We start from the raw sequence: 57671 nt of genomic DNA, 5'->3' as shown, positions 1-57671 counted from the left end.
TCGCAGCACTTGGCGGTCTATTATACGGCGGACTGTATGCAGCATTAGTCATTACGGGAATGCACCATACGTTCCTCGCTGTGGATATTCAATTGATTAACTCAAAGCTGCACGGCACGTTCCTATGGCCAATGCTTGCCTTATCCAACATTGCACAAGGATCAGCTGCCCTTGCGATGATGTTTGTCTTAAAAGATGAAAAGCAAAAAGGACTTTCGCTGACATCAAGTATTTCTGCTTATTTAGGAATTACTGAACCGGCCATGTTTGGGGTCAACCTGCGTTATCGATTCCCATTTATTTTTGCTCTGATCAGCTCAGGATTAGCCGGTATGTTTATCGCCTCTCAAGGGGTGCTGGCAAGCTCAGTTGGTGTTGGCGGCATTCCAGGAATCTTCTCCATTATCCCGAAATATTGGGGTGCATTTGCAATCGGAATGGTGATTGTACTCATCGTCCCATTCATCGGCACTCTTTTATATGCAAAACTAAAAAAGAAGAAGGATTTTTCAGACGAACTTAACTAGTGGTGGTGAAGGAAATTGAATCAGCAAACAAATGAACCGTGGTGGAAAAAAGCGGTGGTCTATCAAATTTATCCGAAAAGCTTTTTAGATACAACCGGCTCTGGGACAGGTGATATCAATGGCGTGACGAAAAAGCTTGATTACATCAAAGAGCTTGGGGCGGATTGTATTTGGCTCACGCCAATGTATGAGTCCCCGCAGTATGACAACGGCTATGATATTAGTGATTATACAAAAATCCATGAGATGTACGGCACAATGACAGATTTTGAACGCATGCTGAAGGAAGCGCATGAGAGAGGAATACGAGTCATCATGGATCTAGCCGTTAACCATACATCCATTTTCCATGAGTGGTTTCAAGCCTCGCGTGAGTCAAAGGATAACCCTTATCGAGATTATTATATTTGGAAGGAGCCAAAAGCGGATGGATCTCCCCCGAATGATTGGCAGTCAAAATTTGGCGGTCCAGCCTGGGAACTGGACGAAGTAACAGGAGATTATTATCTTCATTTATATGATGTCACTCAGGCGGATCTCAATTGGGAGAAGGATGAGGTGCGCAGGAAAGTATATGACATCATGCACTTTTGGTTTGAAAAAGGAATTGATGGGTTCAGGCTGGATGTCATCAACAACATCTCAAAGGATCAGCGTTTCTTAGATGATGCCGGACAATCTGTGCAAGGCGACGGCCGTATGTACTATACCGATGGTCCGAGAATTCATGAATTTTTGCATGAAATGAACCAGGAGGTTTTTTCGAAATACGATAGCATGACAGTGGGAGAAATGTCTTCAACGAATATCGCAGACTGTATTCGGTATACAAGACCTGATCGGCAGGAGCTGGATATGACGTTTAACTTCCATCATTTAAAGGTGGATTATCCAAATGGTGAAAAGTGGGCGATCGCACCATTTGATTTTCAAGAATTGAAGTCGATTCTGTCTGAATGGCAAACGAAAATGCATGAGGGCGGCGGCTGGAATGCGCTGTTCTGGTGCAATCATGATCAGCCGCGTATCGTCTCAAGGTATGGTGATGATGACACGTATCATCAGCAATCAGCGAAGATGCTGGCGACCACGATTCATCTCATGCAGGGGACTCCTTATATTTATCAAGGTGAGGAAATAGGCATGAAGAATCCTCGCTTTGAGGACATTTCGTCTTATCGTGATATCGAATCACTCAATATGTACGAAGTCATGCTTGAAAAGGGGAAATCAAAGGAAGAAGCACTCGCCATTTTACAGGTCAAGTCAAGAGATAATGCGAGAACACCAATGCAGTGGAATTCAGAGAAGAATGCAGGTTTCTCAACAGGAACGCCTTGGATTGAGCCAGCCAATAACGACATTTCGGTCGAGGCTTCATTAAAAGATCAGACGTCCATTTTCTATCATTACCAAGCCCTTTGCAGACTGCGTAAAGAACTTGACGTGATCACATATGGCAGCTTCTCCTTACTCCTAGCAGAAGATCCAAAGATTTTTGCTTATGTTAGAGAAAGCAAGGATGAGAAGCTCCTCGTGATCAACCACTTTTATGCAGGTGAGGCGCACTTTACGCTTCCTGATGAGCTTGTGCAGGCTGCTGATGAGATGGAGTGTCAAGTGCTGTTATCCAATTATGAGGATGTGCCGGCACATATCAAGGGATTTACGTTGCGCCCATATGAGTCAATCGTTTATCATTTAACCAAACGCTAGAAAATGGGGCGGAGGGAAAATGAAAGAGAATAAGTTTCGAGTGATTTATGATCAGCTAGCAAGACGAATCGAACAAGGTGAATGGCAGGATAAAGGCATCCTCCCATCAGAGCATGAGCTTTCGATTATGTACGACACGTCCCGGGAGACGGTGAGAAAGGCATTAAATATTCTTGTGCAAAATGGCTATATCCAAAAAATCCGCGGGAAAGGCTCTGTATTGCTGAATCGGGAGAAAATGCAGTTCCCTGTATCAGGTCTTGTCAGCTTTAAAGAGCTTTCCAAAACGCTTGGCCGAAAGACAGTCACAACGGTTCATGAATTTGGTTTAATCAAACCGGATCAGTATATTCAGTCTCAGCTAAAAATTGACGAACAGACGGACGTCTGGAAAGTCATTCGCTCTCGCAATATTAGCGGGGAAGAAGTGATTTTAGACAAGGACTACTTTTTGCAAAAGCATGTTGAAGTATTGTCTAAAGACATATGCGAAGGATCAATCTACGAGTATATTGAAGGAGAACTCGGTGTATCAATCAGCTATGCTCAAAAGGAATTTGTGGTAGAGCCATGTACAGAAGAGGATGCGAAGTACCTTGATTTAAAGGGATTTGACCATGTCGTCGTGGTAAAGAATTATGTGTTCTTAGAGGATACGAGTCTATTTCAATACACAGAAAGCCGTCACAGGTTAGACCGCTTTAGATTCGTCGACTTTGCTAGAAGAGAAAAAATGGACAGAGCATAGGCTCTGTCCATTTCAGATTTTGGAGAAACGGGGATATACACAACGACAAAATTTTGATTTACAGGAGGAAAAATGATTAGACTGAATCGACCACTAAAATTACGGGATTTGGAAATTTTTAGCGTGATGAAAGATCATCGAATATTATGTTACGTCATCATTGAAGATACTCGAAAACCGTTTACTGAAGAAGATAGAAAACTAGATCCATTATGTTATATGGATGAAGAAGATATACAAGCGATTTTGAATGTGTTTCATATTTCAATTATTAATGATGAAAAGTTGAGTGAAGAGGATTTAACTCTTGTCCAATCGTATTTTGCTGATTTTGTAAATAATACGAACTTAACGAATTTTATTACGAGAGATTATGTTCAAGAGGATTTATATGCCATCGATGATGAAGATGACATCACGTTCTTCAATAGAATGCTGCGTCATATAGGATCAGATGATGTAAAACAATTTGATAAGCGCAATTGGATTTATTTATCCCAAGATTGAGATGAAAAAAGGACAGAGCATACGCTCTGTCCTTCAGCGTGTAGACAAACCCTCGCATTCGGTGTCAGGTCTGCGCTCCGGTGCTCACGAATGTCAAATTCGCTCCAGTGCTCGTCTTTCCTAGACTGCAAAGGTTTTCTATCACGCTGAAAAGAAGACAAAGGGCTAAAATCAAGAGCATTTTAGCCCTTTGTCAACAATATGAGGACAGAGCATACGCTCTGTCCTTTTCTTTTAAGATGATACATTTTTTCTTGTACGCTTACGCTGGTAGTAATAGAGGATACCGCCTGAGGCAAGCATGAGTACGCCAATCAATACAGCTGTATACATCATCGTTGCTGTATTCGGCAGTGTGCCACCTGGAAGTCCGGTTCCATCTTGGTTTGGATCTGTACCTGTACCTTCGCCTGGCTCTGAAGTTCCGCCATCTCCGCCAGTTTGATCTGGCGTTGTTCCAGCTGCCCCGCTTTGGTTGAGTACGGTGTATTCGCTGAAGTGCTCAGTTTGACCTGAAACGACCCCATTTTCGAATGATCCATTACTTGTTTTGGCATAACGATTTTTCTTGCGGTCTACATAATATACACCAGGTTTCTTTGCCTTTTGAGGCTCATCTAATGTAAAGGATAGTGTAACAGGATCTTTAAAGGTAGAAACCTTTTTCTGATCTTGTTTGATTTGGAAATCATACGTATTCGTTAATGCATTTTTCACTTTATTCGTCTTTTTCATCCATATATCTGCGGTTTTCTCGGACAAGTTAGAGAGCGGTAATGCGAGTCCCACTTTGTCATGATAGATAGTGACGTTCGGATCTTGCTCTCTTTTCTTCAGCTCGGCTACCTGTGCTTTTGATAGAGACAATTGAACGTTTTTCGCTTCGCTCGCTTTGTCTAAATAGAGCAATGCTTTGTTTGTATGTTGCACATACGTTTGGAATTTCTCATTATCTTGAATGTCATAGACGCCTTTTCCTTTCACACGTGGAAGGAACACTTCTTTCACTCGATGATCGATGACAGGAGAAATATGCCCGCCGTCTGCCTGTTCAATTTGCTCCTTGAAGATTTCATAGTCAACATAGCCTAAGTCTTCGCCGTGAGAGGCTTCTGTAAAGACGCTGTAGCCATCGCCGCCTGTCCCGACAAATGCGTTTGTTGCCACGCGGTATGTTTTCTTATCATCAATGTCTGTTAGTTTGCCGTTTTTGTCTTTCAGTTTGACATCAATGAGTCTGCTGCCAGCTGATTTACTCAGTGTAAACGTATATTCAATGCCGGCTACATGAGGGAATGCGCCGCCGCCTTCTTCAATGCCTGAAAGCCCTTGTTCGAGTGCTTTCTTAATTTGGCTGCCTTTTAAATCCGCGACATAGAGTGTGTTTCCGAATGGCATGACCGTTAAAATATCACCTAAAGTGATATCTCCTTTTTCAATGCTGCCTCGAATACCGCCGCCGTTTGTGATGGCAAGATCAGCACCAGCAGATTCTTGCGCTTTCTTCAGCATACCGTCAGCAATAAAGTTCCCAAGGTTCGTTTCTTTCGCCCGGACATGCTCTCGTTGTCCGTCTAAGAGGACATCAGTAGACCCGACTTTTTCCGTTTTTAAATCTTGAATATCTGCCTTGTACTGATCGAGGATCGCTTTTGCATCGGCATCTTCTTTGACAGAGTCATCGATGGTGATGAGGTCAAAAGAAGATTTCTTTGACTGTACGACTCCTTTTTGATTAAAGACCACGTCTACTTTCCCTAAGAATTGTCCGTAGTCTTTCACCTGCGCGACAATCGTTGGTTCTTTCTTATTGACGACCTTTAATTTTTCTACAAGGGTGTGCGTGTGACCGCCAATGATTAAATCAATACCGTCTACTTTTTGAGCCAGCTCAAGGTCTCGGTTATAGCCAATGTGTGTTAAAGCAATGATTTTGTTGATTTTTTCTTCTGTTTGAATGGTGTTGACTGTTTCTTTTGCTTTCTTATATGCATCCTTGAATTGAATGTTAGGACCGCTGCTGGATGTAATGGCCGTGTCTTCAGTGGTTAAGCCGAATACAGCCACCTTTTCACCGTTTACATCAAGCAGGATGTATGGGTAAATCCCAGCTTCTTTTTTCTCACCAGCTTTAAATGTGGCTGGTTTTTTCATTAAGCCGCTCAATTGTTTTTCCTTAGAGACATCAACGTTTGATGACACAATCGGGAATGCAGGCTTTTCAAATTGGTGACGGTTTTTCGCATCTACATCTGATGCATCACCTGTCAGGAATTGACGAAGAACAGAAGGACCTTTGTCAAATTCATGATTACCAAACGTCATGGCATCATATTTCATTAAGTTCATCAGTTTGAGGTCGGCAAGTCCTTGCCATTTTGTGAAATATAGGTCACCAGAGAAGACATCTCCAGCATCTAATAAAATGTTGTTTTTGCTTTCGGCTCGAACTTCTTTAATCTTTGTTGCACGTCTTGCCGCATCATCAAGGTGTGCGTGTGTATCGTTTGTATGCATCACTGTTAAGTTCCAGTTGTCTGATGCAGGCGGTTCTGTTGTGCCATCCCCTTTAAAGGCTAGCTTGTACACGCCAAGACCATCTGTGCTCGCATTACGAACAAAGTCTACGCTGCTTGATTTTTCAGCAAACGGCTTAGCCAAAAGAGAAGATTCGAATGTGACTGTTGCGCCCTTTACTGGTGCAATGGACCAGTTTTGATCCGCACTTGGGTTGATGGTTTTTTGTTCGATAATATAATCCATCAGCACTTGGCGGTTCTCATCAGCTGAGGCAAGCACCACTTTATCTTGCGTCAGATGCGGGAAGCCCCCGCCGCCAGAAGCACGATAGTTGTTCGTTACGACTAAAAATTCTTGATTGTCAGAGACTGGTTTCCCGTTGTAGGACAGGTTTTTGATGCGGTTTGCATTCGCATTAACAAGAGTACCTGTTGTGCTGTACTTAGCAGGCTGCGTCACATCGACTTGATAGGTGACACCATCGATCACATCAAAGTTATACGAGCGGTATTCTTCGTTTAAAATAGGCTGTTCATTTGAATCGTTTGGTTTGATCTGATTAAACTGTCCGGCAGACATCTCGAGCCAGTCTTTCACTTCACTGCCTTTCAGTTTGACAATCTGCACGGTGTTGTCGTAAAGGTAGAGATCGCCGATATTTTTAATCGCTAAATCTCCTTTTGCGATATTCGTATAATAATTCACACCGTTTCGGCCGCCGGCTTTAAACGGAGCGCCTGCAGATAAAATTGGTAAGTTTTTGTATGACGTATCCTTCATTTTTTCTTGTGCATACCATTTTTGTGCATCTGTCACAATTTGAATAGAAGGGTCATCCATCACTTGAGCAAAAAAGCTGTTAATGTCTGCTTCTGTTTTACCGACAGGTTTTCTCACATAATCAAGTGTGTTTTGATGCGTCGTTTGAATGGCATCTTTCACAGTGCTGTTTTGAGAGGTGACTCCTGCAACAGATTCAATTTTTCCTGTTCCGTCTGTGACCTTCCATTTGCTGCCGTCAGGCTCTAATGTTAAATCAATGACGCCGAGGTAGCTTCCCCAGTTTTTTGACATGACGACTGGAATGCCGTTGATCGTTCCTTTTGAGACATCGAATTTGTCGACCCCGCTATATTCTGCGCTTGGGAATGTGCCGTGCTGGTGACCGGACACGATCGCATCGATGCCTTTCGTTTTCGTGGCAAGGTCAAAGATCATATTTTCTGATCCTTTAGGCGAAGCGGTTTTTTCAATTCCTGTATGGGCAAGAGCGACGATGATATCTGCGCCTTTTTCCTTCATTTCAGGAATGGTTTCATTGGCAGATTCGACGATATCCTGCACTTGAACTTGTCCATCTAAATTCTTCTTATCCCACGTCATAATTTGCGGTGGAACGAATCCTATGTAACCGACTTTCACAGTTTGTGAAGCTCCGTTTGCATCTTTAAATGTTTTTTCTTGGATCACATAAGGGGTAAAACGGTGTTCTCCATTTAACTTTTTGACGTTCGCATTGACAATCGGGAAGTTAGCCCCGGCAATGGTACCGTCAAGAAATGATAATCCGTAGTTAAATTCATGATTGCCAAGTGTTCCTGCATCGTACTTTAGTTTGTTGAGTGTATGAATAATGGGGTGAACCTTTGTTTGATTGATGATGCGGTCTTTCTCATTTTTGTAAACGTATTCTCCAAGAGGGGTTCCTTGAATCAGGTCTCCGTTATCAACAAGGAGTGTATTTGGATTTTGTGAACGGTGCTTTTCAATCAGCTCGGCTGTTTTTGCCAAACCAAATTCATTTGTTTCCTTGTCGCTGTAATAATCGTAATTCATCATGTTCGCATGAACATCCGTTGTGGCTAAGATGCTTACTTTTACGGCATCGCCGTTTTCTATTGCTGCATGAGTAGGTACTGCTGGGAGAATGAGACTAATCATCATAATGGAAGTGAGCAGAATAGACAGGTTTTTCCTTCGTTTAGACCTATGTGCTTGCTTCTTCACCTGATCTCCGCCTTTCTAATTTTTTTGACCACAATACCTATTGTAGAAATGTTTCGTTAACTTTTGTAGTTATTTTTTGCAGATTATTGTAAAGATAACATAAATCATACGAATTACCTTGTTGAGGAAATATAAATAAGTCTAAATGCTTATTTTTATCATAAGGGGTTTTCTGATCGGGATAGGATGTTTGATTTCAATGTACCCGGGTATAGTGTGTAGTGTAAACGATAATCAAGCAGGAGGGTTTCTACATGGGTAAGAAAATTGCAGTTGTATTAACAGATTACTTTGAGGATGTTGAATTCACCGAGCCTGCAAAAGCCTTTAAAGATGCAGGCCATGAGATCACAGTCATTGAAAACGAAAAAGGAAAAACAGTGAAAGGGAAGCAAGGAGAAGCAGAAGTGAGAGTGGATGCGTCCATTGATAACGTGAAGCCTGAAGACTTCGATGCACTGCTGATTCCTGGCGGATTCTCACCAGACATTCTTCGTGCAGATGATCGCTATGTCCAATTCACAAGAGCATTTATGGACGAGAAAAAACCAGTATTTGCGATCTGTCACGGACCGCAATTGCTTATTACAGCGAAGACACTGGAAGGCAGAGGCGCGACTGGCTATACATCCATTCAAGTAGATATGGAAAACGCAGGCGCAAAATTCAAAGATGAAGAAGTAGTCGTTTGTCAGGATCAGCTTGTGACAAGCCGTACACCTGATGACATTCCAGCATTTAACCGTGAATCTTTAAAACTGCTCGCAAAATAAGCAGTTTTGACAGGATAAACAAAGCCAGCACCTTGCGGGGTGCTGGCTTTTTCTGTGCATGGATGTAAGAAAGCGGCGAAAACCGCAATCCAGATTCCTTTGCACGATTATTTTCTTAAGTTTTTTAGCTCGCTTGCGATGGCTTGCATTTCACTTGGGCTGAATGAAGATTTTTTCATCACCATTTGGTGTAGAAATTCAATATCTTCGTACTTGTCTGGACTGAAGTCCTCGGCTTTGATGACTCCAATGTTCAGCATATTTAACTTTTGCGAAATGTCTTCAATCAGCTGATTGACTTCAGCCGCTTTTTGCTCTGACAAGGGCGGCACGTCCTTTCCTGCATATGTGTTGAATAACATGTCTATTTTAACAGAAATGCAAAAGAATAAAAGGGCTATTAAGACGACACGGAGATGTTTTTCTCCTTTTTCTCCTGTTTGATCTTATCAATGATTCGTTTAGATTCAAACACGACAACTCCTGATAAACCGATGAGGCCGATTAAGTTCGGAACAGCCATCAGTCCGTTTAGCATATCCGCCACGCCCCAGACGAAATCATTCTTAAACACGGCACCGAAAAAGACAGCAATAACAAACACAACACGATAATACATCACATACGAATCTTTTGCCAAATATGTAAAGCATTTTTCACCATAATAGGACCAGCCAATAATGGTGGAATAAGCGAATAAAAGTAAGCCGATTGCAACAATGATTGAGCCGATTGGTCCAAGGAAATGAGCAAAGGATAACGAGGTGAGTGCATCACTTTTTTCTGTGACGTACATATCGGCCATGACAATTGTGATCCCTGTAATAGAACAAACAATCATCGTATCAATAAATACTTGCGTCATTGACACAAGCGCTTGACGAGCAGGCATATCTGTTTTGGCAGCAGCAGCAGCGATTGGTGCAGAACCAAGACCTGCTTCATTGGAAAATACCCCTCTCGCCACACCCCAGCGGATTACGGTACCGATCGCGCCGCCTGCAACGGCTTGACCTGTAAATGCATCCGTAAAAATGAGCCCGACTGCACTTGGGACAAGATCCGCATTCATGACAAGAATGATCAGCCCGCAAATGACGTAGAATAAAGCCATGACTGGTACAAAAATAGCCGTCACCCGGCCAATGCTTTTAATCCCGCCTAAAATCACGAGCGCAGTAAAGGCCGTAATAATAATGCCTGTGATCCATGTTGGAATCTGAAAGGTTGAATTCATGACACCAGAAATCGAATTTGACTGCACGAGATTCCCAATTCCAAAGGCAGCCGTAGCACCAAAAATAGCAAACAGCACCCCTAGCCATTTTTGCTTCAAGCCATGCTCCAAATAGTACATCGGCCCGCCGGACATTTCACCTTTTTCATTTTTGACACGGTATTTCACTGCGAGAACAGCTTCAGCATATTTTGTCGCCATTCCAAAGAACGCTGCAAACCACATCCAAAACACAGCGCCTGGTCCGCCGGCAATGACAGCAGAGGCGACCCCTACAATATTTCCCGTTCCAACCGTTGCAGCAAGAGCTGTCATTAATGCTTGGAAGTGAGAAATATCACCTTCTGATGTCTTGTCTTGCTTTGAAAATGCAAGCCTCAGCGAATAGGGGAGCAGCCTAATTTGAATGAAGAGTACGCGAAAGGTAAGGTAAATTCCAGTCCCCACGATCAAAAACAAAAGCGCCGGTCCCCATAATACATCATTGATATTGCTGACAATCTGTTCTACCCATCCCATATGTATCCCCCTTTATTTGTGCAATTCTCCTAAAGTGTCCCCTTTTTTTGTATAATGTGTCAATGCCGATGGGAGTTTTTCTTGCAAAGTTTTCAAAAGAAAAAGGGCTTGATATGATAGAGAAAAGGTTTTCGAAAGCAGCTCTTAGGGAAAAGATAGGAGGAGAATGAAGGATGATTCATGTATTATTCGTATGTCTTGGCAATATTTGCAGATCACCGATGGCGGAGGCCATGTTTAGAAAACGAGTAGAAGATGAGGGACTAAGCGAACACTTTGTCATTGATTCAGCAGGCATTGGCGGCTGGCATCAAGGAAGTCCTCCGCATGAAGGAACACGAAAACTGCTTGATGAAAAAGGGATCAGCTATGAAGGGATGTCCGCAAGACAAATCATAGATGAGGACATCACAGCATACGACTATATCATTGCGATGGATGCTGAAAATGTAGGGGCACTTCGCAGTATAGCCGGTTATGGGAAACATCACTTTATTGGCCGTCTTCTTGACTTTGTTGAAGACGATGATCGAGATGATGTGCCAGACCCTTATTACACTGGAAACTTTGAGGAAGTACATGATTTAATTGAAACAGGAATCGATCGTTTTTTGACGTATGTAAAGAAAGAGAAACACCTTTAACTGAAAGGAGATCAGACGAGATGGAAGAGAAAAATCAAATCATGCTTCGAGGAGCTGTGATAGGAGCAGCTTGCGGCGCACTGCTGACATTATTTCATCGGCCAACGAGAATTGCGCTTAAAGACAAATGGGATGACTGTCAGGAAAAGCTGGCGGAATACCGTCAGGAGCCAGCCAGAATTTCTGCTTGCGTGAAAGAAAAAATGGAAGAAACGAAGCAGCTGATGCGAACAGTCTCAGGTGATTTGTCATTTTTAAATGAACAAGTCAATCAGTTAAAGGAAACAACCCCAAAAGTATTAGAGATTATTGAAGAAACAAAGGATCACTTTCGATCGAAATAGAAAGATTGATCATTGGAGATGAGGCGTATGGGTTTTATTAAAGCGTTAATTGAACGCTTTTTGCTGCATGAAGGACCAGCAAAATCTGCTGAGCTTGCTTACTTCTTTTTGCTTTCATTATTTCCGTTTCTCATCTTCGTGCTGACACTCGTTGGATATTTGCCGCTGACGTCGAAGGATGTCCTGAGCGTCATTTCTGGTTATGCGCCAGAAGGAGCGCTTTCAATGATTGAATCCATCGCCGAAGAGACACTGAACAGCCGCAACGGCGGATTGCTGTCATTCGGGATTATTGCCGCCCTTTGGTCTGCATCTAACGGGATTAATGCCGTCGTCAGAGCATTTAACCATGCTTACGAAGTTGAGGAAAATCGTTCCTTCATTCTCGTACGTTTAACATCAATCATCTTAACTATAGCGATGGTTCTTACGATTATTTTTGCCTTAATGCTGCCTGTCTTTGGAAAAGAACTTGGCTTATTTGTCGCTAAATTAGTTGGGCAGTCAGATGCCTTTCTCACCATTTGGACGGCCATGAGGTGGATCATTAGCCCGCTGATTTTATTGATTGTGTTTACAGCCTTGTACTATTTCGCCCCAAACATCAGACTGAAATTGAAATTTGTTCTGCCAGGCGCCATTTTTGCATCGATTGGATGGATTTTGGTGAGTATGCTGTTCTCATTTTACGTAGGTGAGTTTGCTAATTACAGCGCGATGTACGGAAGTATTGGGGGAATCATTATTTTAATGATCTGGTTTTATTTAACCGGCATCATGATTATCCTTGGCGGCGAGCTCAATGCGCTTTTACATAAGCGTAAAATCGTACCAGGCAAGGTGTGAAGAAATCTGGGCATCCTAAAGAAGAACGAACATGTTCAATCTTGATGGATGGGGGAATCACATATGTCCAAACAATCGAAAAAAGGCGGAAGCAACACGAAACAAAACAAAGGCCATCAGCCAAAGCACAAAACAAGCGGCAGTGCGAACGGGCAAAATGGTTATCATTAAATGAAAAAAACTCCTCTGCGATGCGGGGGAGTTTTTATTTCGACAATCGTATATACCGCTTAAGGATAAAAGCTGTATCAGGTTTTGACTGGTAATGAGGATCAAGCTGAAACCCTGCGTTTATCGCTACACGTTCACTTCTGACATGGCCAACAGGACAAAAAATTTCAAATCCATCGACTTTAGGAGCAAAGGTATCTGTCATATATTTCACGATGGTTGTCACAATGCCTTGTCCTTGCGCGTCTTCATCAATCCAATAACCGATATTGCCTACTTGTTGATCAAACGTCAGACGGAACACACCGATTAATTGCTCGTTCAGCTGAATGCCAGCTTCCAACCCTTTTTGTTCATTGTAGGTGGTTTGAGTTGATTGAATAAACGTTTTTACCGCTTCTATGCTTTTGCAGTGATGAACCCAAGGCAGCCACTCCCCTAAATGAGCCTTATTTTTTTGAATAAGGGTAAATAGTGTGTCCGCATCATCTATTTGTAGAGATGCCAAAGTCAACTCATTTGTGATGTTATAGGTAAACAACGATTGACCCTCCATTTAGTGACTTTCCACCACTGCCGTCGTTCTCCCAAACCGAACGCAGCAAAAGACAAATAATATCACGATACTGACAAGATAAAGTAAATTCATTCCTTCAAACGTTTGCACAAAGAATCCTCCGAGTACCGGCCCGAGAATACTGCCGGCACTAAACGCCATCCCGCACATCAAATTCCCGGCGGGAAGCAGATGCTTTGGCAATAAGTCGGTCATATAACTGATGCCAAGTGAGAAGGTAGAGCCTACAGCCATTCCGGCGATAAAGAAACAAATGGCCACAGCCAAAACGGATTGAATAAATATTCCTGCTAAAAGGAAAAAGAATGATCCAGCGAGTGTCACACATAAAATGATGCGGCGTCTGCCAAACCGGTCACTGAGCATCCCAAGAGGAAGCTGAAAGACAATGCTCCCAATGGCAAACGCAGGTAAAATAAACGCAACTGCATCTACTGTCACACCGCTTCTTAGCGCATATACAGGGAAGTTACTATTAAGCGTCGTTTCTAAAAATCCATAGCAAAATGGCATCATAAAGGCGACCCAGCCAAATTGAAAGGCCTTTTTGAAGCGCTTCAAACTGTTTGTCTGCTCTGACGTTTGCACTTCGCCTGTATCTGGATATGTATTTTTTAAAACAAACACAAGCAGCCAAATACATAAACTAACGGCACCAGAAACAATAAAAGGCAAAGCTGGATTGATCTCAATGAGCGGCGTTAAAAAAGGGCCGGCGGCAAAACCGAGTCCAAACGATAATCCATACAGTGAAATGTTTCTTCCGCGATTTCTCGAGGATGAAGCATAGGTCACCCACGTCTGTGTAGAGAAATGCAGCATATGGTCACCAATCCCGATCATAAGCCGGAGGAAGAACCAGACGACATAAGATTCAAAAAACACAAAGCTAAACAAGCTTAAAAAGACAGCGGCGCCTCCAATGACGATTAACGGCTTAAATCCAAACCGGCGAAGCGGTGCTTCCATAAAAGGAGACGCAAGCAGTACTCCGAGATATAAGCCTGTGGCATGCAGTCCATTTAACGTAGGAGAAGTACCGGCATGTTCGAAAATAATGGAAATGACAGGAAGTAATGCACCCTGTGAAAAACCAGACACGGATACAAGTAAAATTAAAATCATAAAGTGAATTCTCGACATAAGATGCTCCTTACAAGTTCATATTTTCATCGTACAATGGAACCATAGGGGTTTCAATAGAAAGGTGGAAAAGGAATGAAGCTGACATACGAAAAGGATCATTGGATCGCACATAATGAGGACAGGCAGCTGCCTATTTCAGGAACAGAAGAAATGGGGTACCGTCCATCTCAATTGTTCACCTCAGCCATCGCAGGCTGCTTTGGAGAAATGCTCATTCATGTGTGCCGTAAAAAGCGAATATCCTATGAAGGGCTGACGATCACACCTGAAACGACAAGGGCAGGAGCTGTAAACAAGATTTCCTGCATTCATTTACATATCTTATTTGAAGATATTAATACATCTGCTGAACAAATCGATAAAGTGATCACCCTTGCATTGAAGCATTGCTCTATGGTGCAGTCCGTGAAAGGAAGTATTGATATCACCTTCTCACACGCGCGAATCTAAAATGTATATGATGCCGGCACTCACGAAAGAATAACAGTCAGACATATGTAAAGGAGAATGGCTGTATGAATCGTTTATTTCTTGTAATTGTCGCAATCGGTGTTCCGCTATCGGTACTTGGCAGTTTTCTTCATTTCCCGCAGGTCGTCATGTTTGCCGTTTATTGTATCGCCATTATTGGTCTTGCTAGTTTTATGGGAAGAGCCACAGAAAGTCTTGCCATCATTGCGGGGCCCAGAATTGGCGGACTTTTAAACGCTACATTTGGAAATGCGGTGGAGTTAATCATTTCGTTTTTTGCTTTAAAGCAAGGATTGACGGCCATCGTACTTGCATCATTAACAGGATCGGTTATCGGAAATTTACTGCTTGTGGCTGGCTTGTCTTTTTTCGTTGGCGGATTAAAATATAAGCGTCAAGTATTTAATGTCCATGATGCAAGGCACAATTCAGGCTTGCTCATGTTTGCCATTATTGTAGCGTTTGTCATTCCAGAAGTGTTTTCGATGGAGATGGCAGAGAATAAACAGTTTGTTTTAAGCATTGGGATCAGCATTGTGATGATTTTGCTTTATGTCGCGGCGCTCTATTTCAAACTGGTCAGCCACCGCGGGGTGTATGTTGCCAAGCAGGAGAGCATGGAAGGCGAAGCAGAGACGGAAGAAGAAACACCTGAATGGTCTGGAAAGTTTGCCACTGTCATTTTGATGCTTTCGACAATCGCAGTTGCGTACATTTCAGAGCGTCTTGTTCATACATTTGATACGGTAGGAGAACAATTTGGCTGGAGTGAGCTGTTTATCGGTGTCATTATTGTGGCCATCGTCGGCAACGCAGCAGAACATGCTTCAGCTGTCATCATGGCGTATAAAAACAAAATGGATGTAGCAGTAGAAATCGCCTTTGGCTCCACACTTCAGGTTGCCATGATGGTTGCGCCGATTCTTGTCATCAGCTCGCTATTTTTTGATAAGCAGATGCCGCTCATTTTCTCCTTGCCAGAGCTCATTGCGATGGCATCCTCTGTGCTGCTCACGGTCATTTTATCAAATGATGGTGATACAAATTGGTTTGAAGGCGCCACATTACTCGCTGCCTATTTTATTATGGCAATTGGATTTTTCCTTTTATAATCTTTTGTGGATAAGGGACGTCTTTCGGGAAAATACTATGGAAAAATGAATGAGAAAGAGTGATGATATGAAAAAGATGCCCCGCATCATGTTTGTTGTTCTCTTATCCTTAAGTTTTCTATACAGCTTTCCAGCGGAGGCGGCAAAGCCATTTAAAGTGCCATCCTCTGTCGCAAGTATTTCAAAGGAGAATACGTATCCGAACGCGTCACAGGATCAGCCGCTGCTCCAGCCGAGCGAGCTGACGGCTGAATTGTTCAAAACAACAAGTGTCCCGATTGAGAATACTCATTTGATTAAAATGCTGAATGAATCCAGCATCTCAGGGACGCCATTAGCAGTTGGATACCGCGCGACCATTTTCCTCGGGAGATGGGCGCTGAGCTATGATTCAAACGAAACAGTCGCCAATTGGGAATACAAAAAAGTGAACACGAATCACATTGATAATAGAGGCGGAAACAAAACAGCCATCGGCAAATACGTTCAAAAGCAGCAAGTGAAAGTAAGCGGCGGACTCACAGCAAAAGTGCCAAGCCCAGAAGATGTGAAAACATTGATGATGCAAAAAGCGATTCAAAAAACAAAGCTGCCCCTCGCGTTTGACACTGTAATTGGTGCAGGAACAAAACGAGATCAGTCTTACCATGTCTCTCCAAAAAAAGCAGCATCGCTTCATGCCTATGCACCAGCGATTAACGAAAAAGGTAAGGTTACTTACGGAGAAGTGTACCTTGTGCTAAAAGGAAATAAACGCAAACTCGTCGTAAAAAACGTGACTTCGCAAGGAATCGGCGCTTGGATACCTGTTCAGGATCACCTGACGTTTGGGTTTCAAGGGATGAATTAAAACAGTCATCTCCTCTTATCAACAGAGGAGATGACTGTTTTTTGCTAATAGGGTTTCTCTTTTTTTCTTTTTAGTTCATTTTTGTAAAAGTCAAAGGCGTTATATAAATACCAAATGATAAAAAGAAAGAAGATAACTTTAGTCAATATCGGTAAGTCGTTGAAAATAAGATATAGGCCAAAATAAGGGATGATCATAAATCCATAATAAGAAAACCACCATGTTTTAAAAATGAAACTCATCTCCTTGAAAATTGTATACATTAACATATTATACACATATTACATTTTTTGAGGAAATAAAAAAGCCATAGTAGAAGTTGAATGAACTCAACGACTACTATGGCTAAGTTTTTTATTCCCCTAAATCCACATTATGATAAACCTGCTGCACGTCTTCAAGCTCTTCTAAAACATCGATCAGCTTTTCAAATTGTGCCTTAGATTCATCATCTAATGTCACTTCGTTTTGCGGTAGCATTGTGATTTCAGCGACAGTGAATTCTTCAACACCCGCTTGTTTGAATGCTTCTTGTACTTGATGGAATTGATCTGGTTCAGCGTACACAATCACCGTTTCATCTTCTTCCATGATGTCACGTACATCAACATCTGCTTCCATTAGAAGCTCAAGTGTTTCTTCTTCACTTTTTCCTTCGACACCGATGACAGCTGTTTGGTCAAACATGTAAGCAACAGAGCCGCTTACGCCCATGTTTCCGCCGTTTTTCCCAAATGCTGCTCGAACATCTGAAGCTGTCCGGTTCACGTTATTGGTGAGGGCATCAACGATGACCATTGATCCGTTTGGACCAAATCCTTCGTAGCGCAACTCATCGAAGTTCTCTTCCGCACCGCCTTTGGCTTTTTCAATGGCACGGTCCACAATATGTTTTGGGACACTATATGTTTTTGCACGTTCTAGGACAAAACGAAGTGCTTGGTTTGATTCTGGGTTTGGCTCACCTTGTTTGGCTGCCACATAGATTTCACGCCCGAATTTTGCGTAAATACGACTTGTACTGGCATCCTTTGATGCTTTCTTTTCTTTAATGTTGTTCCACTTACGACCCATCTTATTCACTCTCTTTCACTTAGAAAATACACAGTATGAGGGTCCCCATGCTGCATGAAATCATTCTGCTATCTATTATACATGAATCAGTCAAGAGGATAGAAGTAAGAGGGCTGAAATGAAGAGAATTGTTAGCTAATGTGCCCCAGCTGTTCAAGCATTTCATGTTTTTCGTGAGCCCGAGTCAGCTCGTCGCACCGAATGATCCTGCCATCTGATAAAGTGAAAAGAGCTGTGACATCTATTAAACCCCCGTCTCCGCTTGCGAGGTCAACATGTACCGTGTAACGAAAACACGCTTGCTGCATTTCTTCATCAAATAACACATCATGAAAGGCGGGGATCGCAAGCTGTGTTGTCATTTCTTTTAATGTGGATAGATGCTTTTTAAACTCATTAAGCGTGGAAACCTTCCCATCGGTCACTTGCTGATAGTCAGGAGAAAAATAAGCCTCCACCTTTTTTGTATCGAACTTGGTTAACACCTCTTGATACATCTCCTTGATGAAAGAAATCGCTTCTGTTTTTGTCATTCCATACATCCTCTCTATTATTAACTGGTTAACTAAATAACATTATAATTAACCGGTTAACAAAATACAAATAAAAAAATAACCCCATATAGAATGAGGTTATTTTGCAGGCTGGGGATAAGCGAGATCCTCAAGCAATTTGACATCATGCTGATGAAGTTGCTTGATCATTTCTTTTCGCACAGCGAGAGCGGCTTCGAAGTATTTTTCGTCTTCGACCATTCCCTTAACTGTGATTTCAATCCCGCGATTCAGCTTATTCAAGCCCATAATTCCATGAACCTGAAAGGGTTCAATGGCGTTTTGGAATTCATCTTTTTTAAGAAAATCATGATGCATTTGATTTAAATTGTCACATGCTGATTCAAGCGCTTGGAAGGCGATATCTGGGTTTTGATTCGCGCTAATTAACACAGATTCCGTAATCCTCATATATTGCATGTTATAGTTTTGGATTTGCCGGATATCTCCGTTAGAAATGGTTAACAGCTTGCCGCTCCATTCTCTAATTTGCAGAGAGCGGAGACCAATCTCTTCAATGGTTCCATTAAAGAGGTTATTCACCGTCACATAATCCCCTTTATGAATCTGGCGTTCATAGATGAGAAAAATGCCTGCTAAAATATCACGAATGAGCGTCTGGGCACCAAAACCGATGACGATCCCAGCAACACCAGCACCCGCAAGAATTTTCCCAAAGTCATGAAAGAAAAGAGAAATGACATAGAGCACAAAGCAAATCGAAGCGGTGTATTTCGTGACCGATTTGACCAAGCTCTCGATCGTTTTCTTCTTTTTATCCTCTATAAACTCAGTTCGTTTAAAGAAAATTTGAAGGGCTTTGTTGATCATAAAGACAGCAAGCCAAAGAACGAGCCCAACAAGGAGAATTTCAATGTATTTATTTTTGACCACTGTCAGAAATGTATCGTCCATCTATCGGTTACCCCCTGGCTGTTCGAGAAGTAAAATCAACATCTTGATAATAGCTGTTTTTCACTAGAACATTCGGACCGAGGCACTGCACGCTTGGGCAATGACAATTCAGCTCTTTTGCTAATTTCGTGTCCATCCAGCGTGTATAGGCTGATTGCAATGTATCAGTTGCAATGTTTCCAAGCGGCGGTGTATCGCCAAAGTCTGTCACAATAATATTCCCATCAAAAATATTCACATTCAACCGCGAACGGCCGTCAGGGTCATTTCGTACTGTGACATTTTTCTCCTGGCGCAATCGATTAAGGAGACGCTGGTCTTCTTCATCTGTGCTGCATGAATAAAATGGCAGGGTGCCAAACAGCATCCATGTGTTTTGATCACGAATATCAAGCAGCTGATGAATCGCATCCCGCATTTGCGGAAGCGTCAATGATTCAAGGGCGCTGGCGAAATCACTTGGGTACATCGGGTGAACTTCGTGGCGCTGGCATTTCATTTCCTCGACGATCTGCCGGTGGATGTGCTCAATATATGGAAGCGTGCGCTTATTCAGCATGGTCTCAGCGGATACGGTTACGCCTGCTTTGACAAGTGCCTGACTATTTTCAATCATGCGGTTAAATAATTTCCCGCGCTGCTCAAAGGTTGGTTTACGGTCCATCATGGCAAAACCGACTGTTGCAAACTCTTCAACAGTGCCCCAGTTATGTGAAATGTGAAGGACATCTAAGTATGGAATAATTTCTTCATAGCGCGCCAAATCAAGGGTTAAATTTGAATTGATCTGTGTACGCACGCCGCGTTCGTGGGCATACTTTAATAAAGGGACGACATATTCCCGTACAGATTTAATAGAAAGCATAGGCTCACCGCCTGTAATACTGAGTGAGCGCAGGAGCGGAACTTCATCTAAACGGCGAAGTAACAAATCTATCGGCAGCGCATTCGGGTCTTTAGGCTGTAAGGTATAGCCGACCGCACAATGCTCACATCTCATGTTACACAATGTTGTAGTTGTAAATTCAATATTTGTCAGCTTCATTTCTCCGTAATCCTGCACATCGAGATAGGCTTCCCAAGGGTCGTATGCAGGTGTGATCGGACGAAGTGCTGTTTTTTGGTTCATGGTATCTATCTCCTTTTCATTCGGGCAAACGTAGACCCGCCAACAGTTAATTTTAAGCCTCATCACGGTTATACGCAAGAGGGACACAATTGATTTACAAGGGAAAAAAAGATAAGCTATAAACAAACGCTAAAGGGAGTGTATCGATGGGCAAGGCAGCAGACAGCAAAGAGCAGCAGGTTGATTATTTAAAGAACCGATTAGATATGTTTATGAATGTGATTGATTCATTAGATCCCGAATCAACAGACGTTGAGGATATAGACAGACTGATCCAGATGATTGACGACCTGGAAGCGAAATATGAACGGTTTAAAAATGATTGGAAGGAAGAATAGCTCGCGCAGTGCGGGCTTTTTTTCTTTAAATTGGCAGGTGAATCGGTGTATGAGTCTCGGTCTTATTCTGCACAATAGAAGAAAAACCGGGAAGTGACGTAAATGAAAAAATTCATGCTGATCTGTTTATGTGCGCTTTTTGTTTCCATACCTTTTTCAGAAGTAGGAGCCGTGTCTAATAAGCCCATCCACTGGGGATTTGCGAAAAGCAAAGAGCACAGGCCGCCGGATGCGGGCAAAGAATTGACGGCACTCTTAAAAAAGTATGATGCCTTCTATTTAGGCAATACGAAAAAGAAAGAGATTTATTTCACCTTCGACAACGGCTATGAAAATGGGTACACACCCAAGATCTTAGACGTGCTGAAAAAACATCAAGTACCAGGCACCTTTTTTGTGACAGGTCATTTTGTAAAGGACCAGCCCGGGCTTGTCAAACGTATGGCAGAAGAAGGTCATATCATTGGCAACCATTCCTATCATCATCCAGATTTAACAACAAAAAGTACGAAAGAAATCAAAGAAGAACTGGACCGTGTCAATGAAGCTGTGTACAAAATCACAGGAAAACAAGATAACCTCTACCTTCGTCCGCCGCGCGGTGTGTTCAGTGAAAGGGTACTAAAAGAAACAAAACAGCTCGGCTACCAAACTGTTTTCTGGTCAGTAGCGTTTGTAGACTGGCATATCCATCATCAAAAAGGAAAACAGTATGCTTATGATCAAATGATGAAGCAGGCGCACCCAGGTGCCATTTACTTACTTCATACCGTCTCAAGAGACAATGCAGAAGCGCTGGATGATGCTATCACCGCTCTGAAAAAACAAGGATATTCCTTTAAAAGCCTAGACGATCTCATGCTTGAAAAAGTATGGCATCTGCCTCAGCTATAGAAAAAAGCCTGCAGAAGATCTGCAGGCTTTTTGATTATCCTTCTCTGATTTTACGCTGAAACAAAAGAGGGTGATGACGTGAAAAAGAGTCAATCAAGCCCTCGCCGAAAATTGTGATGCTTTGCTCCCAAGGATGTCCTAGCAGGCCCCAATCCATTTCTTTTGATAAAAAGAAATAGTAATCCCCATTAGGGAGAACAGGAACTTTCCATTCTCCAAATTCATCTTTTTCAAACAAGCCATATGGTGTGATCCAGTAGCATTCGTGCTGCCAATCAAGTGCCAGCATATACTCGTCTGTTCCGGTGATATTCTCTTGAAAAGAGAGCAGTGCCTTTTTTTCAAGATCTTCATCTGCATGTAGAAGAGAAGAGTCCTCAAAATACGCAGAGATGTCATATGTGATGTAAGGAGAGGGTGCTTGAAAAGCGGGAAAGCGAGAGATGCTTGGTTTAAATTTGAACTCTCGCGCAAAAGTCTTCCAGGCGAATTTTAATTCATTGTCTTTCAGTGGAATCCAGTTTTCCATATTATTTTCCTCCCAAGCACTTCTCTCAAAACATTATTTAAAAATCCTAAACCACCCTTTATGTTTAAACCACAAAAGCATACCCGAAACGAGCAGACCCATGAAAATCAGCACGCCAAAATAGCCGTATTTCCAATGTAATTCAGGCATGTTGTCAAAGTTCATTCCGTACACCCCAACAATAAAGGTCAGTGGAATAAAAATGGTCGACACAATGGTTAATGTCATCATAATGGCATTCATCCGGTTGGAATTCAGCGTCTGATAGCTGTCTCGTAAATCCGCTGTCATGTCCCGGTTCGACTCAACGATCTCTGTGAGCTTCAAAAGATGATCGTAAATATCATTAAAATACGCTTGGCGGTTTGTATCGCTTTTCATCGTATTTGTGTTCACAATACGATATAAAAGGTCCCTCATTGGGATAATCGTTCTTCGCAGTTTGAGCAAATCGGATCGGATTCCGAATACTTCGTTCATCAACGTGCCATACGTTTTATGACCTTCTTCATCCTCAATTTCATTCAGCCTGTCCTCTATTTGATAAATAATAGGGAAATAATCATCAACAAGCTGATCAATCAGCATGTAGGCAATATGCTCAGGTCCGCTGTTTCTTTCTTTATCAGACCCCTTGAGCTTTCGAATGACACGATCAATGTATGGCGCTTCCTTTAAATGAAAGGTCACGATATAGTTTTCACCAACAAACAGATCAACTTCCTCAGAACGCAACGTTTTTTGATTAAGGGCATGCAGCACGAAAAATAAATACCCCTCATAAAAATCAAGCTTCGGCCGCTGCAAATAATGGAAGCAATCCTCAATCGCAAGCGGATGGAACTGAAAATATTCCTTCAAAAGCGCTGCTTCCTTTTCCGTTGGTGCATGAAAATCAATCCAATACCAGGCGATTTCGGGGCTTGAAAGCTGCTGCATTGTTGCATGTTCAATCAAGTCGCCGTTTTTTGTCACTGCAAGTTTTCTCAGCATGTGCACCCCTCCAGACTTGCATTATATCATGAAGCAGCACTGGTGAACTTATACGTTTTCTACATAAAAAAGCCGATCTCAGAAAGAGATCGGTTAAATGTGCGTGTATGATTGATGGATAAAACCGAGAATTAAGGACGATGGAACGTAACGAATTTATCTTGACGGTCAAACCAGCCTCTAAACGCCCAGTTATCCCAGCCGCCATCGCCGTTGTTTTTAAATGTACCACTTTCGAATACCCAAATTCCGTAAACAACATTACCAAGATTAGCAGTAGCGAAAGTTTTGACGCCGTTAAAACGGTCTTCGTAGTTCTGGCTTAGGTTAAAGACCATGACATTATATCTGCCGCCAGCAGCGTAGAATGTGCTTTCCATGACGCTTTTCACGAATCCAGAACGGTTTGCATTTGCATTTACTGCGTTTACAATGGCATTGGCAATCCCAAGAACATCAAAGTTTACGTTAACATTAGGGCTAGCCGTAGTGCCAGCTTTACCTTCAGCAGCTTTATTTAATACAGTTTGCTGAAGTGTAGTAGAAACAGGTGCTGAAGTTTTTGGCTCAGCAGCGTCAGCGAATAATGGCAGTGTCGAAGAAACAGCAGTGGCAAGTGCAACAGAAAGAATGGTTTTTTTCATTGGTCGGATCTCCTTTGTTTTTTAATTTTGGGTCTTCTTTTTTGTAAAATGTGAAACTAGGTGAAGCCGGTTATCAATGAGGTAAATATGTTCCTGCAAGATAAAACAAATGATTGCCTAATCCGCTAATTCCTTTGTTCACCTCCTTGATATGTCATAATTATACAAATATATTCAGGGAGGAAGATATCACCCAGAGGTTCTATTTCTAATTTAAGGAAAATGATCCTAAAATGTTGAAGATTGCTGTCGAATGTTAGCTGAATTCGACTAAAAACTTTCGTCTATCCAAAAGGAGAATGACCACAAATAAGGAAGATATAACTGATAAATTCTTGTACTCTTTATGTTTAAAAGTATTCAATCTAGAGAATCATTCATGCAAAATGAAACAATCACATCTGCGTATATTGGCAGAAAGGAAGAGGACATGTATGTGGGAAAAACAGCTGGTGGTAGAGCCGCCGTATCATTTCGATCAAGTGCTTAGACGCTTATCAAGTGATCCATTAAAAGCAGTCGATTTGAGTCAAAGAGAAATCAAAGTGCCGATCAGATTAGAGCAAAAACCGTACGTGGTCATCGTTCAAGCTACTGGAACAAAAGATGCGCCTATGTTCCGGGTGCGATCAAACGGCCCAGAGGAACCCCTTCTTTCTGAGGTGAAACGGATATTTGGCATGGAGCATCAATTACACATGATTCAAGACCACTTTTCTCAAACCAATCTAGCACCCATTTTTGAGCAGCATATCGGAACGCCGCTCATGCTGGATTTTCATTTATATCATTGTTTCATGAAATGCATCATTCATCAGCAGCTGAATCTTTCGTTTGCTTACGAGCTCACGAAACGATTTGTCCATACGTACGGTGAGCAAATAGAAGGTGTATGGTTTGATCCTTTACCAGAAACCATTGCCTCTCTTGAAACAGATGATTTGAGAAAGCTTCAATTTAGTCAGCGAAAAGCAGAATATGTCATCGATGTATCGAAACGAATTGTGAGCGGCTCACTTTGTTTAGAAGAATTACACGACTTATCTGATCTGGAGGTAGAAGAGCGTCTGCTTCCGATTAGAGGGATTGGACCTTGGACGGTTCAAAATGTGCTCATGAATGGGCTTGGAAGACCAAATCTTTTTCCAATGGCAGATATCGGCATTCAAAATGCAATCAAACGGCACTTCGATCTGCCTGAAAAGCCGACAAAAGAAGAGATGGTAGCGCTAAGCAAGGAATGGACCCCATATTTAAGCTACGCTTCTTTATATTTATGGAGAAGCATTGAGACAGATAAATAAATGAAAGGCATTTTCTCTCTTTGTCCAAGACGTGATATACTAAGGAGATGGAATAAAATGAAGACAACCTATCAATGGTTTAAATAGAACGGAGAGAATAAAGTGAAAGAAAAACAGCAAGGTGCCCTTTTGCAAAAGGGACAGCAGTTCCCGCTTACCATTAAACGCCTTGGCATTAATGGTGAAGGCGTCGGTTATTTTAAAAAGCAAGTGGTCTTTGTCCCAGGCGCGCTTCCAGGTGAGGAAGTGGTGGTTGAAGCAACGAATGTCCAAGCAAAATATGCCGAAGGCACAGTAAGGAAAGTGCGAAAGCGCTCCGAGCATCGAGTCAAACCGCCATGCCCAGTATACGAAGAGTGCGGCGGCTGTCAGCTTCAGCATTTGGCGTATGAGCAGCAGCTAAATGAAAAGCGTGATATTGTCATTCAATCAATGGAGCGCCATACAAAGCTATCGGTTGAAAAGCTTGATATTAGGCCAACGATCGGTATGGAAGACCCGTGGCATTACCGAAACAAAAGTCAGCTCCAAGTAGGACGTTCTCACAGCGGAGACATCATTGCAGGACTTTATGGACTGAATTCTCATAAGCTTGTACCGATCAAGGAATGTATCGTGCAGCATCCAAAAACAAACAAAACAACGGGCGTTGTCCGCAAAATTTTAGAGAAATTCGGCGTATCGGTCTACAATGAACGAACAAGAAAAGGCGACGTACGTTCGATTGTCGTGCGTGTCGGCTTTGAAACAGGGGAAGTACAGGTCGTTCTTGTCACATCAAAACCTGAATTTCCAAAGAAAAAAGAAATTGCCGAAGCCATTCAAAAACGTCTGCCTGAAGTGACGTCCATTATGCATAATATCAATGGCGAAAAAACATCAGTCATCTTCGGCCATAAAACATCTCACCTAGCTGGCAATATGGTCATCCAAGAATTTTTAGGAGACGTCTCTTTCGAACTAAGTGCACGTGCTTTCTTCCAATTGAATCCGAAGCAGACGCTAAAGCTTTACGATGAAGCGAAAAAAGCGGCCAAACTGACTGGTAAAGAAAAGGTCGTCGATGCGTATTGCGGCGTTGGAACAATTGGGATGTGGCTCTCAGATGGCGCAAAAGAAGTAAGAGGAATGGATGTCATCAAAGAATCAATTGATGATGCGAAGAAAAATGCCAAAAAACACGGCATGAAAAACGCGACCTATGTGACAGGAACAGCTGAAAATTGGCTGCCAAAATGGGTCAAAGAAGGCTTCCGTCCTGACGTCATCGTCGTCGACCCGCCAAGAACAGGCTGCGAGCGCACCTTCTTAGACACCGTCAAACAAGTCAAACCAAAACGCTTTGTCTACGTCTCTTGCAACCCATCCACACTAGCAAAAGACCTTGAATACATGTCAAAAGACTACAAAATCGAATACATGCAGCCAGTTGATATGTTCCCGCATACGGCTCATGTGGAATGTGTAGTGTCTTTATCTCTTAAATAAAAAGGGAATGACAGCTATGATCGACCAAAATGCATTCAAACGATTCCAACTATATATGGACCCACAGCAGACGAAATTGGTGGACCGAAAACAGCAATAGAAAAGGCAGTAACTAAATGAAAAAACCCTTCCAACAGGAGGGGTTTTACTTTAACTAACAATCTATTTTTTCCTAAGCTCTTTTTTCGTATTCTCTTCTATCATTGTACCTAGACCTCTATAATGAGACATCCATCATGAACTCTCGATTCTCAAACAAAATCATGTCTTACTCAAATATCAGTTGAATGAATTTTGAAATGAATGTCAAAAATCAAGATTCTTACAGGGAGTTATTGAATATGAGACTAAAAGAACATGAAATATAACAACTTTATATATTCGTAAGAGGCCCACCTATTATTTAATCATTAAAACTGCAAAATGATAATTGGAGGGATTATGATGAATGACAAACAGTTTTCTTCATTTATAAAACAAGCAGATGAACCTTTTGTTGGGTGGGATTTCTCATTCATATCTGAAACTGGAAGAATGAAAAGTGAGTTGCTTTCATGGTCATATGGTAGTATAGCTACTTCTCTTGTTCAAAGTGCAAAATCAATGCTGGACATGGGAACAGGTGGTGGAGAGTTTTTATCAAAATTAAGACCTTTTCCAACATCAGTTTATGCTACAGAAGGTTACTTACCTAATGTACCTGTCGCAAAAGAACGATTAACCCCTTTAGGAGTAAAGGTAGTTCAAATTTCTAATGATGGAAATCTTCCGTTTGAGACTGGAAAATTTGATCTTATCATCAATCAACATGAGTCATTTTCATCTAAAGAGGTGAGAAGAATTATCTCGAAAGAAGGTATTTTTCTAACTCAACAAGTCGGTGGACTCGATTGCATAGAGATTAATGAGAATCTAAGGGTACCAATAAATGAAGAATTTATTGATTGGAACTTAAAGCTAGCTTTAAAAGAGATACAGGAGAATCATTTTGAGGTGTTGAAAAGTGCTGAAGAGTTCCCCATTCTAAGATTTTATGATATCGGAGCATTGGTGTATTATCTAAAAGCAATTCCTTGGCAAGTGCCAGGTTTTGAAATAAGTAATTTCAAGGATGAATTATACACCATTCATAAAACCATTGAACAAAAGGGTTATTTTGACGCAAAACAACACCGATTTATGATTTTAGCTAAAGCAATTTAGTTGGAAATGGAGCCTTCGATCTATTTGAAGGCTCCAGCTTAATTCTGAACTAATGTCATTCCTGTATGCACGATATATGGCCTGAAAATGTTTCCTTTTATTATTGTCGGACTTGAAAGCATTCTAAAAAAATAGAGGAGGATAACGATGAGTCAATTTGAGATTCTGACAAAATACATACCGAAGCTTCAGGAGGATCATATCGGAGAATGGGTGATCGATCAAGAAAATGATGGAACAGCTGAACGCCCAATCCAGATGCCCTTTGTGAATTATTCCGAAACGGTCCAACGCTTTATTGAAGATGTCTATACCTTTGCAGAACAGCATCAAGAAATGGAACTTACCCACTATAGAGAAATCCTCAAAGAAAATGGCATTGAATGGGGAACGAACGATATGGAGCATGTGGACATTTCAAATTTAAATGCGCAGTGTGTACTTGCTCTCATCATGGGGGCTTTGAGAGCTGAGCGATTTAGTGAGGGAGCCATATTCAATTTCTTTAAAAGTGGAGCGATCTTAAAATGGCTTGAAAGATTGAAAAACCTAGATGTATGAAATCTAGGTTTTTTGTTTTTGATACGAGATCACGAGCATGTGAATTGCTCCGCTTCTTGACGAAATAGATCAAGCAGCAGCTGCTTGGTATTTTCCAGAGAGAGATGGGGGTCTTTATGAGTTAAGATTCCTATCGGGATAAAAGGGTCCTCCATTTCAATTGGAACTTTCACAAACTCGTCTGACAATGGGGTAGAGGAAAGGACGACTCCGACAGAGGGAAATTCCTTTAGAAATGATGGAATGGCTGAAATCTGGCTGATGGTATAAGTGAAGGGCTCCACATTTATTCTTGAAAGTTCCTTTTGTAACTTCATGTGATATAAACAACTTTCCCCGCCTATGATCAAAGGCTGTTCATAAAGGTCCTTGATGAATGAAATCGCTCCAACTTGATCTGCCCGCTGTTTTGCGATAATAAAAGACATTTCCTCCTTGTACAACTCCTCAAACGGAAGTGTGTTCATCACAGGTTCCCCTGCAATAGCAAAATCGATCTCCCCCTGGAGGAGCTGCTTGTGAAGGAAATCTGTATTACCGATGATAAAGTGGCATGTGATATTCGGTTTTTGCTTTCTGAATGTTTGAAGGACGGAAGGAAGAATAGAGACAGCGATAGGTTCGATGACGCCTATTTTCAAAGTTCCGATTTCTTCTTTTTTAAATTGTTGAGATTCATCTAATACAAAGTTCCAATGGAAAATCAGCTGATCAATCTCTTTGGCAAACAATTGCCCTGAAGGGGTTAATTTAACTTCCCAACCTCTTACAAATAATTGAAACCCTAACTCTTTTTCTAATCGTTTGATCTGATTCGTTATGGTCGACTGTGCATAATTCAATTTTTGAGCAGCTTTTGAGAAGGTCCCTTCCTGAATCACGGCTTGAAAAGCTTTTAATTCTTTTAAGTCCATTTTTAATCTCCATTCGAATGATGAATATTATTTTATATATTATTTAATTATACAAAATAAGTTCACCTTCATCTTTATAATTGCCTCGTTTCCTAATCGGGAGGAGGATATAGAGAAAAAAGGCAAAACCCTCCTTTTTCCAAGGTAATGGGTTTTGCCTGATGTACTCATGTTGTATACGCTCACTCTAAACATTCTATCTTAATTACTCTAATCTAAATCAGCACCGTTAGAGTTAATCACCTTTTTGTACCAATAAAATGATTTTTTACGATAACGATTTAAAGATCCTTTTCCATGATCATCTTTGTCTACATAAATGAAGCCATATCGTTTTTTCATTTGACCTGTGGACGAGCTAATAAGGTCAATTGGCCCCCAACTTGTATATCCCATTAAATCAACACCATCCTCGATGGCCTCTCTCATCTCAGCAAGGTGCTGCTTTAAATAGTTAATTCTGTAATCATCGTTAATCACATTGTCCTTCTCAACCTGATCAACTGCGCCTAAACCATTTTCGACAACAAATAGCGGTTTATTATATCGATCAAATAATTGATTTAAAGCATATCTTAACCCTTTAGAATCAATTTGCCATCCCCACTCTGATACTGGCACATATGGGTTTGTCACTCCTCCAAAAATATTTCCCGCCGCTTCTTCAGAGTGTTTTGGATCTGCACTATAAGTAGTGCTGCTGTAATAGCTTAAAGCGATGTAATCCACTGTGTTCTGTTCTAGAAGCTCTTTATCGCCTTGCAACATCTCTATTTCTATATTGTGCTCTTTGAAAAAGCGTTTCATAAAGTAAGGATACTGTCCTTTCACTTGAACATCTCCAAAGAAGAAAGTGACTCTGTTTTGTTCCATGACTTTTATAGAATCTTCTGGTTTGGATGTATAAGGATAGGTAGCCAATCCTGCTATCATACAACCTATCTCTGCATCTGGAATAATGTTTCTAATGGCTTTTACAGCAAGAGCACTTGCAATAAACTGATGGTGCGCTGCTTGATAAATAACCTGTTTTTTATTTTCTCCTTTATGAATGACTATACCTCCGCCTAAATATGGAACGTGTGCAATCATATTGATTTCATTAAAAGTCAGCCAATGCTTTACTTTATCTTTGTATCTTTCGAATAATGTAATCGCGTATTTTTCATAAAACTGTACTAACTGACGATTTCTCCACCCGCCATATTTTTTCAGCAGATGAAATGGCATCTCAAAGTGTGAAATCGTGACGATTGGCTCTATTCCGTGTTTCAGTAACTCATCAAATACATTGTCGTAGAACTGGAGCCCCTCTTCGTTTGGAAGAGAATCATCACCATTTGGAAAGATTCTGGACCAAGCGATGGAAAGTCTAAAACATTTAAAACCCATTTCAGCAAATAAAGCGATGTCCTCTTTATAGCGATGATAAAAATCAATCGCTTGATGAGTAGGATAATATTGATTTTCCTGCAGGTTAATATCTGTAATGATTCCATCATAAAACTTAAATCTTTCTGGAGCAGGAGGCAAAACGTCTGCAGTAGATAAACCTTTTCCACCTTCATTATAGGCACCTTCAACTTGATTGGCGGAGACAGCTCCACCCCATAAAAAACCTTCTGGAAATTCTTTTTTCATGATTATTCCTCCAATAAAGGATGTTAGAAGAAGGACAAGGCGATGTTGTCCTTCCTCCTTTTTTATTTTATTAATGTCAACAATTTGTCTTTTGCTGATACAGTAGAACTAGCTGTTTCAATGATTTCTAGATACGCATCAGTATTCGTTATAATGACTGGTGTTGTAATCTGATAACCTGACTCTTTAATGTTATCAATATCAAATTGAACCAATTGGTCACCGGTTTTCACTTGATCTCCCTGTTTTACGATCGTAGTGAAATGTTTACCTTCCAGCTTCACTGTATCTATACCAACATGAATGAGTATTTCCGCTCCAGAATCAGAAGTAATTCCGATCGCATGTCCTGTAGGAAATAAAGTTGTAACAGTGCCATCAACGGGTGAAATGACTTCTCCTATAGTAGGTTCTATTGCGATCCCTTTTCCCATTATTTCTGTTGAAAAAACGGAATCATTAACCTTGCTTAGAGGCTTCACATGACCAGTGATAGGGCTGAGAATGTTCTCTTTTTTTTCTTGCTTCACTTCTTTTGTTTCATGATCTTCTATGCTATTCTTTGTTCCTTTATCCTCAAAACCCAAGAAATAAGTGAGGAGAGCTGCTAATAAAAATGAAACCGATATTCCAATTACATAATATACCATCGGTGAAACCGAGAGTATTGAAAACACACTAGGAAATGCAAATGCGACACTTTTAGCTCCAAGTGCCCCTATAATTCCACCTCCGACTGCTCCAGAGATTGCAACATAAGGAATGGTTCTCTTATACCTTAGAAATAAACCGTATAGAATAGGTTCAGTTACTCCTGCTAAAAATCCAGGCAAGAATGTTGAACCGGATAATTGTTTGAGTTGTTTGTCTTTCGTACGTAAAAAGATACCTAATGCTAACCCCATCTGAGCAAACGCAGCACATGCTGTCATAGCAGCTAATGGATCCACCCCATTTTGCGCTAGGTTTTGTATCATGATTGGCACAAGGCCTGTATGGATTCCAAGAAGTGTTAAGAATGTCCATCCACTTCCCAAAACGACTCCTGTAATAATGCCACTTTTTCCGCTTATGAACGTGATAAAATCGCCAATTGCTGTACCCACATATAATCCAAATGGACCGAAAATAAGTATCGTAAAAGGAACCATAATTAATAAAGAGATCATAGGAATTAAAAACAACTGTAAATTTTTGTTGATCGTTTTTTTCAAAAACTTATCTAATAATGAATAAATAGAAGTTGCGATGAATATTGGAAATACAGAAGCTGAATAATTTGCTACGATTACTGCAATTCCAAGAAACGTAACGTCACCTTCGACATTTAATAACCCCGTGAAGTTTGGCTCTAACAAAGCTGCTCCAATTAACCCACCGATATATGGATTTGCACCAAGTTTAGTGGAGAGCGTAATCCCTACAAAAATTGGTAAGAAATAGAAGATAGCGTTGGAAGCTGCAGATAAAATGAAATATGTGCTGTCTTCCTTAGAGAGCAACCCGGTCATTGTTAAAAGAATTAAAAGAGCTTTTAACATACCTGAACCTGCAAGTGCACCTAGTAATGGTGTAAAGGTTCCAGATATGATGCCAAATATTTTTGAAGACAATGATTCCTTTTTGTTTGATGGGGTAGGAACATTTCCTGTATGAATCTTACCGCCCTTTACAATTTCCTCATATACTTCTGAGACATGTGGTCCAACGACTACTTGAAATTCTCCACCGCTGTTTACAACCTTTAGAACCCCATCCATATTTTCTAATTCTTCTGGAGCTGCTTTCGTATCGTCTTTTAATGTAAACCTTAAGCGAGTGGCACAGTGAACGAGACTAGAAACATTTTCATCGCCCCCAACATTTTGCAAAATTTCTTTAGCAAATCGCGAATCAGTCATAATTAAACACTCCTCTTTTTTGAATGTCTTTGCTAGTGATTTTTGAAATGATTAAATAAAAAAACCTAAATTAAACACTCAATTGAGTTCGTTTAATTTAGGTTTTGCCCTAGTGGTGACAACCCTAGATTTTATTTGTTTGATTTTTTAATATTCTTTCAATATGAATCGTTAAATACATCATTTCTTCGTTTGTTAAATTATACGTATATTTATTTTCAATGAATTTCTTTATTTTTTCTGAACAAAGGTATGATTCAGGATACTTTGCTTTAATGACCTCAAATAAATCATCATCATTTTGATTAATATAATGGTTACCTTTTACTAATCGCTGTGCAAAAAATTTCAAATGAGTGATAAATCGATAGTAATTTAGCGAATCTTCATCGAAATCAACCTTAAAATGGTACCTAATGACTGTTAGTATTTCTTGCATAACTTTTGTCATGTTTTGAACGTTGTTCATTTCTTCATTTAATTCAGCATTCACAAAATGAAGTGCTAAGAAACCAGCTTCATCCTCTGGCAGAATGACGCCAAATTTTTCACAAATCATATTTAACGCTTCTAAGCCAATTTCATATTCTTCCCTATATAATTGTTTCGTTTCCCAGAGCAAACCATTTTTTATTGGTAAATTGCTGTTATAACGTTCAATTGCAAAATGGATATGATCTGTTAAATGTAAATAAATGCTTTCATTTAATTTTTTGCCTAACTTCATCTTTGCATATGCGATGATTTTTTCGGATATTTCCATATAATCAATAGGCATATCAGTTATAATGGTTTTGAATTTATTTTTAATATCTTCGTTTTCCAAAGTGAAAATTTTATCAATTTGTTGTTGATTGATCTCATCACCTACACGTTTATTAAAAGCAATTCCACGCCCAATGATGATAATTTCTTCTTTATCTTTTATTGAAACAATTGCATTATTGTTTAGGATTTTTTCAATTTTCACTTTGAACACCTCCGATAATAAAAAAAGGCAAAACCTTACCTTTTTCTAAGGTAGTCGGTTTTGCCTGATTTAACAGTTACAACCCGTTCTGTATACGCTTACTCAATCCTATCATAGGACTTATGAATTAGCAATATAGGCAATTGAAAATTTTTGTGTTTTTTTTGGGGGGAAAATGACTCACAAAAAAACAAAGGCACACCCTGTAAAATTTTAATGAATCGAAAAGAAATAAATTCATACATCACTGCACAGAGAACAAGCAAAGGGTTCATGATACCGGAGTTTTTGAAGAACTGGTCGTCCGGCAAGAAAGTAAAAGTGCAGTGCAGGCAATAAAAAATTCAACTTTACATAATACTCCGCAGGTAAGTCTATTTCTAATAATCTCCATTCGAATTATGAATACTATTTTATATATTATTCAATTATACAAAATAAATATCGCGACGTAGAATGAAGTAAGACAGAAAAAGGGAGATGACATTCATATGCCATTTGTGAGAGTCAGTTATATTGAAAATGAGTACGATAAAGAAAACTTAGCTTCTATTAGCCAAACGATCATGAAGGCTCTGATAAAAGAATTTCATGTTCCTGAAAAAGACTACTTTCAGGTGTTCAGTTCACATAAGAAAGAAGAATTTTATTATGACCCCAATTATGTTCTTCGTCATGAGAGGGATCAGGGTCTCTTGTATATCCAGATTACATGTGGTTCAGGAAGAACTCAGGAACAGAAGCAGTCTTTATATAAGGAAATAGCTGATCAGTTGTATAATCAACTCCATATACCAAAAGAAAACGTATTCATTATGCTGGTTGAGACGGGCTTGGAGAATTGGTCCTTTGGAGAGGGACTTGCTCAAATGATCAAGTAACGGAATGGATGGAAGGGGAAATAGCTATGCATCAACCAATCAAGCAAACTGTAAAATTCACTCTCGGAGATTTTGCTCCAGCATTTGTTGAGTACTCAGAAAAAGTTCTCTTTGGAGATTTGTGGAGAAGGGAGGAACTTTCTCTTAGAGATCGCAGTATGATTACAGTCTCAGCTTTAGTAAGTACGGGCAGTCTGAATCAGCTGGAATACCATTTACATCTTGCCAAAGAAAATGGTGTCACGAAGAACGAATTGATTGAAGTCATCACTCATCTTAGTTTTTATATCGGATGGCCTAAAGCAGCTTCAGCACTAGAAGCGGCTAAACATATTTTGGAGGACAAATAAAATTCATCAAACAACGAGCCCTATTTGAGATAGGGCTTTTTTATATGCGAATAAATTGTATTTTAAAATCTTCTGTTGACTTTCCCCTTTACTGAAAGGTTTATACTTTGATCAGATCAACAAAACGGAGGAGATGCAGGTTGTTCAAGATTGGCGATTTTTCTATGTTAAGTAAAGTCCCTGTCAAAACCTTAAGGTATTATGACCAAATCGATTTATTAAAACCTAAACAGATCGATCAAGATTCGGGATACCGGTATTATTCAGCTGAGCAGCTGCTTGAGGTCAATCGAATTTTTCTGTACAAGGAATTAGGCTTTACGTTAAAGCAAATGGGACAGCTTCTTCGTGAAGATATTTCTGTCGAGCAGATTCAGGGCATGTTTCTCCTGAAAGAGAGTGAGATTCAGCAATTGATCGAGAGAGAACAGCAGAAATTAGCGCGTATTAAGGAGCGGATGCACCTCATCAAACGAGAGGGGTGTGTTGAAAAAGAGCAGGAGGTCATCATCAAATCGGTTGAAAGCAAACACATCATGTCTTTTCAATCCAACGGAACTGTTGACGAAATCTCATTATTCTTTGAAATGTTTCATCATTTGTTACAAAAACATCCGCAAGAATTGAACTCTGAGCCACAAATCGTGCTGTGGAGGGAATCACTTGCTAAAGAAAGTGAGTTCGAATTTGAGGTTGGGTATTCCGCTAAAGCGTTAAGGGGCTCTCTTCCTCAGGGAATTACGATGCGCACGTTACCAGCTGAAAAAACCATGGCGACGCTCCTATTTCATTCAGATTCTCCATTTGCACAAACTGCTTGTGTTGACCTGGCGACATGGATTGAAAATAACGGATATCGCGTGAAAGAAGATCAGCCGGGCAGAGAGATTTATTACCCATTGTCTGAAAATGAAGAAGGAAGACTCATTGAAATTCAAATTCCTATAAAAAATGAAGTCAAATCGTAAACATTGCCCAAAGGAGAAACGTCACGATGAAAAATAAAGCCGTTGTTTATTTACTTGCTTTAGCAGCCTTTTTAATCGGAACGATCGAATATATCATTACAGGCATTATTCAAATGGTCGCAGATGATTTACAGGTCACAACATCAGCTGCTGGATTATTGGTCACATCCTTAGCGCTCTCAGCAGCAATCGGGGCACCGATTGTCATTGCACTGACCATCAATATCGACCGCAGAAAAATATTATCATGGATGCTGATCATTTTTACTTTAAGTAATATCATCACAAGTGTCAGCCATTCGTTTGAAATGGTGCTGATGACTAGGGTTTTACAAGGAATTAGTGGAGGGACGGCCATTGTGGTGGCAATGGCTGTGGCCACTCGGCTTGTAGAACGAGAAAAAAGAGGAACAGCCATTGGCATCATTTTAATGGGACTCAGCAGTTCCTTGGTTTTAGGTGTGCCAATCGGGACATTTCTAAGCAGCATGATGGGATGGAAAGCATTATTTGCAGCCATTGGATTGATCACGCTCATTCCGCTGATTGTTGTGTATAGGCGCATCCCTTCTATGAAAGAACAAGAACCGGTGACGCTAGGTATGCAATTATCGATATTAAAAGATAAGAGAATTTTGCTTGCGGTGGCAGTGACACTCTTTTATGTAGGTGGATATTCTACTTTATTTACCTATTTAACGCCCTTCCTGCAAGAATCAGCAAATCTTAGCATGACAGAAATCAGTGGCATTTTATTACTAGCGGGAATATGCAGCTTTTTGGGCTCCAGTCTTGGAGGGGTAGCAGCAGATAAAAAAGGCCCAACATTCACGATTTTCTCCGGAATTATTCTACAAATCATCATGCTTATGCTGCTAGCATTTGTGACAGGGAACCTCGTGGTCATGGTGGCGGTGATCATGATATGGATGATTGCTACATGGAGCACATCTCCAGCTCAGCAGCTGTATCTCGTGACACTTGTACCCAAATCTCCTGATATCGCATTAAGTGTCAATACATCGTTTATTCAATTCGGATTTGCTTTAGGCTCGGGGTTAGGAGGAGTTGTGTTAAGCAAAACATCTATATTAAACCTAAGCTGGATCAGCGCTGGAACGGTTCTTCTCGCTTTACTCATGACTATTCTGATGGTGGCGTTTGATCGAATCTCTCAGCATAAGAGTTTGAAGGTGATGGAGCAAGGAAGGTAACATAGATTTACTAGTATTGAGGGAACTACTTATTTCGGTAGTTCCTTTTTTAATTTGAAGAATGCACCATTTGAGGAAGTTTATTTGTTACAATAGGAGTAAATATCCAAAGAATGAAGGGATCAACTTCACACTAGCTTTTTAAGGGTGAATAATAAATTATTTTAAAAATGTATGTCAAACATAAGTACTACTAGACGGGAGAGAATACATAATGCCAATAAGCGAGGACATCATCAATCGTAAAGGCGCTCGAAAGGGGAGTGACATTCCTCATGACGTCTTGATTCTTTTGAATCAGGGAGAGTTAGAGAGTGTCAATTTAACTGAATGGTTGGCTGTCAATCACGTGACTCTATTACAGCATGTTTTGCCGTCTATTGGTTTAGACAAACATTTAATCGATCTTTCAGCTGAAATCGCGAAACAAAAAGCGGAGTCAGGCATGAAAGCGATTCGTCTTATCGGTCATTTGTTAGATGAAGTGCTGCAGGAAGAAAATGAGGAAAAAAGAGTGGAAGTCATACAGGCATGCAGCCGTCACATATCTGATAGCGTCCGCTGCTGGGCTGCTTATATGAACAAGCAGCGTTCATCCTCTTTGGAAGAGAAACTAGCGTACATTCAGCCATTTGCAGCTGATCATCATTTTGGTGTACGCGAAATTGCTTGGATGTCAGTGAGAGAAAGTCTAAGTCAACAGCTCGATCAAAGTATAGAATATTTAACCGAATGGGCAAAAAGCGAGGATGAACATATTCGCCGGTTCTCTGTAGAGGCGATCCGTCCAAGAGGTGTATGGACAAAGCATATTGAGTTATTAAAGCAGGAACCAGAGAGGGCACTGCCTATTCTAGATGACCTCAAATCTGATCCATCAACATATGTTCAAGATTCTGTAGGAAACTGGCTGAATGACGCTAGCAAAACACAGCCAGATTGGGTACGAAACCTGTGCGAACAGTGGTCAATGGATTCTGATACAAAAGCGACTAGCAGAATTGTTAAGAAAGCCAAGAGAACGATTGTGAAGGGGAATTTGTGAATTAGAGCATGATCTACATTCCTTTTACGAGGAGATTTCTATCAATAAATCAATCGGAAAGAAAGTCTCAGAGAGTTGTACGCAAATGGCCCCATTTCGTGGGGCTTTTTGTTTTTCGTAAAAGTCTAGCTTCCACTGTTCTGCCATGATTACTTCTGTAAAGATCTAATCATCTCCTTGTCATACTTTTGAATGAAATTGACTCAATAGAATTGACGAAAGAACCATGAATAGGTGAAGATGAAATAAAATGTAAGATAAAGGGAGACGAATGATGATACATATCATATTTGGGGCGGCAGCTGCCGGTAGTTTAAAACAAGCAATACGTGAAATGAAGCAAAAACAAATAGATGATGTCATCGCTTTTGATGATATCTATTCAATTGGACCACTTCTACATTTACACGAACATGAAGGACAAGCGAACCGTATAGAATGGCTGCGTAACGTGATGTCAAATGAATTTGGCTATTTTGACGACATGGTCAACGATCAGCATAGAATGCTTCAGCAAATAAAAGAAATAAAAGCTGGCAGTCGTATACTCATCTGGACAGGCAGTAATGCACATGAGCAAATTGCCTTGCGATATGCCATCTATTTATTAAAAGAGAAAAGCATTGAATTGTCTGTAATCAATATAACGACAGCATTTGATCAGCTGTTTAATACGAATACAAGAAGAATGATCCTTCGACATTCCGGAGAAATCGCATCTGAAAAATTTGAAATTTTGTATGAGAGTAAAGAGCATATTCACCCAGTGACAAAAGAAGAGAGAGAAAGATTACAAAACGAATGGCTTTCACTTGCTAAAGAAAATCATACGCTGCGGATATGGCAAAAAGGACAAGTGATCAGCGTACCAGAAGATGAATTTGATGCTTATTTAGTGAAAATGGCTAAGCGGCTTCATCAGTCCGCGCCAGAAGAGGAGTATATCGTCACTCCACGCTTAATAGGAGAAGTCATTGGTCATTTAGATCAGTATATCGGTGATGATTTTATTGAATATCGATTGAAGACATTAATTGATCAAGGGATGTTTGACATGAGAGGAAAACGAACTTCCATGCGTTATTACTCGATTAAACTGACAGAGTTCGGTCAGAACTTCAAAAAATGGGTGTGCTGTCGAGAGTTTGAGGATCATCCTTTTGTGAAAATTGAAGGAGATTACGGTGGTGAACCTTTTCATTGCGGGCATTGTCAATGTCATTTAGAAAGAGATGATGTACCAATGAGTGATACCCTTTTCTCAAAGTTATGGAATTGGAATATACAGTATGGCCGCTGGTTTGACGAAGAAACCGATGATTTGCTGCCAAATGGTGTAGACATGGAAAGAAAGTTCAATCAAGAAGGAGAGCGAATCACTGAAGAAGTGAAACGAGCCTTATCTCCTGCGTTTCAAATTGAATACAGCCCAAGTGAATACACACAATATTACATTTAAAGAATGAATTTTGTTATCACTGCACAAAATAATCCTTTACATCATCCATTATCATCATGTAAGATATGGGGAAATTAAAAGCGAAGAAAAGGACATGAGCCATTTTTACTGGTTATCAGAGAGGGAAGTCACGCTGAAATCTTCCTAACACAGAAAAGTTGTCTTACCACCTTTGAGCTGTATTGGGGAAATTACAGTATCCAATATCGTTTACGCCACGTTACGGCACCAGAGCCATAAAGCGAATACGCGTTATGGGAATTTGGGTGGAACCACGGATCACACATTCGTCCCTCTATGAGGGATGGGTGTGTTTTTTTGTACACTCATATAGGATCATTGCTTTGAAAAGGACATGAGCAGCTTTTATCGGTTACCAGAGAGGGAAGTCACGCTGAAATCTTCCTAACGCAGAAAAGCTGTCTTACCACCTTTGAGCTGTATTGGGGAAAATTGCAGTATCCAATACCGTCAATGCCGCGTTACGGCACCAGAGCCATAAAGCGAATACGCGTTATGGGAATTTGGGTGGAACCACGGATTACACATTCGTCCCTCTATGAGGGATGGGTGTGTTTTTTTTATTTCAAAAAATAGGAAAGGTGTGTCAGTTATGAGAGAAAACATGGTGAAGATTCAATTTCCAGATGGAAAGATAAAGGAGTTTCCCGCAGGTACGACTGTTGCAGATGTTGCCTCCCATATTAGTCCGAGCTTAAGAAAAAAAGCAGTGGCGGGAAAGGTCAATGATCAAATGGTTGATTTAAGTGAAAAGCTAAACAGCGATGCTGGGCTGTCTATTGTCACACTTGATTCAAAAGAAGGGGTTGAAGTGCTGCGCCATACATCTGCACACGTATTAGCCCAGGCTGTGAAAAGGTTATATGACAATGTCACACTAGGAATCGGACCTGTCATTGAAAATGGATTTTACTATGATATGAAGCTCGATCAAACATTAAGCGTAGAGGATTTAGCAGAAATTGAAAAAGAGATGAAAAATATCATAAATGAGAATCATCCTATCCAAAGAAAAGAGGTCTCTTACAAAGAAGCAGAAGCGCTGTTTGCACATGATCCATATAAGCTGGATATTTTAAAAGATCTGCCCTCTCAAGAAGCCATCACAGTTTATCAGCAAGGAGAATTTGTAGATTTATGCCGCGGGCCGCATGTACCTTCTACAGGGTACTTAAAGGCATTTAAACTAACACGTGTTGCAGGGGCTTATTGGCGGGGAGATAGCAATCAGGATGTCTTGCAGCGAGTGTATGGTGTAGCGTTTCAGTATCCAAATCATCTAGCTGATTATCTTCATTTCATGGAAGAAGCAAATAAACGTGATCACCGGAAATTAGGGAAACAGTTATCCCTCTTTATGTTTTCAGAAGAAGCGCCAGGCATGCCGTTTTATTTACCAAAAGGTCAGATTGTCAGAAATGAATTAATGGCCTTTTCAAGAGAAGTGCGAGGAAAAGCGCAATACGAAGAAGTGAGTACACCGTTTATGATGAACCAAGAGCTTTGGGAAAAGTCAGGGCACTGGGATCATTATCATGAAAATATGTATTTCTCAGAAGTAGACCATACAAGTTTTGCTTTAAAACCGATGAACTGTCCAGGGCATATGCTCATGTTCAAAAACAGCTTATATTCATACAGAGACCTCCCGATCAGAATGGCTGAGTTTGGTCAGGTGCATCGTCATGAATTTAGCGGAGCGTTAAATGGATTGTTCAGGGTCAGGACATTTTGCCAAGATGATGCTCACATTTTTTTAAGAGAAGATCAAATCGAAGCTGAAATCAAACAGATTTTCCAATTAGTTGATCATGTGTATCGGACATTTGGGTTTGAGTATTCAGTCGAGCTATCCACTCGTCCAGAAAAAGCCTTAGGGGATGATGCCATTTGGGAAATATCCGAAACAGCACTAAAAAATGTGCTTGATCGTCTAAAGGTCGACTACCAGCTAAATGAAGGAGATGGGGCATTTTATGGCCCGAAGATCGATTTTCATATTAAAGATGCCCTGCAGCGGAGCCATCAGTGCGCCACAATTCAGCTGGATTTTCAAATGCCTGAGAAATTTGATTTAACATATATCAACGAAAAAAATGAAAAGGTACGGCCAGTTGTGATTCACAGCGCCATTTTTGGTTCTCTAGATCGTTTCCTTGGCATTCTCATTGAGCATTTTGCGGGTGTCTTTCCATTATGGCTAGCACCAGTACAAGTACAAATCATCCCAGTCTCAACTGTTCACCTTGATCACTGCTTAAAGGTGCAGCAGCAATTAAGAAGTATCGGAATAAGAGCAACAAGCGATGAACGGGATGAAAAACTTGGCTATAAAATGAGAGAAGCACAAATGCAAAAAATTCCTTATATCGCTGTCATTGGCGATACAGAAATGCAAGACAACACACTAAATATGAGACAGCACGGAGAAAAGACTTCAAAGCAAATGTCTGTTGAGGATTTCAAATGTTTAGCAGCTGAGCAAATAAAAGACAGAAAAGTGGCTCAAGACATGCTGTGATGATTTCATTACGAAGGGTGAGACGTCTATTGAATGAATGGGCGTCTTTCCATTTCTGCAATGGAAAGGGGAAATATTGAAACATTTTTTCAATAAAATCGTAATAGAGATAGAGCGCTTAACAGAAACATTTGAAACGAGGAGGAGTATTGTATGGAACAAGCTGCATTAAAAAAGATGAGGTCAAAGCAAATAGTCGTTTCTAATTTAATAGCCGGCATCATAATCGTCGCTTTTTTTATCTTGATTCAAATGTCTGACATTCGATTTACACATTTCTTTCTTTGTTTAGGAATTATTATGCTCTTTCTAAGTATTTATGGTTTTATTAAAAAAGGATCAACAAAGTCTTTCATTCCCCTTTTCGAGCAGATAGCCATTTATGAAAAAGAAAAATTGGGGGAAGAGTGGGAGAAAGAAAAGAAGGCAGAAAATATTTCAAGAGTAGTATTAAGTGGTCTGATGTTCCTTCAGTCATTCAGCTTCCAAGATGTAACAAATCCATTCTTAAACATACAACCTATGCTTTTAATTTTCTTATTATTTGTAACTCTAGCCCTTATTAATTTAAGCATGCTTTTTCGCTTTAGAAAAATCGACCGGTCGACTGATGAGCATGAATTAAAAGGCTTTACAAAGAAAACAAACATGGTGTCAATGGTTTTAGGATTATTAACAGCGATCGTTATCTTCGGCTTTATCGTCATCTTTCTTCTTCCATAAAACTGAATTTTGAGGTGAAACAAATGAATGCAAACATCCAGCAACTGATCGATCAGACAAAGACGAAATTTGGATTAGATCTTTACTATCTAAAAAGGCACAGTTTTCATCGTTACGTCAATATGTTCAATGAAACGGTGTATACATTGAATATGGAATGGTTTCCCTCTCATGAAGCTGAACCCGAGGACGATGAGCTAAACCCGGACGGCACTGCTGTGATTGACGTGAATTTGAATACAGGGCAGGTTGAAACGGTTATTTTTGTCATGGATAAAACCTTTGCGAAGAATGGTGTCACATTTAAGAGGCCTTATCCAGCTCATGCCATTCAATGGATTGAACAAGAAACAGAGTTGATTGATGGTGAGCATTTTCACTTGCATCAAAAGAAGAAAGGGGAACTTTTTTTCGAAGAAGCAATAGATGGTGTGAAAGTGACGCCTTCAGGCAGAATCGAGGTGAAATGGAATGAACATGGGCAGCTCATTCACTTTATACATCGAGGGCCATTTATGGCAAAAAAACGACTAAGAGCTGAAGAATATGTGCTTTCCATTGATAGGATCGAGAATTTAGCTCAGCAGCAAGTGCAGCGGTTTGATTGGCCAGCCTTCGAGCAGAATCGAATCCGCCCTATATATGCGTTAGAAGAAATTTATGTCAAGAACGATGGGACAGGAACGATACCATTTGAAATTGGGCGTGAAGAAACACATTGTATACACATGAATCAGGTGATGGAGTGGAATGAACCGTTAAACAAAGCCTTTGAAAAAAAGGAAATCAATATAAACGAGGACATTACTGCTGAACAAGCCTTCTCACTGGAGCCTTCACCAGATACATTCCCGATCTCAAAAGAAGAGCAAGCTGAGTGTATCAAAGCGGTTCGCACCTTTTTGGCGCAAAAATATTCAAAGGATACAGGGAAGTGGGTGCTAAAAACACTCCACCGTGACCATGGCTACATCGAAGCGATATTAAAAACGAATGAGCAAGAAGGCTGTGGATTTATGGATAAGATCAAGATCTTCATTGATGCCAGCACTTTTGAAGCCATTAATTACATAGATAAAAAAGAGATGTTTCAAGTATGCGGGATACTCAATCCATCTCAATCAGCTAGTGAAATCACCATATCTCAGAAAGAAGCTTTTGAAACATTGAGAGAACGCCTCGAACTTACACCCATCTATGTCTATGACGATGTGCAAAAACAATATGTTTTATGCGGCAAGCTTGACTGTCATGATGGCGTTGATGCAGTGAGCGGCGAAGTTTTCTCTTTGACAGACCTTTCATAACTTCTAAAAGAACAGTGAGCAGCTGTTCTTTTTTGTCCTATTTTCCTCTTTTTAGAATAAAAATGGAATTTTGTAGAAGGAAGTTGTCGTTTCATCACGAAAGAAACAGATAAGAATATGATCATAGGTCCATCGGTTGGAATTCGTATTTCATATAGTAAACGTCATACATATTGAAAGCCCATTGCAGTAAAGTTGATCTACAAATCTTTTAGAAGAAAAAATGAAATCATGTCTCTAGTAGTAGCGAAAATAGGCGGACTGAGATCATAGGGTGAGTTGAACATGTTTGTTTTAGGTAAGCTTAAAGCTATAAATAGAAGAAAGTGAGGATATCTAACTTGAGTACATTGGAAGTGTTTCGTCAGTTTTTGGTTGACCATTATCCTGCGTTACAAGATGAGCTTTGGTTGCAAGATGTTGATACCCTTCGAATCTCTCCTATTCTTCATCCTTTTCTGAAAAGCAAGCTGCCAGAAGGAATCGAAAAATTCACTTGTGTCCTATTCACGCAGCAGACAGATCAAACTGCTGCACCGCTCAAAGTCTACCTTCTATTAGATGAATATGAGCAATCACTTTATGCTATTGATTTGATGAATGAACAAATAGCGCTTCATTAATATAGAAGCAAAAAGCTGCTTGAGAGAGCTCCTCAGCAGCTTTTTTTGATGGAGATTAGTCGATCATATCAACCAATCTTCGATTCAAGTTGTCCAATTCTTTCTTTGTTGGAAAAGAGCTGATCAGCAGCGTCGATCGTCCAAATTGAATAGGAAGCTCAGTATCGGTCACAATCATATCAATCCCAAGTCGATCCATTGTCAGTTCATTTAATGTATTTTCTGGACTTGTGAAAATATGAATGAGAGGAGGCAATCTTAATTTAATTAAATCCGCAATAAACAAACTATGATTATAACCTAATGTTGAAATGACAAAAATGTTCAACACGTTTCTCCGATCCATTTCCAAATGAACAAGCCCCCTCCAGTTAGAAGTAATGATACGAATCAATTCTCGTTCATTTTTCACAAAAGAAGCAAGTATATCGTCTGTTTTTAACTCTTGGATGATATGAGTAATCCTCGAATAGAAGTAAGGAAGCTGTTTTTTTACCTCTGATAAATACCTCGATTTCTTTTTGAAAAGGAATCCATCTCTTACGGTAATTTCCCTAGAATACACATAATATTGGAGAAGAATCAGTGTCATCACCTTGCGATTAGCCACCTCTTGATGAAAAATCAACTCCAATTGATTGATAAAGAAATGAATGGCTTCGAAGAGGTGTGGTGTATGCGATTGAAAGAACGTCAATTTTTCTTCGACAGTTTCAATTGATTTATAATGGCCAATAGCTGGTTCAATCAATAGTAAAAAGACAAATTCGTGACGATCCAACGTAACACCAAAAGTGTCCTTTGTCATTTGGCAAACGTGTTCTTCCAAGTTTTTGATTTGATTATAGATACCTTTAGCTGTAGATGTTTGTTTTTCCTTATCCATTGAGTACGTATAATTGCGTCGTATGGTAAAATTTTTCCTCACTCGGTGTATGGAAACGGCGAGCCATAGGCAAAATTTATCTATCGCCACATCAGGTAGATTGACTTCGAGCACCTGAAATAGCTTTTGTAAAAAATCAACTGCATCTTGCTTTTGAATATCATCGAATGGCCAAAGCCTGCTTCCATAGACTTCAAACAAAAATTCCACAAAAAATTGGCGAATCTCCTTCTCATTTCCATGGAACTGCATACTATCTGGTCGTAACTCAATGTCATACGAGATAAGAAGCGAATTGATTTTATGAATGGTGTTATACAATGTGGATCTACTGATATTCAGCGTGTCCATCCATTCATAGAAAGACCTGTTTTGTTCAAAGAAAACGCCGTCAATCAATCGAATTTCAATCGTATCTTTTAGAATTTCTTTGATATAGTAGTCGACTCGTATCGTCTGTGTATAACAAATGGATATGCCTTGTCTTGGCTTTATGTGGATTAACGGCTCTCCGTTCTCTGTTTGGAACGACTTCATTTGTTCTAAATCGCTTTGAATCGCACGAACCGAACCGATTTGTTCATTCGATATCTCTTGAAGGCTCCACCACTTATCTTTTGATACAAGCAGTTTTAAAATTTTTATCCATCTCTTTGATTTATTATCAATGAGCTCCATTAAACAACTAACTCCTTCCCTTGGCTTGCCTCTATATTATGAAGTTCACTTAAAGAACATTTGATTTTCTAAATAGGCATAAAATGATTTTAATGTTTAGGCTAAATCGTTTTGTCTTCACTTTTCATGATAAAAGAGAAAAAAATTAGACGAAAACAAATATTATTCGTTAATTCTCCATATTTTTCTTTTAATAGGTGATAATTATGCCATGAATCCTATAAAAATGGATCATTTTAGATATTTTGTTTATTTTTTTGCTGTTGAAACGGTAAATGTAAGAATAAAATGCAGCAGATTTTTGATTACCATATGAAAGGGAGTAGAAAGGAATGCGGTCTATATGATGCTGAACTGTCTAACCATACATACCATATGATACATGCTTGTTTCATATGAACGAACTATATGTGAGTGCGTGCTCATATATGCATGTATTTATAATTTATTGTTTATTCCAGTATAAATAGAAACATTCTTCATGATCTCTTTCACTATTTCCCATTTCTATAGACCCCTAACCAGTCATTATACCCAGTACTCATGATTCCCTTCAAACTCATGATTGATCAACTCATTTTATTCATAGGGTCTTAAGGTGCAGTTTTTAGAAAATATTTGATCAGAAGCGGAGTGATTGATCGGACAGTATACAAATGATTTTTTTATCGTTGTTGAAAATTAATTTAAGAAAAGGGTGGATGTATTGAAAAGAATATTGTCGCTGGCACTCATTACAGTGCTAGTCATACAATCTAGTATATTAGGAGTCTTGCCTTTAGCAGGGGCACAAGCAAAAGAAATTCAAGAAAACATTTATGGGGATATTGAGTTTGCTGATAGCGAAGGCAACAAGTTATCAAACATGGAAGATCAGCAAGTAAGAAAGGCCACTGTGCATTGGTCTATAAAAGGAATTGATCTAAAAAGGCAATATCCGTATGTATTCTCTCTTCCTTCAGCCATCCAGGTAGAGAAGGAGCAGAAGGAACCGATTACTGTGGGTGACATACCTGTTGGTGAGTATACTGTTTCAAAACAAAATGAAGTGACGGTGAAATTTAAAGAAGATGTTGAGATTGATCCAAATTTAGCGGGATCAATTGACATCGATGTTACCAGTATAGCTGAGCAAGAAGAGAAAACAAAGCAAAATGAGGGTGAAGAAAGCCTTCCAAAAGATGACTCAACCTCATCTGAGAAAGATAAAGCTTCTAACAATCAAGAAGCCGCTCAAACGAAACAAAACGATGAAGATGAATTACTAAAAAACAAAGTGAGCGTGTCTAAGCGTGCAGGGCTGCAAAGTGTTACAAAACAAACGCTGATACAAGAAAATCTCCTCACTGATGCGAAATTAATATTTGAAGATCAGGAAGGAAATTCAGTTGAGAAACCAGATATCAACTCGCTGATTTCCATTAACTATGAGTGGGCCATCCCGAACGGTCATAGCTATAATGGCGGGGATGAATTCCATTTCAAGGTTCCAGAGGAATTAGTGATTTATGAAAAAATCGATCGTCTTGAGATGAAATTTAATCAGGCAACCATTGGTTATTTTTCTGTAGATGAAAGCGGAAATGCCTCCATCGAGTTCACAGATTTTATTAAACAATATTCAAATATTCATGGAACACTTCAAGTGTGGACGCAATTAGATCAACAAACAGTCATTACTGAAGAAAAAGAAGTGGTCATTACCCCGATTGAAGGCAAAGATACGATATCGATCCCGATACAATACATTCCAAATGGTCCAAACGTCTCTAAAAAGGGAGAACCAAATCGATCTTACAATGCTGAAACCATTCAATGGACAGTAGATTTTAATATGGACTTAGAAGATATCAAACAAGCGAAGCTATTAGATCCGATTCAAGAAGGTCAGGCGTTGAAAAAAGATTCAATCAAGCTTTATCGTATCGATACAAAGCTAAATGGTGAAACATCGATTGGTCAGCTGCTTGATGAAAACCACTACACAATCGGTCAAACAGCAGATGGTCAAGATTTCACGATTGAATTTAAAGATGACGTGCATCTAGCTTACCGTTTAATGTATGAAACGGACATTACAAATCAAGATCAGTCTGCGTTTCGTAATAAAGCGTCCCTTGTTTCCGGTGATAAAGTGATCAGTTCAGCAGAAGGCACAGTGAATGTGACAAGAGGCAGTCCTTTAAATAAAAAAGCAGCGCACTACGATCCAGTCACACAAACAATTACGTGGGAAATTCGATATAACTATAACGAAAAAAAGATTGCTGAAAAGGATGCTTTGTTAGAAGACTACTTTAATGGCACACAGGCGCTGATTTCTGATTCATTTCAAGTCAAAGAAGTCACAATTGATCAAAATGGCAACGAAGCAGGGACAAAAGCGTTTGAAAATTATGTAGTTCAACCTCAAAAAAAGGATGAACAAAACGGGTTTACCTTGCAATTCAATCAAGATATTCAATCGGCTTATCTCATCACCTATCAAACAAAAGCAACCGAGCGGGTTTTTGAAGCTGAAGAGATCATCAATACCGTAACAGCTGGCAAAGAGAGCAAACAAGGGAAGCAAAGAATTGACCAGCAAATCCTAACGAAAAATCATGGAACACCGAATTACAAGACCAAGACCATTCCATGGCGTATCACCTTCAACAAAGATCAACAAACGATGAACAATCTAATATTAAAAGATACGTTTACAAACGAAGGATTGACGCTGCAAAAAGATAGTTTAAAAGTGACGACAGGCAATTCAGTGCTTGAAGAAGGCACAGATTACCTAATAATTGAACATGAAAATGGATTTGATATTCAATTTACGAAAGAGATTAAGACAGAACATATCGTCACATATACAACATCTTTTGATTATGAAAAAAGAGCAGATAAAGACCAAAAGAATCTGCGTAATCATGTAAAGCTTGAATGGGTAAATGAAGATGGCAAGGATTTGACGAAGGAAAATCAATCTGTCTTCACACCTGACACATACACGCAGTCTAATGGTTTTAAGAACGGAACTTATGATGCAAAGAAAAAAGAGATCACATGGAATATTGGTGTGAACTATAATTTGAAACATCTAGAAGAGGCGAGAATCGAGGATTTCATTCAAGGAAATCAGCGTTTGCTTAAAGATTCAATCACCGTCTATTCGCTTGATTTACAAGGCGGGGAAAATGGAGCAGAAGAAAAAGAGGTATTAGCGAAAGAACATTATGACATCAAATTCCTTGAAAATGAAAAGGGAGAAACGGGCTTCGAAGTCATTTTCAAAAAAGCCATTGATTCCCCATACAAAATCACGTATCAAACAAGTGTTGAAGGAATGGATTTAGTACAGAAAACCTACGAAAATAAAGCGACCCTTTATGATGGACAGACAAAAGAATCAGATGTGAATGCTGTGGTGTCCATTCCAAATGGAGGGAAATACACGAGCAAATCAGGAAATCAACAAGGGAAAGTTATTGATTGGAAACTGAATATCAATTTTGGTCAATCTACAGTCCAAGATGCGACGATTATAGACCATCCGAGCAGTAACCAAGCCATAATAGAAAACTCATTTCATCTCTATTCGACGACAATAGATGAAAAGGGGCAAGTGACAAAAGCAGAAGAACTGGAAAAAGGGAAGGATTATGAACTAGACCTTGAATTCGACCCAGATTCTTTTCAAATCAAATTTAAAGAAGAAATCACAAGACCATATATTTTAGAATACCAATCTCTCATTTTAGATAAGGTGGGAAGTACACTTCAAAACGAAGTAACGTTTAGAGGTGAAAATGTAAAAGAAATCAAAAAGGAATCCGAAGCCTCAATTGTGGTCAAACGCACCGCTGGCATGGGGGACGGCACAGGAGCGATTGGTGCTTTAACCGTTAAAAAGGTAGATGCGAGTACTGGAAAAGCGCTAAAAGGAGCAACCTTCTCACTTACAGATGCTGCGAGTGGCATCGTCATTGGTACAAAGACAACAGATGAAGAAGGATCTCTTCGATTTGATCGTCTTCTGTATGGTGACTATATCGTGACAGAAGAGAAAGCACCTGATGGTTATATTAAAACCAAGGATCCGATCCATGTAACGATTGATCAGCCTTACGAATCGGGAGATCAAGCGAAATCAGGAAATAGCATGACGGTGGAGAACCAAGAAATCCGCCAGCATGTCAAGTTAACGAAAAAAGACAAAGAGACGGGTGCAGCATTAGAGAATGCAGAATTTGAACTAAAAAATGAATCTGGAGATACCGTCCAAACCGATTTGAAAACGGACGAAAAAGGAGAAATCCTTTTCAAACATCTTGAGCCAGGTTCCTATTATTTTGTTGAGACAAACGCACCGAAAGGCTATCAATTAAATCAGCAAAAATGGCCGTTCACCATTAAAGAAAATCAAACAGAAACAACAATTGTAACTGCAGTAAATGACATCATCAAAGGCTCAGCAGAATTGAGCAAAATAGGTGAAGGCGGAGAGCGACTAGAAGGTGCACAGTTCAAGCTTTTAGATCAAGATGGGCATGAGCTAAAAGATTCGCTTGTCACAGGAGAAAATGGCAAGATCACGATAAACGAACTAAGGCCGGGTACGTATCAGCTCATTGAAACAAAAGCACCCGATGGTTATGTATTAGATGAAACGCCAATCAAATTTGAAGTACCACTTGATCCAAAGGAACCAGTCGTCATTTCGCAAAAGAACTTCTATGAAACAAGTGCATTAGAAGTGATAAAAGAAGGGGAGGATGGCAAGAAGCTTCAAGGTGTTCGATTTGAAGTGTTGGATCAAAATGGCAAAGTCGTGCGTAAAGATTTGACAACAGATGGAGATGGGAAGCTTTTGGTTGATAACCTCAAACCGGGCAAATATCAGCTCGTGGAGACAGAGAGTATTGATGGTTACCAAAAGAAAAATAAATCTTATCCTTTTACCATCGAAATCGCACAAAAAACACCGGCAGAAATCAAAGTGATCAATGATCTCAAAACTGGATCTGTCCAGCTCACGAAGCTCGGTGAAAAGGATGATGTGCTTGAAGGAGCAGAATTCAAGCTTGTAGATGCAAATGGAAAAGAGATGAAAACAGGTCTCGTCACTGATCAGAACGGGAAGATCATCGTCAACGATCTGAAGCCTGGAACCTATCAGTTTGTTGAAACGAAGGCGCCATTCGGTCATGAGCTTGACGAAACACCTGTCACTTTTGCTATTCCATTTAACCCTGAGAAGCTGGTCAGTGTGACGAAAGAAAATAACCGCACTACAGGCGGAGTGCTGCTGCACAAAAAAGGTGAAGATGGGAAATCATTAGAAGGGGTTGTCTTTGATCTATCTGATGATAAAGGAAAGATAGTGGCAGGAGGAGAAGGAATTACAACCAATCAGGATGGAAAGATCACCTTCACAGGTCTAAAACCTGGAACCTATCAATTTGTTGAAAGAAAGAGTCTTGAAGGCTATGAATTGAGTACGAAACCACTTGTCTTTCAAGTTGAATTAGGTCAAAAAGAATTGATTCAAGTGGAGGCAATCAATCAGCTTAAGAAAGGTTCTGTAGAACTCACAAAAATAGGAGAAGAAAAAGAAAGATTGAAAGGCGCAGAATTTACACTTTTCAATGACGATGGCAAAGAATTGATGTCAGGTTTAACAACAAACGAGAAAGGCATCATCACTGTCAACGATTTGAAACCAGGCGCTTACCAATTGGTTGAAACGAAGGCTCCGTTTGGACATAAACTAGATGCAGAACCAGTAGAATTTAAAATTGATTTCAACCCAAATCAACAGGTGAAAGTGACAAAAGAAAATATTCGGACGACAAGTGCTGTGAAGCTTCAGAAAAAAGGAGAGGATGGTCAGTTGCTCGCTGGGGTGACCTTCGATCTGATGGATGAGCATGATCAGCGTATTCAGAAAAACTTAAAGACAGACAAAAACGGTCAACTGACAGTCGATCAACTGAAGCCAGGAACCTATCGATTTGTCGAAATAGCAAGCATTGCCGGCTATGAATTGGATCAGACACCTGTCTCATTTACGATTCGTTTAGGTCAAGACAAACCAGCAAAAGTAGAAATGATCAACAAACTGACGCCGGGAGCAGTGGAACTGACCAAAATCGATGATGAGGGACATCCGCTGGAAAAAGCAGAGTTTGCTCTTCTGAGTAAAGAAGGAAAAACGTTGAAGAAATCACTTGTAACGGACCAAAAAGGAAAGCTTCACATCAACGATCTAAAACCGGGAGAATATCAATTCGTTGAAACGAAAGCACCTCACGGCTATCAATTGGATAATAAGCCGATTCTGTTCACAATTGAGAAAAATCAGCAGAAGCCGCTTCAATTAACAGCGAAGAATCACTTGATCTTAGGAAGTCTGCGTATCATAAAGGTAGACCAGCAGACAGATAGAACCTTAAAAGGGGCAGCCTTTGACATTCGGACAAAAGCCGGGAAAACCATAAAATCTGTGACAACAGGAAAAGACGGAGAAGCCATTGTCAAAGGGCTTAAACCTGGAGAGTATCTACTCACAGAGACGAAAGCACCAGATGGTTATGTAGCTTTAAAGAAACCGCTCGCTTTTACAATTCAAATGGGCGAAGTGGAGATCAAGACAATGATTGTGAAAAATGCACCAGTGAAGAATGAAGAGGACCACACGAATCCTCCAGCTTCAGATAAAGGGGATCAACATCCGCCTCATGACTCAAACGGAGAGCTGCCAAAGACTGGAGAAGAATGGCTGCGTTACTTGATGTATGCAGGGATTTTACTAGTAGCTTCTGGAACTGTTCTTCTTGTTCTTAGAAGAAGAACCATTCAGTAAAAGGAAGGAACGAGTGTATTGATGAAAAAAAGAACCTTATTAGGGAGCTTTTTGGTGGTCACTGGGCTGATGCTCATCTCCGTTCCTTTTCTATATGAGTGGCGGACTTCTCAGGAGACAGCAGCGATGGAACAGGCATTAAAGATGATTGAAGAAAATGAAAGTGATGCCCTTTCTTCAATTCCACATTTAACTGTGTCAGAAGAAGACCTGCGAGATGTGATGGAACTAGAGATCCCGTCAATTGATTTAAACGAAAAAGTGCTTCCTGTTACAACAAAAGAAAATTTAGGCATTGCACTGACTCAAATTAAATCTCATCAAATGCCAGGTGAAGGAAATTTCACGATTGCAGGCCATAGAGGGTATAGAGGCGACCGCCTTTTCCGGCAGCTGCCAGAGGTACCTAAAGGAGAAAAAGTCGTCTTACATCATCAAGCTGAAACATACGAATATAAAATTGTCAGCTCTGCTACGATAGAACCGACGGATGTGGATGTATTAAAGGATCGCGGGAAAAATGAACTGACATTGATCACTTGTACACTTGATGGTCAGAAACGCTTTGTCTTAAAAGGAATACGAATCAACGCTTCAAAGGGTGAACAGCTGTCGGATGTATAACACCAACATAATAAATGATGGATGCGATAGAAAAGCAGCGCTCACGACCGATATGTTACACCAATTGTTATCAAAGCAATATCCAACTTTAAAAAACGAACGTTGGGATGTTGAGGTAGATACAATTCGGGCTTCACCTATTCTTCACCCTTTATTAAGAAGAAAGCTGCCAGTTGGTATTGAAAAATTCACATGTATTTTGTTCACGCAGCAGACAGCAGCTTTTGGAGAGCCTTTGATTGTGTACTTTCTATTGGATGAGAAAGGCGAATCGATTTACGCAATGGATCTATTGCTTGAGCAGCAAGATACCCATTAAACGAGAAAGATTTTAAGGTAGAAAAATAAAATCAGTCATATCATGAGGACTCTAATTCGTATACGAATTAGAGTTCTTTTATTTGTTTATATATAGGCGTTTTACTAACATTATTATCTACTAAAATTAGCATATCAATTGGTAGAAGTCCGCTGCCTAGCAGATAGTCTCCAATGACTGCTTCATAAGAAATATTTGAAAATGCTAAAGATCATAATGTGTTGACTCCAAAATACTGATAAAATTTATTTGGATATTCCTTAATTATAGGTGTGGAGGTAAAAGCATGCGAAAAGAAGACCCCCAATATATTTTTCATCATGATAAACGACCAGAAGTTGTTCATGATTTAGCCGATGTAGATGAAAATTCTACTGACTTGTTAATTACAGGGAAAACAATAAACATTGATAGGTTGAAATCTTTTTCTAACCTGACGAAATTGTGGATTTACAAAGTGGACCAAAAGGAATTCAATACGATCTTGAGTTTAGTTAATCCCAAAATGCTCTTTGTGCATGAACTGAGAGTAGAAGATTTATCAATGATAAGTTCTCTTAAAGATGTTGAGGTATTGGCACTTGAATGGAATACAAAGGCACAAAGTCTATGGGATTTATCAAAAAACACGTTTTTAAAATCTTTATCCATAACAGATTTTTCAAAGTTGAAAGACATAGCCCCTTTGCAAAAAAACACTGGTTTAGAATTGCTGCAATTGTCAGGCGGGGTTTGGAATTCATTAAATTTAAATACGCTTCAACCTTTAAGATACCTCAAGAATTTAAAATATCTGTGCTTATCAAATATAAAAGTGAAGGACGAGTCTTTAGAGCCAATATCGGAATTAGAGGGACTCAAGGAACTTGAAATTTCGAACCAATTCCCGACAGAAGAATATGCCAGGTTATCCGTCACCCTCCCAAATACGAAGTGTGATCGTTTTGCACCATACATCTTTTTATCAAGTCCTATTGTAGATAAAGATGTGATGGTGATTGGAAAACGAAAGCCGAAATTAAATTCAAAAGTGGATGGGGCAAAGTTGCAAAAATACGAAGAACAATTTAAAGCGTACCAACAAAAGTATATAAATTAACTCAAAAAGCAATGGAAAATCAATTCCATTGCTTTTCTATTAAGCAAACAACTTCAGCCCAACCACACCAATCACAATCAGCAGCAGGCTGAGTATACGAATCATGTTTTTCGGCTCTTTAAATAGAATCATATTAAATAAGACAGAGCCTGCCGTTCCAAGCCCGATCCAGACCGTATAAGCGACGGATACTTGAACGGACGAGAACGAGGCGTATAAAAACAAAAAGGATAACGCAAACCCGCCGACAAATAAAATGCCTGTCGTGATTTGCTTTTTCTTACTGAACATATTGAGGCCAATGGTCCCGCCGATTTCGCAGGCAGAGGCTAACAGTACAAAAAACCAGCCCATGTTATACCGCTTCTCCTTTCTGCTCATGTGCATCTCCATCAGACACTTTCAGTCCAATAATCCCGAGAATTAAAATGCCCATAAATAAGAGCTTTTCAAATGAAAACGAACCGCCAAACAGCGCATAATCCATCAAAGATGTCCCAATCGTTCCAACACCGGCAAACACGGCGTACACGGTCCCTGTCGGCAGCTTTTCGCAGGCCTTCATTAAAAAATAAAAATCAACCGGGATCAGGCAGATAATGATGGCCCACTCCCACAACGCATCTGCTCTATTTAAACCAAACACCCAAAGTAATTCGAATAAACAAGTGAGTGCAACATACATCCAGCTTTTTTTCATTGTATTTCCTCCTAAAACTCAAAACTGACGATTCGTCATTTTAAAGCCAAAAAAGAGCGTACAGCAAGTGCTGTACTAAGAATGTCGACAAAGGGCTAAAATGAACTTTATTTTAGCCCTTTGTTTTCTTTTCTGCGTGATAGAAAACCTTTGCAGTCTAGGAAGGACGGCTACTTTTGCGGAGCGAATTTGACATTCGTGAGTACCAGCGCACAGGACTGACAACGAATGCGAGGGTTTGTCTACACGCTGCGTACATCAAGTGCTGTACTAAGTTAAGGTGTCTCTATGCCAAGTGCGTAAAGAAGAAATTGCTTCACCTCTCGCTTTTGAATCAGAACCTCTTCTGTATCTGTTTCCGTAAATAAGTACATTTGCTCAGCAGACGATTCGAGTAAACCGATAATGAATTTCGCCGCGTATTGACAGTTCAAATTCGCACGGACTCGGTTATCCTGCTTTGCTTTTTCTAGAAAAGCAGCGACCCATTTGTAAATCGGCTCATAAATATCTTCCCATTCCTTTAAATGCTCGGTGGCGGCTAAGCCTGAGTAGGTGAGGGCAAGGACATCACGGTATTGCCTTGTAAAAGCAAAAATGAATTCAACAAGCGCATCTGCTTGATCGAGGACATCTGCATGCTGAGTGAATTCCATTTCGATCGCAGGCACCATCTGAGCGATCAGATGTTCAGCGATCGCAGGCATGACGGAAAGCTTTGAAGGAAAATATAAATAAAACGTTCCTTGTGCTACTCCTGCTGCTTTCACAATATCCGAAATGGTCGTCTTTTCAATGCCTTTTTCTTTAAACGCATCAATCGCAGCAAGCATAATCTTTTCTCGTTTCGACATATCATCACCGACCTTAAATGACTGAATGTCATTCAGTTTAGCGAGAAAATGACGATTTGTCAATATGGTTTTCTCTACATTGAATGTGAGAATAAGTGATGAATAGATGCGGGCAAGCCTGAATAAGCTGTAAATATGGTCAAGCATCATCATGTGAGAAAGGGGCAGCTCTCAGTATGACATCCAGTGCTATGTTTTCCATTGCTTATTTTCTCCTGCTCGTCCCGCTCTATTTACATATGAGGTACAGACAGGCAAAAAAGCACAATCGTTTTATTTATTTACGGACAGAATTGGTCCTTGCCTGCCTGTTTATTTATACGAATGTTTTATTATATTTGACGGTCTTTCCAAATCGTTTTTCCGCCCCAAGAGATCAGGTGAGTGTGAATCTCATGCCTTTGCAGTCCATTTATCAAAATCTTCACGCCTACCATCACGGCTATCCAAATCTCGTCTTTTTAAATTTAGCAGGGAACATATTGTTATTTGTTCCACTCGGTTTTTTTCTTTATCAAGCCTTTCGAACCATGCGCTGGCAAAAGGCGGTTCTTGGCGGCTTACTCCTGTCAACCATGATCGAAGTGCTCCAATGGATGTTCTCGCAATCTGGTATCATTACAAGAAGCAGCGATATTGATGATATTCTTTTAAATACACTTGGCACAGCGCTAGGCTGTATCGTGTATCAGATCTATCGAAAAAGGAAGGAGAAAATCTGAGTGAAGCGAGTTTGTATCATTCCATGTGGCGCGAAGAAAATTTGGGACGTCGATCCAGAG

At 40.1% G+C, this 57671-nt stretch carries 53 protein-coding genes and 2 other annotated features (2 of these 55 only partly in view); of the genes, 33 read left to right on the top strand and 20 right to left on the bottom strand.

Annotated elements, in window-relative coordinates:
- The 4 genes from treP to QSJ46_RS17100 form a co-directional block, all read left to right on the top strand.
- Nucleotides 1-527, top strand: partial view of a PTS system trehalose-specific EIIBC component gene (treP, locus tag QSJ46_RS17115; protein WP_107164094.1) — the end only. 910 nt of this gene lie to the left of the window's left edge; 527 of the gene's 1437 nt are visible here — the last part of the coding sequence; its start codon lies beyond the left edge, outside the window; the stop codon is at nucleotides 525-527.
- Nucleotides 528-542: 15 nt separating this feature from the next.
- Entirely contained in the window at nucleotides 543-2243 is a 1701-nt protein-coding gene (treC, locus tag QSJ46_RS17110; protein WP_212040510.1) for an alpha,alpha-phosphotrehalase, read from the top strand.
- A 19-nt stretch (nucleotides 2244-2262) separates the two neighbouring features.
- Nucleotides 2263-2991 (top strand): trehalose operon repressor, encoded by a 729-nt coding sequence (gene treR / locus QSJ46_RS17105; RefSeq protein ID WP_041087239.1) that lies wholly within the window; start codon nucleotides 2263-2265, stop codon nucleotides 2989-2991.
- 72 nt (nucleotides 2992-3063) lie between these two features.
- Entirely contained in the window at nucleotides 3064-3498 is a 435-nt protein-coding gene (locus QSJ46_RS17100) for a terpene synthase (RefSeq protein ID WP_107164092.1), read from the top strand.
- Between the two features lie 234 nt (nucleotides 3499-3732).
- Here QSJ46_RS17100 and QSJ46_RS17095 read toward each other — a convergent pair whose 3' ends face one another.
- Nucleotides 3733-8025, bottom strand: coding sequence for a multifunctional 2',3'-cyclic-nucleotide 2'-phosphodiesterase/3'-nucleotidase/5'-nucleotidase (locus QSJ46_RS17095; RefSeq protein ID WP_285605080.1), 4293 nt, complete (start codon nucleotides 8023-8025; stop codon nucleotides 3733-3735).
- A 254-nt stretch (nucleotides 8026-8279) separates the two neighbouring features.
- On the opposite strand from QSJ46_RS17095, the gene QSJ46_RS17090 reads away from it, so the two are divergent.
- Entirely contained in the window at nucleotides 8280-8798 is a 519-nt protein-coding gene (locus QSJ46_RS17090; protein WP_024425275.1) for a type 1 glutamine amidotransferase domain-containing protein, read from the top strand.
- Nucleotides 8799-8905: 107 nt separating this feature from the next.
- Here the strand turns inward: QSJ46_RS17090 and QSJ46_RS17085 are convergent, their stop codons facing one another.
- Together QSJ46_RS17085 and QSJ46_RS17080 are read right to left on the bottom strand one after the other, a co-directional pair.
- Nucleotides 8906-9121, bottom strand: coding sequence for a DUF1128 domain-containing protein (locus QSJ46_RS17085; RefSeq protein ID WP_003214000.1), 216 nt, complete (start codon nucleotides 9119-9121; stop codon nucleotides 8906-8908).
- A gap of 77 nt (nucleotides 9122-9198) precedes the next feature.
- Nucleotides 9199-10554, bottom strand: coding sequence for an alanine/glycine:cation symporter family protein (locus tag QSJ46_RS17080; RefSeq protein ID WP_285605079.1), 1356 nt, complete (start codon nucleotides 10552-10554; stop codon nucleotides 9199-9201).
- Between the two features lie 173 nt (nucleotides 10555-10727).
- Between QSJ46_RS17080 and QSJ46_RS17075 the strand changes: the two genes are divergently transcribed.
- The 3 genes from QSJ46_RS17075 to QSJ46_RS17065 are packed head-to-tail and all read left to right on the top strand — an operon-like array spanning nucleotide 10728 to nucleotide 12388.
- Nucleotides 10728-11198 carry a low molecular weight protein-tyrosine-phosphatase gene (locus tag QSJ46_RS17075; RefSeq protein ID WP_024425850.1) on the top strand — a complete coding sequence of 157 codons (471 nt, stop codon included), beginning with the start codon at nucleotides 10728-10730 and terminating at the stop codon, nucleotides 11196-11198.
- Nucleotides 11199-11218: 20 nt separating this feature from the next.
- Nucleotides 11219-11542, top strand: coding sequence for a YtxH domain-containing protein (locus tag QSJ46_RS17070; protein ID WP_285605078.1), 324 nt, complete (start codon nucleotides 11219-11221; stop codon nucleotides 11540-11542).
- A gap of 27 nt (nucleotides 11543-11569) precedes the next feature.
- Entirely contained in the window at nucleotides 11570-12388 is an 819-nt protein-coding gene (locus tag QSJ46_RS17065; RefSeq protein WP_039177150.1) for a YihY/virulence factor BrkB family protein, read from the top strand.
- Nucleotides 12389-12593: 205 nt separating this feature from the next.
- On the opposite strand, the gene QSJ46_RS17060 is transcribed toward QSJ46_RS17065, so the two are convergent.
- Both QSJ46_RS17060 and QSJ46_RS17055 read right to left on the bottom strand, forming a co-directional pair.
- Nucleotides 12594-13100, bottom strand: a complete 507-nt coding sequence (locus tag QSJ46_RS17060) for a GNAT family N-acetyltransferase (protein WP_285605077.1) — start codon at nucleotides 13098-13100, stop codon at nucleotides 12594-12596.
- A gap of 15 nt (nucleotides 13101-13115) precedes the next feature.
- Nucleotides 13116-14279, bottom strand: coding sequence for an MFS transporter (locus QSJ46_RS17055; protein ID WP_041087254.1), 1164 nt, complete (start codon nucleotides 14277-14279; stop codon nucleotides 13116-13118).
- A 75-nt stretch (nucleotides 14280-14354) separates the two neighbouring features.
- Here QSJ46_RS17055 and QSJ46_RS17050 point away from each other — a divergent pair, with 75 nt between their 5' ends.
- The 3 genes from QSJ46_RS17050 to QSJ46_RS17040 all read left to right on the top strand — a co-directional run bounded on the left by QSJ46_RS17050 (nucleotide 14355) and on the right by QSJ46_RS17040 (nucleotide 16715).
- Entirely contained in the window at nucleotides 14355-14732 is a 378-nt protein-coding gene (locus tag QSJ46_RS17050) for an OsmC family protein (RefSeq protein ID WP_285605076.1), read from the top strand.
- Nucleotides 14733-14797: 65 nt separating this feature from the next.
- Nucleotides 14798-15865: a calcium/proton exchanger gene (gene cax / locus QSJ46_RS17045; protein WP_107164086.1), complete on the top strand. Its 1068-nt coding sequence runs from the start codon at nucleotides 14798-14800 to the stop codon at nucleotides 15863-15865.
- A gap of 67 nt (nucleotides 15866-15932) precedes the next feature.
- Nucleotides 15933-16715 (top strand): YfkD famly protein, encoded by a 783-nt coding sequence (locus tag QSJ46_RS17040; protein WP_039177159.1) that lies wholly within the window; start codon nucleotides 15933-15935, stop codon nucleotides 16713-16715.
- A gap of 354 nt (nucleotides 16716-17069) precedes the next feature.
- Here the strand turns inward: QSJ46_RS17040 and QSJ46_RS17035 are convergent, their stop codons facing one another.
- The 4 genes from QSJ46_RS17035 to yfkAB form a co-directional block, all read right to left on the bottom strand.
- Nucleotides 17070-17789, bottom strand: a complete 720-nt coding sequence (locus QSJ46_RS17035) for a YebC/PmpR family DNA-binding transcriptional regulator (protein WP_003218036.1) — start codon at nucleotides 17787-17789, stop codon at nucleotides 17070-17072.
- Nucleotides 17790-17920: 131 nt separating this feature from the next.
- Nucleotides 17921-18322, bottom strand: coding sequence for a nuclear transport factor 2 family protein (locus QSJ46_RS17030; RefSeq protein WP_212040516.1), 402 nt, complete (start codon nucleotides 18320-18322; stop codon nucleotides 17921-17923).
- Between the two features lie 99 nt (nucleotides 18323-18421).
- Nucleotides 18422-19258, bottom strand: a complete 837-nt coding sequence (locus tag QSJ46_RS17025; RefSeq protein WP_039177163.1) for a mechanosensitive ion channel family protein — start codon at nucleotides 19256-19258, stop codon at nucleotides 18422-18424.
- 7 nt (nucleotides 19259-19265) lie between these two features.
- A complete protein-coding gene (gene yfkAB / locus QSJ46_RS17020; RefSeq protein WP_285605075.1) occupies nucleotides 19266-20387 on the bottom strand; it encodes a radical SAM/CxCxxxxC motif protein YfkAB in 1122 nt (373 codons plus the stop codon).
- Between the two features lie 146 nt (nucleotides 20388-20533).
- Here yfkAB and QSJ46_RS17015 point away from each other — a divergent pair, with 146 nt between their 5' ends.
- Both QSJ46_RS17015 and pdaA read left to right on the top strand, forming a co-directional pair.
- A complete protein-coding gene (locus QSJ46_RS17015) occupies nucleotides 20534-20725 on the top strand; it encodes an SE1561 family protein (RefSeq protein ID WP_012009274.1) in 192 nt (63 codons plus the stop codon).
- Nucleotides 20726-20839: 114 nt separating this feature from the next.
- Nucleotides 20840-21619, top strand: coding sequence for a delta-lactam-biosynthetic de-N-acetylase (gene pdaA / locus QSJ46_RS17010; protein WP_372556296.1), 780 nt, complete (start codon nucleotides 20840-20842; stop codon nucleotides 21617-21619).
- 34 nt (nucleotides 21620-21653) lie between these two features.
- Here pdaA and QSJ46_RS17005 read toward each other — a convergent pair whose 3' ends face one another.
- The 3 genes from QSJ46_RS17005 to QSJ46_RS16995 all read right to left on the bottom strand — a co-directional run bounded on the left by QSJ46_RS17005 (nucleotide 21654) and on the right by QSJ46_RS16995 (nucleotide 23785).
- Nucleotides 21654-22148, bottom strand: coding sequence for a DUF2716 domain-containing protein (locus QSJ46_RS17005; protein ID WP_285605074.1), 495 nt, complete (start codon nucleotides 22146-22148; stop codon nucleotides 21654-21656).
- Between the two features lie 33 nt (nucleotides 22149-22181).
- A complete protein-coding gene (gene corA, locus QSJ46_RS17000; protein WP_048240108.1) occupies nucleotides 22182-23141 on the bottom strand; it encodes a magnesium/cobalt transporter CorA in 960 nt (319 codons plus the stop codon).
- Nucleotides 23142-23272: 131 nt separating this feature from the next.
- Complete coding sequence (locus QSJ46_RS16995; RefSeq protein ID WP_041087271.1) at nucleotides 23273-23785, bottom strand: hypothetical protein; 513 nt, start codon at nucleotides 23783-23785, stop codon at nucleotides 23273-23275.
- Nucleotides 23786-24219: 434 nt separating this feature from the next.
- On the opposite strand from QSJ46_RS16995, the gene QSJ46_RS16990 reads away from it, so the two are divergent.
- The 4 genes from QSJ46_RS16990 to QSJ46_RS16975 all read left to right on the top strand — a co-directional run bounded on the left by QSJ46_RS16990 (nucleotide 24220) and on the right by QSJ46_RS16975 (nucleotide 28341).
- Nucleotides 24220-25089: a DNA-3-methyladenine glycosylase family protein gene (locus QSJ46_RS16990; RefSeq protein WP_107164083.1), complete on the top strand. Its 870-nt coding sequence runs from the start codon at nucleotides 24220-24222 to the stop codon at nucleotides 25087-25089.
- Between the two features lie 102 nt (nucleotides 25090-25191).
- A complete protein-coding gene (rlmD, locus tag QSJ46_RS16985; protein ID WP_285605073.1) occupies nucleotides 25192-26577 on the top strand; it encodes a 23S rRNA (uracil(1939)-C(5))-methyltransferase RlmD in 1386 nt (461 codons plus the stop codon).
- Nucleotides 26578-27018: 441 nt separating this feature from the next.
- Nucleotides 27019-27780, top strand: coding sequence for a methyltransferase domain-containing protein (locus QSJ46_RS16980; RefSeq protein ID WP_483298742.1), 762 nt, complete (start codon nucleotides 27019-27021; stop codon nucleotides 27778-27780).
- A 147-nt stretch (nucleotides 27781-27927) separates the two neighbouring features.
- Nucleotides 27928-28341, top strand: a complete 414-nt coding sequence (locus tag QSJ46_RS16975) for a DUF6508 domain-containing protein (protein ID WP_285605071.1) — start codon at nucleotides 27928-27930, stop codon at nucleotides 28339-28341.
- A gap of 29 nt (nucleotides 28342-28370) precedes the next feature.
- On the opposite strand, the gene QSJ46_RS16970 is transcribed toward QSJ46_RS16975, so the two are convergent.
- From QSJ46_RS16970 to licT, 4 genes are all read right to left on the bottom strand, one after another.
- Nucleotides 28371-29255 carry a LysR family transcriptional regulator gene (locus tag QSJ46_RS16970; RefSeq protein ID WP_285605070.1) on the bottom strand — a complete coding sequence of 295 codons (885 nt, stop codon included), beginning with the start codon at nucleotides 29253-29255 and terminating at the stop codon, nucleotides 28371-28373.
- A 210-nt stretch (nucleotides 29256-29465) separates the two neighbouring features.
- Nucleotides 29466-30896, bottom strand: coding sequence for a 6-phospho-beta-glucosidase (locus tag QSJ46_RS16965; protein ID WP_285605069.1), 1431 nt, complete (start codon nucleotides 30894-30896; stop codon nucleotides 29466-29468).
- Nucleotides 30897-30958: 62 nt separating this feature from the next.
- Nucleotides 30959-32797, bottom strand: coding sequence for a beta-glucoside-specific PTS transporter subunit IIABC (locus QSJ46_RS16960; RefSeq protein WP_285605068.1), 1839 nt, complete (start codon nucleotides 32795-32797; stop codon nucleotides 30959-30961).
- Nucleotides 32798-32921: 124 nt separating this feature from the next.
- Nucleotides 32922-33767, bottom strand: a complete 846-nt coding sequence (licT, locus tag QSJ46_RS16955) for a BglG family transcription antiterminator LicT (protein WP_285605067.1) — start codon at nucleotides 33765-33767, stop codon at nucleotides 32922-32924.
- Nucleotides 33768-34258: 491 nt separating this feature from the next.
- Here licT and QSJ46_RS16950 point away from each other — a divergent pair, with 491 nt between their 5' ends.
- From QSJ46_RS16950 to QSJ46_RS16905, 10 genes are all read left to right on the top strand, one after another.
- On the top strand, nucleotides 34259-34648 hold the full coding sequence (locus QSJ46_RS16950; RefSeq protein ID WP_285605066.1) for a tautomerase family protein: 390 nt from the start codon (nucleotides 34259-34261) through the stop codon (nucleotides 34646-34648).
- A 26-nt stretch (nucleotides 34649-34674) separates the two neighbouring features.
- Nucleotides 34675-34998, top strand: coding sequence for a carboxymuconolactone decarboxylase family protein (locus tag QSJ46_RS16945; protein WP_046526907.1), 324 nt, complete (start codon nucleotides 34675-34677; stop codon nucleotides 34996-34998).
- A 140-nt stretch (nucleotides 34999-35138) separates the two neighbouring features.
- Complete coding sequence (locus tag QSJ46_RS16940; RefSeq protein WP_285605065.1) at nucleotides 35139-35966, top strand: MerR family transcriptional regulator; 828 nt, start codon at nucleotides 35139-35141, stop codon at nucleotides 35964-35966.
- A gap of 26 nt (nucleotides 35967-35992) precedes the next feature.
- The gene (locus QSJ46_RS16935; protein WP_285605064.1) at nucleotides 35993-37180 is read left to right on the top strand and encodes an MFS transporter; all 1188 of its coding nucleotides are present in this window, start codon (nucleotides 35993-35995) and stop codon (nucleotides 37178-37180) included.
- Between the two features lie 214 nt (nucleotides 37181-37394).
- Nucleotides 37395-38225 (top strand): DNA alkylation repair protein, encoded by an 831-nt coding sequence (locus tag QSJ46_RS16930; protein ID WP_107164076.1) that lies wholly within the window; start codon nucleotides 37395-37397, stop codon nucleotides 38223-38225.
- Between the two features lie 274 nt (nucleotides 38226-38499).
- The gene (locus QSJ46_RS16925) at nucleotides 38500-39684 is read left to right on the top strand and encodes a DUF1835 domain-containing protein (protein WP_285605063.1); all 1185 of its coding nucleotides are present in this window, start codon (nucleotides 38500-38502) and stop codon (nucleotides 39682-39684) included.
- A gap of 74 nt (nucleotides 39685-39758) precedes the next feature.
- Nucleotides 39759-39982: a binding site (T-box leader), on the top strand.
- Between the two features lie 37 nt (nucleotides 39983-40019).
- Nucleotides 40020-40244, top strand: a binding site (T-box leader).
- A gap of 53 nt (nucleotides 40245-40297) precedes the next feature.
- Nucleotides 40298-42226: a threonine--tRNA ligase gene (thrS, locus tag QSJ46_RS16920; protein ID WP_285605062.1), complete on the top strand. Its 1929-nt coding sequence runs from the start codon at nucleotides 40298-40300 to the stop codon at nucleotides 42224-42226.
- Between the two features lie 153 nt (nucleotides 42227-42379).
- Nucleotides 42380-42949, top strand: coding sequence for a hypothetical protein (locus QSJ46_RS16915; RefSeq protein ID WP_285605061.1), 570 nt, complete (start codon nucleotides 42380-42382; stop codon nucleotides 42947-42949).
- 23 nt (nucleotides 42950-42972) lie between these two features.
- Nucleotides 42973-44256 (top strand): hypothetical protein, encoded by a 1284-nt coding sequence (locus QSJ46_RS16910; protein WP_285605060.1) that lies wholly within the window; start codon nucleotides 42973-42975, stop codon nucleotides 44254-44256.
- Nucleotides 44257-44597: 341 nt separating this feature from the next.
- Complete coding sequence (locus tag QSJ46_RS16905) at nucleotides 44598-44879, top strand: hypothetical protein (RefSeq protein ID WP_039177194.1); 282 nt, start codon at nucleotides 44598-44600, stop codon at nucleotides 44877-44879.
- A 55-nt stretch (nucleotides 44880-44934) separates the two neighbouring features.
- Here the strand turns inward: QSJ46_RS16905 and QSJ46_RS16900 are convergent, their stop codons facing one another.
- Entirely contained in the window at nucleotides 44935-46443 is a 1509-nt protein-coding gene (locus QSJ46_RS16900) for an AcpB/EbpR/MafR family transcriptional regulator (RefSeq protein WP_285605059.1), read from the bottom strand.
- Nucleotides 46444-47149: 706 nt separating this feature from the next.
- Here QSJ46_RS16900 and QSJ46_RS16895 point away from each other — a divergent pair.
- From QSJ46_RS16895 to QSJ46_RS16880, 4 genes are all read left to right on the top strand, one after another.
- Nucleotides 47150-53293 carry a SpaA isopeptide-forming pilin-related protein gene (locus QSJ46_RS16895; RefSeq protein ID WP_285605058.1) on the top strand — a complete coding sequence of 2048 codons (6144 nt, stop codon included), beginning with the start codon at nucleotides 47150-47152 and terminating at the stop codon, nucleotides 53291-53293.
- A gap of 21 nt (nucleotides 53294-53314) precedes the next feature.
- Nucleotides 53315-53917, top strand: coding sequence for a class D sortase (locus QSJ46_RS16890; protein ID WP_058837499.1), 603 nt, complete (start codon nucleotides 53315-53317; stop codon nucleotides 53915-53917).
- Nucleotides 53910-54236 (top strand): hypothetical protein, encoded by a 327-nt coding sequence (locus QSJ46_RS16885; protein WP_285605057.1) that lies wholly within the window; start codon nucleotides 53910-53912, stop codon nucleotides 54234-54236. The genes QSJ46_RS16890 and QSJ46_RS16885 overlap by 8 nt, the downstream gene beginning before the upstream one ends.
- 286 nt (nucleotides 54237-54522) lie before the next feature.
- Nucleotides 54523-55335: a leucine-rich repeat domain-containing protein gene (locus QSJ46_RS16880; protein WP_285605056.1), complete on the top strand. Its 813-nt coding sequence runs from the start codon at nucleotides 54523-54525 to the stop codon at nucleotides 55333-55335.
- A gap of 39 nt (nucleotides 55336-55374) precedes the next feature.
- On the opposite strand, the gene QSJ46_RS16875 is transcribed toward QSJ46_RS16880, so the two are convergent.
- The 3 genes from QSJ46_RS16875 to QSJ46_RS16865 form a co-directional block, all read right to left on the bottom strand.
- Nucleotides 55375-55689: a DMT family transporter gene (locus tag QSJ46_RS16875; protein ID WP_003217878.1), complete on the bottom strand. Its 315-nt coding sequence runs from the start codon at nucleotides 55687-55689 to the stop codon at nucleotides 55375-55377.
- Nucleotide 55690: 1 nt separating this feature from the next.
- Nucleotides 55691-56035, bottom strand: a complete 345-nt coding sequence (locus QSJ46_RS16870; RefSeq protein WP_047202046.1) for a DMT family transporter — start codon at nucleotides 56033-56035, stop codon at nucleotides 55691-55693.
- A 275-nt stretch (nucleotides 56036-56310) separates the two neighbouring features.
- On the bottom strand, nucleotides 56311-56889 hold the full coding sequence (locus tag QSJ46_RS16865) for a TetR/AcrR family transcriptional regulator (protein ID WP_285605141.1): 579 nt from the start codon (nucleotides 56887-56889) through the stop codon (nucleotides 56311-56313).
- 176 nt (nucleotides 56890-57065) lie between these two features.
- Between QSJ46_RS16865 and QSJ46_RS16860 the strand changes: the two genes are divergently transcribed.
- Nucleotides 57066-57611: a VanZ family protein gene (locus QSJ46_RS16860; RefSeq protein WP_285605055.1), complete on the top strand. Its 546-nt coding sequence runs from the start codon at nucleotides 57066-57068 to the stop codon at nucleotides 57609-57611.
- Nucleotides 57612-57671 carry the beginning of a DUF6884 domain-containing protein gene (locus tag QSJ46_RS16855; protein ID WP_041087307.1) on the top strand. It continues 405 nt past the right edge of the window, so only the first 60 of its 465 coding nucleotides appear in the window; the start codon lies at nucleotides 57612-57614; its stop codon lies off the right edge, out of view.

The organism is Bacillus sp. YKCMOAS1, assembly GCF_030268125.1.
GTDB lineage: Bacteria > Bacillota > Bacilli > Bacillales > Bacillaceae > Bacillus > Bacillus safensis.
Note: the sequence above shows the minus strand (reverse complement) of the source record. Positions and strands in the feature narration are given on the sequence as shown.

What these genes read in the sequence shown, in the direction of transcription:
- QSJ46_RS16875 (WP_003217878.1), bottom strand. Translation starts at nt 55,689, where the DNA reads ATGGGCTGGTTTTTTGTACTGTTAGCCTCTGCCTGCGAAATCGGCGGG.
- pdaA (WP_372556296.1), top strand. Translation starts at nt 20,840, where the DNA reads ATGCTGATCTGTTTATGTGCGCTTTTTGTTTCCATACCTTTTTCAGAA.
- QSJ46_RS17050 (WP_285605076.1), top strand. Translation starts at nt 14,355, where the DNA reads ATGAAGCTGACATACGAAAAGGATCATTGGATCGCACATAATGAGGAC.
- QSJ46_RS17040 (WP_039177159.1), top strand. Translation starts at nt 15,933, where the DNA reads ATGAAAAAGATGCCCCGCATCATGTTTGTTGTTCTCTTATCCTTAAGT.
- QSJ46_RS17070 (WP_285605078.1), top strand. Translation starts at nt 11,219, where the DNA reads ATGGAAGAGAAAAATCAAATCATGCTTCGAGGAGCTGTGATAGGAGCA.
- QSJ46_RS16960 (WP_285605068.1), bottom strand. Translation starts at nt 32,797, where the DNA reads ATGACTGATTCGCGATTTGCTAAAGAAATTTTGCAAAATGTTGGGGGC.
- QSJ46_RS16860 (WP_285605055.1), top strand. Translation starts at nt 57,066, where the DNA reads ATGACATCCAGTGCTATGTTTTCCATTGCTTATTTTCTCCTGCTCGTC.
- QSJ46_RS16930 (WP_107164076.1), top strand. Translation starts at nt 37,395, where the DNA reads ATGCCAATAAGCGAGGACATCATCAATCGTAAAGGCGCTCGAAAGGGG.
- QSJ46_RS17080 (WP_285605079.1), bottom strand. Translation starts at nt 10,554, where the DNA reads ATGGGATGGGTAGAACAGATTGTCAGCAATATCAATGATGTATTATGG.
- QSJ46_RS17055 (WP_041087254.1), bottom strand. Translation starts at nt 14,279, where the DNA reads ATGTCGAGAATTCACTTTATGATTTTAATTTTACTTGTATCCGTGTCT.
- QSJ46_RS17090 (WP_024425275.1), top strand. Translation starts at nt 8,280, where the DNA reads ATGGGTAAGAAAATTGCAGTTGTATTAACAGATTACTTTGAGGATGTT.
- corA (WP_048240108.1), bottom strand. Translation starts at nt 23,141, where the DNA reads ATGCTGAGAAAACTTGCAGTGACAAAAAACGGCGACTTGATTGAACAT.
- QSJ46_RS16945 (WP_046526907.1), top strand. Translation starts at nt 34,675, where the DNA reads ATGCATCAACCAATCAAGCAAACTGTAAAATTCACTCTCGGAGATTTT.
- QSJ46_RS17005 (WP_285605074.1), bottom strand. Translation starts at nt 22,148, where the DNA reads ATGGAAAACTGGATTCCACTGAAAGACAATGAATTAAAATTCGCCTGG.
- QSJ46_RS16935 (WP_285605064.1), top strand. Translation starts at nt 35,993, where the DNA reads ATGAAAAATAAAGCCGTTGTTTATTTACTTGCTTTAGCAGCCTTTTTA.
- yfkAB (WP_285605075.1), bottom strand. Translation starts at nt 20,387, where the DNA reads ATGAACCAAAAAACAGCACTTCGTCCGATCACACCTGCATACGACCCT.
- QSJ46_RS16950 (WP_285605066.1), top strand. Translation starts at nt 34,259, where the DNA reads ATGCCATTTGTGAGAGTCAGTTATATTGAAAATGAGTACGATAAAGAA.
- QSJ46_RS16865 (WP_285605141.1), bottom strand. Translation starts at nt 56,889, where the DNA reads ATGTCGAAACGAGAAAAGATTATGCTTGCTGCGATTGATGCGTTTAAA.
- QSJ46_RS16885 (WP_285605057.1), top strand. Translation starts at nt 53,910, where the DNA reads ATGTATAACACCAACATAATAAATGATGGATGCGATAGAAAAGCAGCG.
- QSJ46_RS16970 (WP_285605070.1), bottom strand. Translation starts at nt 29,255, where the DNA reads ATGGACTTAAAAGAATTAAAAGCTTTTCAAGCCGTGATTCAGGAAGGG.
- QSJ46_RS16975 (WP_285605071.1), top strand. Translation starts at nt 27,928, where the DNA reads ATGAGTCAATTTGAGATTCTGACAAAATACATACCGAAGCTTCAGGAG.
- QSJ46_RS16870 (WP_047202046.1), bottom strand. Translation starts at nt 56,035, where the DNA reads ATGAAAAAAAGCTGGATGTATGTTGCACTCACTTGTTTATTCGAATTA.
- QSJ46_RS17065 (WP_039177150.1), top strand. Translation starts at nt 11,570, where the DNA reads ATGGGTTTTATTAAAGCGTTAATTGAACGCTTTTTGCTGCATGAAGGA.
- QSJ46_RS17015 (WP_012009274.1), top strand. Translation starts at nt 20,534, where the DNA reads ATGGGCAAGGCAGCAGACAGCAAAGAGCAGCAGGTTGATTATTTAAAG.
- QSJ46_RS17035 (WP_003218036.1), bottom strand. Translation starts at nt 17,789, where the DNA reads ATGGGTCGTAAGTGGAACAACATTAAAGAAAAGAAAGCATCAAAGGAT.
- QSJ46_RS16910 (WP_285605060.1), top strand. Translation starts at nt 42,973, where the DNA reads ATGAATGCAAACATCCAGCAACTGATCGATCAGACAAAGACGAAATTT.
- QSJ46_RS17025 (WP_039177163.1), bottom strand. Translation starts at nt 19,258, where the DNA reads ATGGACGATACATTTCTGACAGTGGTCAAAAATAAATACATTGAAATT.
- QSJ46_RS16995 (WP_041087271.1), bottom strand. Translation starts at nt 23,785, where the DNA reads ATGAAAAAAACCATTCTTTCTGTTGCACTTGCCACTGCTGTTTCTTCG.
- QSJ46_RS16980 (WP_483298742.1), top strand. Translation starts at nt 27,019, where the DNA reads ATGATGAATGACAAACAGTTTTCTTCATTTATAAAACAAGCAGATGAA.
- treR (WP_041087239.1), top strand. Translation starts at nt 2,263, where the DNA reads ATGAAAGAGAATAAGTTTCGAGTGATTTATGATCAGCTAGCAAGACGA.
- thrS (WP_285605062.1), top strand. Translation starts at nt 40,298, where the DNA reads ATGAGAGAAAACATGGTGAAGATTCAATTTCCAGATGGAAAGATAAAG.
- QSJ46_RS17075 (WP_024425850.1), top strand. Translation starts at nt 10,728, where the DNA reads ATGATTCATGTATTATTCGTATGTCTTGGCAATATTTGCAGATCACCG.
- QSJ46_RS16990 (WP_107164083.1), top strand. Translation starts at nt 24,220, where the DNA reads ATGTGGGAAAAACAGCTGGTGGTAGAGCCGCCGTATCATTTCGATCAA.
- QSJ46_RS16925 (WP_285605063.1), top strand. Translation starts at nt 38,500, where the DNA reads ATGATACATATCATATTTGGGGCGGCAGCTGCCGGTAGTTTAAAACAA.
- QSJ46_RS16880 (WP_285605056.1), top strand. Translation starts at nt 54,523, where the DNA reads ATGCGAAAAGAAGACCCCCAATATATTTTTCATCATGATAAACGACCA.
- QSJ46_RS16890 (WP_058837499.1), top strand. Translation starts at nt 53,315, where the DNA reads ATGAAAAAAAGAACCTTATTAGGGAGCTTTTTGGTGGTCACTGGGCTG.
- QSJ46_RS16915 (WP_285605061.1), top strand. Translation starts at nt 42,380, where the DNA reads ATGGAACAAGCTGCATTAAAAAAGATGAGGTCAAAGCAAATAGTCGTT.
- QSJ46_RS16965 (WP_285605069.1), bottom strand. Translation starts at nt 30,896, where the DNA reads ATGAAAAAAGAATTTCCAGAAGGTTTTTTATGGGGTGGAGCTGTCTCC.
- QSJ46_RS17030 (WP_212040516.1), bottom strand. Translation starts at nt 18,322, where the DNA reads ATGACAAAAACAGAAGCGATTTCTTTCATCAAGGAGATGTATCAAGAG.
- QSJ46_RS16900 (WP_285605059.1), bottom strand. Translation starts at nt 46,443, where the DNA reads ATGGAGCTCATTGATAATAAATCAAAGAGATGGATAAAAATTTTAAAA.
- QSJ46_RS17100 (WP_107164092.1), top strand. Translation starts at nt 3,064, where the DNA reads ATGATTAGACTGAATCGACCACTAAAATTACGGGATTTGGAAATTTTT.
- cax (WP_107164086.1), top strand. Translation starts at nt 14,798, where the DNA reads ATGAATCGTTTATTTCTTGTAATTGTCGCAATCGGTGTTCCGCTATCG.